This is a genomic window from Dongia sp. (assembly GCF_041905885.1).
Taxonomy (GTDB): Bacteria; Pseudomonadota; Alphaproteobacteria; order Dongiales; family Dongiaceae; genus Dongia.
The window spans coordinates 57,034-112,060 of sequence record NZ_JAYRKD010000017.1; the positions used below are offsets into that span (position 1 = coordinate 57,034).

The 55,027-nt window shown below is 65.1% G+C and carries 57 protein-coding genes (2 of these 57 running past the window's edge); 30 read left to right on the forward strand and 27 right to left on the reverse strand.

The window, feature by feature from the left end:
• From ACH2CY_RS17240 to ACH2CY_RS17285, 10 genes are all read left to right on the forward strand, one after another.
• Positions 1-718, forward strand: partial view of a BTAD domain-containing putative transcriptional regulator gene (locus tag ACH2CY_RS17240; RefSeq protein ID WP_395020548.1) — the final stretch only. The gene continues 1,307 nt to the left of window position 1, outside the view; the window shows 718 of its 2,025 coding nt (coding positions 1,308-2,025); its start codon lies off the left edge, out of view; the stop codon is at positions 716-718.
• 123 nt (positions 719-841) lie between these two features.
• Positions 842-1,207, forward strand: a complete 366-nt coding sequence (locus tag ACH2CY_RS17245) for a hypothetical protein (protein WP_395020549.1) — start codon at positions 842-844, stop codon at positions 1,205-1,207.
• On the forward strand, positions 1,204-2,505 hold the full coding sequence (locus ACH2CY_RS17250) for a YcaO-like family protein (RefSeq protein ID WP_395020550.1): 1,302 nt from the start codon (positions 1,204-1,206) through the stop codon (positions 2,503-2,505). Before ACH2CY_RS17245 ends, ACH2CY_RS17250 begins: the two co-directional genes overlap by 4 nt.
• Positions 2,502-3,233, forward strand: coding sequence for a TfuA-like protein (locus ACH2CY_RS17255; RefSeq protein WP_395020551.1), 732 nt, complete (start codon positions 2,502-2,504; stop codon positions 3,231-3,233). The genes ACH2CY_RS17250 and ACH2CY_RS17255 overlap by 4 nt, the downstream gene beginning before the upstream one ends.
• A gap of 2 nt (positions 3,234-3,235) precedes the next feature.
• Positions 3,236-4,414 carry a hypothetical protein gene (locus tag ACH2CY_RS17260; protein ID WP_395020552.1) on the forward strand — a complete coding sequence of 393 codons (1,179 nt, stop codon included), beginning with the start codon at positions 3,236-3,238 and terminating at the stop codon, positions 4,412-4,414.
• Between the two features lie 529 nt (positions 4,415-4,943).
• Positions 4,944-5,357 carry a hypothetical protein gene (locus ACH2CY_RS17265; RefSeq protein ID WP_395020553.1) on the forward strand — a complete coding sequence of 138 codons (414 nt, stop codon included), beginning with the start codon at positions 4,944-4,946 and terminating at the stop codon, positions 5,355-5,357.
• 197 nt (positions 5,358-5,554) lie between these two features.
• Positions 5,555-5,908 (forward strand): hypothetical protein, encoded by a 354-nt coding sequence (locus ACH2CY_RS17270; protein WP_395020554.1) that lies wholly within the window; start codon positions 5,555-5,557, stop codon positions 5,906-5,908.
• A gap of 189 nt (positions 5,909-6,097) precedes the next feature.
• Positions 6,098-7,693, forward strand: a complete 1,596-nt coding sequence (locus tag ACH2CY_RS17275) for an ABC transporter substrate-binding protein (RefSeq protein ID WP_395020555.1) — start codon at positions 6,098-6,100, stop codon at positions 7,691-7,693.
• Positions 7,694-7,783: 90 nt separating this feature from the next.
• Positions 7,784-9,160, forward strand: coding sequence for a flavin monoamine oxidase family protein (locus ACH2CY_RS17280; RefSeq protein ID WP_395020556.1), 1,377 nt, complete (start codon positions 7,784-7,786; stop codon positions 9,158-9,160).
• A 171-nt stretch (positions 9,161-9,331) separates the two neighbouring features.
• Positions 9,332-10,354, forward strand: coding sequence for a GlxA family transcriptional regulator (locus ACH2CY_RS17285; protein WP_395020557.1), 1,023 nt, complete (start codon positions 9,332-9,334; stop codon positions 10,352-10,354).
• Positions 10,355-10,376: 22 nt separating this feature from the next.
• Here ACH2CY_RS17285 and ACH2CY_RS17290 read toward each other — a convergent pair whose 3' ends face one another.
• From ACH2CY_RS17290 to ACH2CY_RS17310, 5 genes are all read right to left on the reverse strand, one after another.
• On the reverse strand, positions 10,377-11,879 hold the full coding sequence (locus ACH2CY_RS17290) for a sugar ABC transporter ATP-binding protein (RefSeq protein WP_395020558.1): 1,503 nt from the start codon (positions 11,877-11,879) through the stop codon (positions 10,377-10,379).
• Positions 11,876-12,928, reverse strand: coding sequence for a hypothetical protein (locus tag ACH2CY_RS17295; RefSeq protein ID WP_395020559.1), 1,053 nt, complete (start codon positions 12,926-12,928; stop codon positions 11,876-11,878). The genes ACH2CY_RS17290 and ACH2CY_RS17295 overlap by 4 nt, the downstream gene beginning before the upstream one ends.
• On the reverse strand, positions 12,925-15,063 hold the full coding sequence (locus ACH2CY_RS17300) for an ABC transporter permease (protein ID WP_395020560.1): 2,139 nt from the start codon (positions 15,061-15,063) through the stop codon (positions 12,925-12,927). Before ACH2CY_RS17300 ends, ACH2CY_RS17295 begins: the two co-directional genes overlap by 4 nt.
• 65 nt (positions 15,064-15,128) lie before the next feature.
• Positions 15,129-16,157 (reverse strand): sugar ABC transporter substrate-binding protein, encoded by a 1,029-nt coding sequence (locus tag ACH2CY_RS17305; RefSeq protein WP_395020561.1) that lies wholly within the window; start codon positions 16,155-16,157, stop codon positions 15,129-15,131.
• A gap of 48 nt (positions 16,158-16,205) precedes the next feature.
• Positions 16,206-17,186 carry an ABC transporter permease gene (locus ACH2CY_RS17310; protein WP_395020562.1) on the reverse strand — a complete coding sequence of 327 codons (981 nt, stop codon included), beginning with the start codon at positions 17,184-17,186 and terminating at the stop codon, positions 16,206-16,208.
• 237 nt (positions 17,187-17,423) lie between these two features.
• Between ACH2CY_RS17310 and hydA the strand changes: the two genes are divergently transcribed.
• Together hydA and ACH2CY_RS17320 are read left to right on the forward strand one after the other, a co-directional pair.
• Positions 17,424-18,875 (forward strand): dihydropyrimidinase, encoded by a 1,452-nt coding sequence (gene hydA / locus ACH2CY_RS17315; RefSeq protein ID WP_395020563.1) that lies wholly within the window; start codon positions 17,424-17,426, stop codon positions 18,873-18,875.
• Positions 18,876-18,905: 30 nt separating this feature from the next.
• Positions 18,906-19,493 carry a DUF4166 domain-containing protein gene (locus tag ACH2CY_RS17320; RefSeq protein WP_395020564.1) on the forward strand — a complete coding sequence of 196 codons (588 nt, stop codon included), beginning with the start codon at positions 18,906-18,908 and terminating at the stop codon, positions 19,491-19,493.
• 253 nt (positions 19,494-19,746) lie between these two features.
• Here ACH2CY_RS17320 and ACH2CY_RS17325 read toward each other — a convergent pair whose 3' ends face one another.
• Positions 19,747-20,412: a TetR family transcriptional regulator C-terminal domain-containing protein gene (locus tag ACH2CY_RS17325; RefSeq protein ID WP_395020565.1), complete on the reverse strand. Its 666-nt coding sequence runs from the start codon at positions 20,410-20,412 to the stop codon at positions 19,747-19,749.
• Between the two features lie 212 nt (positions 20,413-20,624).
• On the opposite strand from ACH2CY_RS17325, the gene ACH2CY_RS17330 reads away from it, so the two are divergent.
• The 11 genes from ACH2CY_RS17330 (at position 20,625) to ACH2CY_RS17380 (ending at position 32,092) form a co-directional block, all read left to right on the forward strand.
• The gene (locus tag ACH2CY_RS17330; protein WP_395020566.1) at positions 20,625-21,980 is read left to right on the forward strand and encodes an NAD(P)-dependent oxidoreductase; all 1,356 of its coding nucleotides are present in this window, start codon (positions 20,625-20,627) and stop codon (positions 21,978-21,980) included.
• Complete coding sequence (gene preA, locus ACH2CY_RS17335; RefSeq protein ID WP_395020567.1) at positions 21,973-23,250, forward strand: NAD-dependent dihydropyrimidine dehydrogenase subunit PreA; 1,278 nt, start codon at positions 21,973-21,975, stop codon at positions 23,248-23,250. The genes ACH2CY_RS17330 and preA overlap by 8 nt, the downstream gene beginning before the upstream one ends.
• Positions 23,251-23,322: 72 nt before the next feature.
• Positions 23,323-24,513 carry a M20 family metallo-hydrolase gene (locus ACH2CY_RS17340; RefSeq protein ID WP_395020614.1) on the forward strand — a complete coding sequence of 397 codons (1,191 nt, stop codon included), beginning with the start codon at positions 23,323-23,325 and terminating at the stop codon, positions 24,511-24,513.
• Positions 24,503-25,342, forward strand: coding sequence for an ABC transporter ATP-binding protein (locus ACH2CY_RS17345; RefSeq protein ID WP_395020568.1), 840 nt, complete (start codon positions 24,503-24,505; stop codon positions 25,340-25,342). Before ACH2CY_RS17340 ends, ACH2CY_RS17345 begins: the two co-directional genes overlap by 11 nt.
• Before the next feature lie 8 nt (positions 25,343-25,350).
• A complete protein-coding gene (locus ACH2CY_RS17350) occupies positions 25,351-26,259 on the forward strand; it encodes an ABC transporter permease (RefSeq protein WP_395020569.1) in 909 nt (302 codons plus the stop codon).
• Complete coding sequence (locus ACH2CY_RS17355; protein WP_395020570.1) at positions 26,259-27,386, forward strand: ABC transporter permease; 1,128 nt, start codon at positions 26,259-26,261, stop codon at positions 27,384-27,386. The genes ACH2CY_RS17350 and ACH2CY_RS17355 overlap by 1 nt, the downstream gene beginning before the upstream one ends.
• A 17-nt stretch (positions 27,387-27,403) precedes the next feature.
• Positions 27,404-28,408, forward strand: a complete 1,005-nt coding sequence (locus ACH2CY_RS17360) for an ABC transporter substrate-binding protein (protein ID WP_395020571.1) — start codon at positions 27,404-27,406, stop codon at positions 28,406-28,408.
• A gap of 204 nt (positions 28,409-28,612) precedes the next feature.
• Positions 28,613-28,738 (forward strand): hypothetical protein, encoded by a 126-nt coding sequence (locus tag ACH2CY_RS17365; RefSeq protein WP_395020572.1) that lies wholly within the window; start codon positions 28,613-28,615, stop codon positions 28,736-28,738.
• A 374-nt stretch (positions 28,739-29,112) separates the two neighbouring features.
• The gene (locus tag ACH2CY_RS17370) at positions 29,113-30,069 is read left to right on the forward strand and encodes a sugar ABC transporter substrate-binding protein (protein ID WP_395020573.1); all 957 of its coding nucleotides are present in this window, start codon (positions 29,113-29,115) and stop codon (positions 30,067-30,069) included.
• 87 nt (positions 30,070-30,156) lie between these two features.
• Complete coding sequence (locus tag ACH2CY_RS17375; protein ID WP_395020574.1) at positions 30,157-31,290, forward strand: ABC transporter permease; 1,134 nt, start codon at positions 30,157-30,159, stop codon at positions 31,288-31,290.
• A 1-nt stretch (position 31,291) separates the two neighbouring features.
• Entirely contained in the window at positions 31,292-32,092 is an 801-nt protein-coding gene (locus tag ACH2CY_RS17380) for an ATP-binding cassette domain-containing protein (protein ID WP_395020575.1), read from the forward strand.
• Here ACH2CY_RS17380 and ACH2CY_RS17385 read toward each other — a convergent pair.
• From ACH2CY_RS17385 to iolG, 3 genes are all read right to left on the reverse strand, one after another.
• A complete protein-coding gene (locus ACH2CY_RS17385) occupies positions 32,089-32,562 on the reverse strand; it encodes a PAS domain-containing protein (protein WP_395020576.1) in 474 nt (157 codons plus the stop codon). The two genes, ACH2CY_RS17380 and ACH2CY_RS17385, sit on opposite strands and share 4 nt — an antisense overlap.
• 100 nt (positions 32,563-32,662) lie before the next feature.
• Entirely contained in the window at positions 32,663-33,607 is a 945-nt protein-coding gene (locus tag ACH2CY_RS17390; protein ID WP_395020577.1) for a sugar phosphate isomerase/epimerase family protein, read from the reverse strand.
• A 10-nt stretch (positions 33,608-33,617) separates the two neighbouring features.
• Positions 33,618-34,610 (reverse strand): inositol 2-dehydrogenase, encoded by a 993-nt coding sequence (gene iolG, locus ACH2CY_RS17395; protein WP_395020578.1) that lies wholly within the window; start codon positions 34,608-34,610, stop codon positions 33,618-33,620.
• Positions 34,611-34,748: 138 nt separating this feature from the next.
• Between iolG and ACH2CY_RS17400 the strand changes: the two genes are divergently transcribed.
• The gene (locus ACH2CY_RS17400) at positions 34,749-35,606 is read left to right on the forward strand and encodes a MurR/RpiR family transcriptional regulator (RefSeq protein WP_395020579.1); all 858 of its coding nucleotides are present in this window, start codon (positions 34,749-34,751) and stop codon (positions 35,604-35,606) included.
• Positions 35,607-35,617: 11 nt separating this feature from the next.
• Here ACH2CY_RS17400 and ACH2CY_RS17405 read toward each other — a convergent pair whose 3' ends face one another.
• Complete coding sequence (locus ACH2CY_RS17405; RefSeq protein WP_395020580.1) at positions 35,618-36,502, reverse strand: LysR family transcriptional regulator; 885 nt, start codon at positions 36,500-36,502, stop codon at positions 35,618-35,620.
• Positions 36,503-36,599: 97 nt separating this feature from the next.
• Between ACH2CY_RS17405 and ACH2CY_RS17410 the strand changes: the two genes are divergently transcribed.
• Both ACH2CY_RS17410 and ACH2CY_RS17415 read left to right on the forward strand, forming a co-directional pair.
• Complete coding sequence (locus tag ACH2CY_RS17410) at positions 36,600-36,827, forward strand: DUF1127 domain-containing protein (RefSeq protein ID WP_395020581.1); 228 nt, start codon at positions 36,600-36,602, stop codon at positions 36,825-36,827.
• Between the two features lie 73 nt (positions 36,828-36,900).
• Complete coding sequence (locus ACH2CY_RS17415; protein ID WP_395020582.1) at positions 36,901-37,323, forward strand: DoxX family protein; 423 nt, start codon at positions 36,901-36,903, stop codon at positions 37,321-37,323.
• A 16-nt stretch (positions 37,324-37,339) separates the two neighbouring features.
• On the opposite strand, the gene ACH2CY_RS17420 is transcribed toward ACH2CY_RS17415, so the two are convergent.
• Positions 37,340-38,473, reverse strand: coding sequence for a Gfo/Idh/MocA family protein (locus ACH2CY_RS17420; RefSeq protein ID WP_395020583.1), 1,134 nt, complete (start codon positions 38,471-38,473; stop codon positions 37,340-37,342).
• Between the two features lie 162 nt (positions 38,474-38,635).
• On the opposite strand from ACH2CY_RS17420, the gene ACH2CY_RS17425 reads away from it, so the two are divergent.
• Positions 38,636-39,676: an IS110 family transposase gene (locus ACH2CY_RS17425; RefSeq protein ID WP_395020584.1), complete on the forward strand. Its 1,041-nt coding sequence runs from the start codon at positions 38,636-38,638 to the stop codon at positions 39,674-39,676.
• A gap of 316 nt (positions 39,677-39,992) precedes the next feature.
• On the opposite strand, the gene ACH2CY_RS17430 is transcribed toward ACH2CY_RS17425, so the two are convergent.
• The 13 genes from ACH2CY_RS17430 to cysE form a co-directional block, all read right to left on the reverse strand.
• The gene (locus ACH2CY_RS17430; RefSeq protein ID WP_395020585.1) at positions 39,993-40,295 is read right to left on the reverse strand and encodes an SCP2 sterol-binding domain-containing protein; all 303 of its coding nucleotides are present in this window, start codon (positions 40,293-40,295) and stop codon (positions 39,993-39,995) included.
• Between the two features lie 21 nt (positions 40,296-40,316).
• Entirely contained in the window at positions 40,317-41,450 is a 1,134-nt protein-coding gene (gene mnmA / locus ACH2CY_RS17435) for a tRNA 2-thiouridine(34) synthase MnmA (protein WP_395020615.1), read from the reverse strand.
• A 39-nt stretch (positions 41,451-41,489) separates the two neighbouring features.
• Positions 41,490-42,803, reverse strand: coding sequence for an alpha/beta hydrolase (locus tag ACH2CY_RS17440; protein ID WP_395020586.1), 1,314 nt, complete (start codon positions 42,801-42,803; stop codon positions 41,490-41,492).
• Positions 42,800-43,006 (reverse strand): Fe-S cluster assembly protein IscX, encoded by a 207-nt coding sequence (iscX, locus tag ACH2CY_RS17445; protein WP_395020587.1) that lies wholly within the window; start codon positions 43,004-43,006, stop codon positions 42,800-42,802. The genes ACH2CY_RS17440 and iscX overlap by 4 nt, the downstream gene beginning before the upstream one ends.
• Positions 43,007-43,017: 11 nt before the next feature.
• Positions 43,018-43,353 carry a ferredoxin family 2Fe-2S iron-sulfur cluster binding protein gene (locus ACH2CY_RS17450; RefSeq protein ID WP_395020588.1) on the reverse strand — a complete coding sequence of 112 codons (336 nt, stop codon included), beginning with the start codon at positions 43,351-43,353 and terminating at the stop codon, positions 43,018-43,020.
• A gap of 59 nt (positions 43,354-43,412) precedes the next feature.
• The gene (hscA, locus tag ACH2CY_RS17455; RefSeq protein WP_395020589.1) at positions 43,413-45,305 is read right to left on the reverse strand and encodes a Fe-S protein assembly chaperone HscA; all 1,893 of its coding nucleotides are present in this window, start codon (positions 45,303-45,305) and stop codon (positions 43,413-43,415) included.
• The gene (hscB, locus tag ACH2CY_RS17460; RefSeq protein WP_395020590.1) at positions 45,302-45,952 is read right to left on the reverse strand and encodes a Fe-S protein assembly co-chaperone HscB; all 651 of its coding nucleotides are present in this window, start codon (positions 45,950-45,952) and stop codon (positions 45,302-45,304) included. Before hscB ends, hscA begins: the two co-directional genes overlap by 4 nt.
• A gap of 24 nt (positions 45,953-45,976) precedes the next feature.
• Complete coding sequence (locus tag ACH2CY_RS17465; RefSeq protein WP_395020616.1) at positions 45,977-46,321, reverse strand: HesB/IscA family protein; 345 nt, start codon at positions 46,319-46,321, stop codon at positions 45,977-45,979.
• A gap of 86 nt (positions 46,322-46,407) precedes the next feature.
• On the reverse strand, positions 46,408-46,818 hold the full coding sequence (gene iscU / locus ACH2CY_RS17470; protein ID WP_395020591.1) for a Fe-S cluster assembly scaffold IscU: 411 nt from the start codon (positions 46,816-46,818) through the stop codon (positions 46,408-46,410).
• Positions 46,819-46,856: 38 nt separating this feature from the next.
• The gene (locus ACH2CY_RS17475; protein ID WP_395020617.1) at positions 46,857-48,101 is read right to left on the reverse strand and encodes an IscS subfamily cysteine desulfurase; all 1,245 of its coding nucleotides are present in this window, start codon (positions 48,099-48,101) and stop codon (positions 46,857-46,859) included.
• A gap of 31 nt (positions 48,102-48,132) precedes the next feature.
• On the reverse strand, positions 48,133-49,251 hold the full coding sequence (locus tag ACH2CY_RS17480) for a cysteine desulfurase family protein (protein WP_395020592.1): 1,119 nt from the start codon (positions 49,249-49,251) through the stop codon (positions 48,133-48,135).
• Positions 49,252-49,262: 11 nt separating this feature from the next.
• A complete protein-coding gene (locus tag ACH2CY_RS17485) occupies positions 49,263-49,790 on the reverse strand; it encodes an Rrf2 family transcriptional regulator (protein ID WP_395020593.1) in 528 nt (175 codons plus the stop codon).
• 12 nt (positions 49,791-49,802) lie between these two features.
• Complete coding sequence (gene cysE / locus ACH2CY_RS17490; protein WP_395020594.1) at positions 49,803-50,591, reverse strand: serine O-acetyltransferase; 789 nt, start codon at positions 50,589-50,591, stop codon at positions 49,803-49,805.
• 245 nt (positions 50,592-50,836) lie between these two features.
• Between cysE and ACH2CY_RS17495 the strand changes: the two genes are divergently transcribed.
• Positions 50,837-51,505, forward strand: coding sequence for an alpha/beta hydrolase (locus ACH2CY_RS17495; RefSeq protein WP_395020595.1), 669 nt, complete (start codon positions 50,837-50,839; stop codon positions 51,503-51,505).
• Here ACH2CY_RS17495 and ACH2CY_RS17500 read toward each other — a convergent pair.
• From ACH2CY_RS17500 to ACH2CY_RS17510, 3 genes are read right to left on the reverse strand one after another with little or no spacing between them, the layout of a single operon-like run.
• Positions 51,502-51,795, reverse strand: coding sequence for a type II toxin-antitoxin system RelE/ParE family toxin (locus ACH2CY_RS17500; RefSeq protein WP_395020596.1), 294 nt, complete (start codon positions 51,793-51,795; stop codon positions 51,502-51,504). The two genes, ACH2CY_RS17495 and ACH2CY_RS17500, sit on opposite strands and share 4 nt — an antisense overlap.
• Positions 51,796-51,797: 2 nt before the next feature.
• Positions 51,798-52,082, reverse strand: a complete 285-nt coding sequence (locus ACH2CY_RS17505; RefSeq protein WP_395020597.1) for a CopG family ribbon-helix-helix protein — start codon at positions 52,080-52,082, stop codon at positions 51,798-51,800.
• Between the two features lie 46 nt (positions 52,083-52,128).
• Entirely contained in the window at positions 52,129-53,226 is a 1,098-nt protein-coding gene (locus ACH2CY_RS17510) for an anhydro-N-acetylmuramic acid kinase (RefSeq protein WP_395020598.1), read from the reverse strand.
• 68 nt (positions 53,227-53,294) lie between these two features.
• On the opposite strand from ACH2CY_RS17510, the gene tyrS reads away from it, so the two are divergent.
• Both tyrS and ACH2CY_RS17520 read left to right on the forward strand, forming a co-directional pair.
• Positions 53,295-54,557, forward strand: a complete 1,263-nt coding sequence (gene tyrS / locus ACH2CY_RS17515) for a tyrosine--tRNA ligase (RefSeq protein WP_395020599.1) — start codon at positions 53,295-53,297, stop codon at positions 54,555-54,557.
• Positions 54,558-54,765: 208 nt separating this feature from the next.
• Positions 54,766-55,027, forward strand: the beginning of a protein-coding gene (locus tag ACH2CY_RS17520) for a MurR/RpiR family transcriptional regulator (protein WP_395020600.1). The gene runs 653 nt beyond the window's last position; only the first 262 of its 915 coding nucleotides appear in the window; its start codon is at positions 54,766-54,768; its stop codon lies off the right edge, out of view.

The window sequence follows — 55,027 nt, forward strand, 5'->3', positions numbered from 1 at the left end:
GCTGGAAGGGCGCCGCCTGTTGCATGGCAGCGACCTGCAGTCGATCCGCCGCGCCCGGCGCATGTTCAAGGAAGCGCTGACCCAGGTGCCGAACTATCCGGCGGCAGTGGTCGGCCTCGCCCGCACCATGACCTATGAATGGGTGGTGCGCGGGATGGTCGAGAACGACCTCCTGAAGGAATCGGTCGATCTCGCCTCCAAGGCGGCGTCGATCGATCCGCATGACGGCCGGGCGCTCAGGGAGCGCGGCTATGCCAATCTCTATCTGCGGCGCCATGATGAATCGCTCCAGGACTTCTCCCAGGCCGTGGCCCTCAACCCGCATGACGCCGACATCCTGGAAGGCTATGCCGACTCGCTCGCCCATTCCGGCGACCCCAAGCAGGGCCTGAACCTGTTCAATAGGGCGATCGAGCTCAACCCGATTCCGCCCGACGAATACGCCTGGACCCTGGGCAGCATCTACTACCAGCTCGGCGACTACCGCGCGGCGCTCCAGGCCTTGCGGCCCGTGGAAGACAGCCCGGCCACCGCGCGCCTGCTGGCGGCCTGCACCGCGCAACTGGGCGAGCTCGAGCTCGCCCGGCACTACAGCAAGGTGGTCAAGAGCGTCTATCCCGACTTCCAGGCCGACCGGGTCCGGGCGATCGTCCCGAACCGCAATTCCGAAGACACCGAGCACCTGATCGACGGGTTGAAGCGCGCCGGATTGGGCTGAAAAAGCTCGACAATTCGGCTTCTACAACCGGTCACGCCCCAGTCACGCCCCTTTCGCTACCGTGCGCCTCGATGATTCGGGGAACACGCGTGCCACTCTGTTCTGTCAAAAGGGGATCTACGGATGTCTGACTACTTCCTGGTGGGGAATCTCGACGACGACAACGACCTCTGGTTCATCAGCAAGGCACAGGGGACCGCGGTTCCGGTGCCGAAGAGCGCCTGGCTGAGCATCATCAGCATGTTCCAGGGCGACGCGATCGGCACCGCGTCGACCGACGAGAAGGGCAGAGACGCGCTGGCGCAAAGCGTGATCGACAACGCCAAGAAGGACACCGCGGTCTCGCGCAACGTCTTCCTGTCCTTCTCGACCAGCCAGCTCGGCAAGCTGGTCATGATCAAGCGCTCGCACCCGGTTGAGCAGCTGTTCCTGAACAAGGATCCCTTGGCGCCGCTCATCCAGGATTTCGTGGATAGAGGGAAGTATTGACGACTGACCGAACGCCTTCGGAAGCGGAGACCAGAGCGCCCCTCGGTCGGTTGATCGAGAGCGCCTGTGACGCCCGCCGGTGGGACGCCCATCGTCCCTCCGGTGGCGACCGCGTTGCCGATCTCAAGGAACTCAATCAGCGCCTGCGTCCGCATTTCGCCGCGGCTGGAATCACCCGCGTCGCCGAGGTGACCGGGCTCGACCGCATCGGCATCCCGGTGGCGCTGGCGGTGCGGCCGAACTCGCGTTCGCTCTCGGTCGCGCAGGGCAAGGGCGTGCTGAAGGACGAAGCCTTCATCTCCGCCGTCATGGAGGCGCTGGAGCTGGCGGCCGCGGAGCGGCTGCCGGACTCACTCAAGTGGGCCAGCCTCGCCGAGATGACGCAGGCGAACGCGCCGGTCATGGCGCTCGACATCTCGACCCGCTGCCGGCTCGACCGCCTGAACCGCAACCAGCCGCTCGCCTGGGTGCAGGGCTATGATCTCACCGCCGATTGCGTGGTGAACGTGCCCTGGTCGCTGGTCGGCGCCGATTATCGGCCCGACCCGCCGGGCTTCCACGGCGCCTTCCAGGTCTCGACCGACGGCCTCGCCTCCGGCTTCGACTACCGGTCGGCGATCTTCCACGGGCTTTGCGAGCTGATCGAGCGCGATGCCTCGGCGCTGCTGGAGCTGATGTCGACCGCGGAGCTCAGCAAGCGGCTGACCCGGGTCCAGGCGACGGACGGGTTGGACGCGCTGCAGTTCGAGCAGCGGATCCGCGCGGCCGGCTTCGATCTCACCCTGCTCGACATGACCAGCGACATCGGCCTGCCGGCGATCACCGCGATCGTGACCGACAGCGCCATGGCACACGCGCCCCAGGTGCCGCGCTATGCGCATTCCGCGGGCGCCGCCTGTCATGCCAGCCGCGGCCAGGCGATCGTGAAAGCCATTGCCGAGGCGGCGCAGTCGCGGATCACGCGCATCACCGGCTCGCGCGACGATCTCTTCCCGGAGATGTATGAGGAGGCCGAGGGCGACGAGCGCAAGGCGATCGTCGAGCTGCTCGCTTTCATCGACCCTTCAGGCCCCGCCGCGCCGGCGCGCCCCGTGCCCGATCTCTCCGGCGGCATCCGCGCGCTGGTGGCGCTGCTGCAGAAGCGCGGCATCGAGCAGGTGATCGCGGTGCCGCTGAAGAACGACTTCGGCATCACGGTGGTGCGGATGATCGTGCCCGGCCTGCAGACCGAGCTCACCGGCCCGCGTTCCAAGCTCGGCGTGCGGGCGCTGGCGACACTTATCGGCAGGCTGCATTGAAGATCATCTTTGTGGGCCCCAGCCTGCATCGGGATCTCGCATTCCTCCGCAGGCGCCAGGATGACATCGTCTGGGCCGGACCGGCGCGCTGCGGCGACATCGCGCGCGCGGCCCGGAGCGGCGTCACCGCCATCGCCCTGGTGGACGGGCTGTTCGACCAGAGTGCGGCACCCTGGCACAAGGAAGTGCTCTACGCGCTGTCGCTCGGGTTGCCCGTGGCGGGCGGCGCCAGCATGGGCGCGCTGCGCGCGGCCGAATGCGCGGCCTTCGGCATGACCGGCATTGGAACGATCTACCAGCGCTACGCCAGCGGCGAGATCGTGGACGACGCCGAGGTGGCGCAGCTGCATGCCCCGGAAGAGCTCAACTACCTGCCGCTCACCGAGCCGCTGGTCAATGTCGAGCCGACCTTGTCGCTGCTCGACCGCCAGGGCGCGGTGCATGCGGCGACGGTGCAGAGCCTGGCCGCGGCGGCGCGCCAGATCCATTACTCCGAGCGGACCTATGCCGAGATGATCCGCCGCAGCGCCGACCTCGATCCCGAGGAAGCGCAGACCGCCGGCGAATGGCTGCAGAGCAATGCGGTCGACCAGAAGCGGATGGACGCGCTGGAGGTGCTGGACTGGCTGCGCGCCCAGCCCGATCGCGAGCCGAGCCCGGCGCATGCCTGGGATTTCCAGGAGACGACGCAGTGGATGCAGCTGCTCCACGCGGTGAAGAGCGAGTGACGATGAGCTTGAAGCTGCGCCATTTCACGCGACGCACGGAAGCGACCGGCACGGCCCGGCGCGTTCCACCGCCGCGATCCGCGCCCGCGCCCGACTGCGGCGAGGCTGAGCGCGAGCTGCTCTCGACTTCGCAGGGACGCATCCGGCACGTCTTCCTGGTGGCGACGCGCCGCATGCCGGGCTTCGACGAAGGCATGCTGCAGCGGCTGCTGAGCCTCTCCGGCGGCTTCGACCGGATCTCGCTCGCGGTGCATGACGGCGAGGCGGCGGATTTTCGCGCGGTGGTGGACGGTCTTGGCCTCGGCGCCAAGACCGAGATCATCGAGGCCCCGGCGGGCGCCGCGCTTTGGCCCTGGGCGCAGGATCGCGTGGCGGTGTTCCACAATGACAACGGGGTGCATGTGCTGGAATGCGCCGATGTCGACGACTATACCGGTGCCGCCGCGGCGCAGGCCTTGGGCGGCGCTGGCCGCGCCGGCCTCGACCTGCCGCCGCCCGGCGGCAATATCCTGGTCGGCAGCAAGATCTGTTTCGTCGGCGCCGACCTCGGCGAGGGCCGGATCGATACCCGGCGCGCCGTCGAAGTCATCGCCTGCCAGCCGCTGCAGCGCCGCGGCCCGACCCGTTTCGAAATCAGCCCCGGCGACTTGAGCTGGCGCGAGGACATCGACCGCAGCATCGCCGCCGACGGATCGCGCCAGCCGGTCTTCCATCTCGACATGTTCATGACCTTGGCCGGCACCACGCCGGAGGGCATGCCGCGCATCCTGCTCGGCGATCCGGTCTGGGCCAGCGAGCTGATCGGCCTGCCGCTGCCGGACGGATTCCCGGTCAAGGCCTTCGACCAGATCGACTACGGGCTGCGGCTGCGCGGCTACGAAGTCATGCGCAACCCGCTGCCGTTCATCTATTTCGACGACCCGGACGCGAAGCTGCGCGAATGGTTCTACGCCTCGGCCAACAATTGCTGGGTCGAGTGTATCGACGGTCATGTCGGCTGCCGCGTCTTCCTGCCGGAATACGGCTTCGGCGCCTGGCCGGAACTCAGAGCGGTCGACGACACCAACGCCATGCTCTGGGAAGGGCTCGGCTTCGAGGTGATCCGCGGCGGCGATTTCCTGCCGCTCGCCGACCAGCTGGGCTCGCTCAACTGCGTGACCCGGATCCTCGAACGCGCCTAGCGGACACGGACGGCCCTGAGCACGGCCTGCGGGCCAAGTCCTTGATGGCAAAGGCGATCGTCTCATTCCGGGTCCGACTCCCGCTCAATTCCGTCCGGGTCCTGTCCGGGTTGGCAATCCGTCTGCGTCCGGTCTGCGTCGAGGCCGGGAGTAACAATTCCGTCCGGGTCCTGTCCGGGTTGGCGCAGGCGGTTCTCACTCTGTCTGAGTCCGGTCTGCGTTGGCGTCGGGCAGCCAAATCCAGCGCTTGGCGCATGGCGGCGAGAGACGCAAGCGCGCGTTCGGTCAGCTGAAGGAAAAGGCAGACACCGCCGGGCCTGGATCGTCGACAACAGCGCCCACAGGCAGCAGCAGTTCACAGCCAAGACGAGAAGGAAGTATATTTCATTCTTCGTTTCGGGGCAAGGAGCAAGCGCTGCGGCGCGGTGTGAATTCATGGAGAGCCCGTTCGTCTCCCAGCATCGCGTCGATAGAATTCACGCGGTCCACTCGTGGTGCTCTGCGGAATTCTCTGTTGGAGGAGAGGATGATGAGTGCTCGCGCGCCAGTGCGGGATCCTTCGGCAGCCGAACGCGAAATTCATGAGCGCGCCGCTGCGGCGAAGATTCGCCTGAGGTTCGACAAATCCGTTCAGCGGCTGCTCGACGACGTGAAGACGGCTCTCGCTGACGCCATACCCGACGGCCAGGCGATCATCTTCGCCGTCACGGCGCCGATCAGGCGCCGAGCGAAGACGGCGATCGCCATCGAGGCCTTGGTGCGTGCCGGCCTGACTGCCACCGGAGGCGTTTGCAGCACGATTGAGGACAACCGCGTGCGGATCCGCCGCGTGAGGAAGGTTCCCGCGGGCAAGCCGAAAGTCCTCGGTTTCGTCCACAATCCGGAATCCGACGCGGATGCGCTGTTGACGCTGGCCGAGGCCCATCTTCTCGGGCGGGGTTAGCTTAAGGCGGCAAAATTTTGACGACGGCACGTCTGGCGCTCCGTCGAGCGGCGCCGCCCGCCTTGCGGTCAGCCCGGCCATGGCCGCTAGTTTTTCTGCGCAAACTGAGACTTTGGCTGTTTCCGGGTCTGCCAACCTGAGACTCGGTTCGTGGTGGGAGCATCACGAGACTGTTGGGGCGCGGGCAGGAGTTGGCAATGATAGGACCACGGCATTTCAGCATCTCCGAAATCGTAAGAAAATGGAGCCCGCGCGGATCCTCGACTCATTCCCTGATTAACGACAAGGACGGGACGAGCATGTCGGCGGGCTTTGTCTTCTTCAAGGACACCGACATTCCCTTCACCCTTTGGTACGACGAGGTCATCTGCTGCATCGCGACCGAAGAGCGCTTCTCGATCGTCGTTGGCGATCAGGAAAGCGTCTTCGAGCCAGGCGACATGATGTGGCTCCCGGCGAAGACGAGTTTGACATACCGTTCGAGGGGCATGACGACAGCTCTATGGGTCGTCACTCCGCCCGACTGGGAGGCGCACAGACCCGTTTCCTGAGCATGTCCATATCTCCGGCCGCCATGTCGAACACCAGCATGTTGCCGAGCCGGTTCGCAGCCAGTTGCGCGAGCTTGGAGTTTTCTGACGTTTAACGCAAGGATGCCGACCCTCTCCGTGGTCAGAGTGACCAGGTCACGAAGCCGCGCCTTGCAACGTGCGCGGCAACAACCGAACGGGGAGCAGACAATGACACGGACGATTTTGGCGCGGCTGACCTTTTCGGCCGGCGCCCTCGCAGTGGCAGTCAGTGCATTCGGCATGCGCGTCGCGGCGCAGGACGCGGATAGACCGATGGTCATCGCGCGAGACATGGATCTGAACTCGCTCGATCCGGCACGGGCAATTTGCGACACCTGCCAGATCTATCTGAGTTCCGTCTATGACCGGCTGGTCGATCTCGGCAAAGACAACAAGACGATCGTCCCGCTGATCGCCGACAAGTGGACGATCAATGACCGGCAGACAGAATTGACTTTCCACCTCGACCCGCGCGCTAAATTCTCGGATGGCTCCCCGGTCGAGGCAAAGGATGTCAAGTGGTCGCTGGAGCGGCTGAAGAACATCAAGGGGAGCATGGCGTATCTGGTCGATGCCATCAGCGCGATCGAGGCGACAGATGCTCATACCGTGAAGATCGTGCTTGCGGCTCCCAATTCCGAGTTCCTCGGCTCCTTGACCGCGCCTTACACCGGCATCTTGAACTCCGATCTGGCCGGTGAAAACGGTGCGACTTCCGGAACCGATGCAGACACCAAGGACCAAGCGGAGAACTGGTTCGTCGCCAATTCCGCAGGTGCCGGACCCTATCAATTGAAGAGCTACAGTCCGGGCAGCGAACTGAGGCTTGTTCGCAACGAGAACTATTGGCGCAACAAGCCTGCCGTCAAGGAACTGGTATTCCAGCAGATCAAGGAACCGATTGCGCAGGTGCAGGCCTTGCAGGCCGGAAATGCCGATATTGCGATGCAGGTCGATCCGGATACCGCGCAGGGTATCTCCGATCCGAACATTTCCGTGGAGACCGCTCCATCGTTCAACTTCGTTTATGTGGCCCTGAGCCCCGGCGCCAAGGGCGGCGAGGCCCTGACAGCGGAAGTGCGTGAAGCCATCGCATATGCGATCGACTACAAGGGCACGATCGACCTCATCCTTGGAGGAAGAGGTCAGCGACAGGCCTCGCCGATTGCCAATGGTTTCCCGGGCTCTGCCGGGCTGGAGCCGGTACAAACCGATCTGGAGAAAGCCAAGAGCCTGATGGCCAAGGCTGGTGCGAAGGATCTTACCTTCACGTCGATCTATCCCAACGTGAACCAGTACGGCGTGAACTTCACGACGATGATGCAGAAGGTCCAGATCGACCTGGCGAAGATCGGCATCAAGCTCGAGCTGCAGCCCACCGAGTTCCCGGTTTGGCGCGAGCACGTCAACGGCGAAGGCGTTCCAGTTACCGCCGTGTTCTTTGCGCCGGACTACTTCGGATCCGCGCAATACATTCAGTATTTCGGCCTGTTCGATGGCACGGTCTGGTTCAAGCGTTCGGGTGCAGCGAAGAATCCCGCGCTAGCGCGCCCAAAGGAGGGGGAAATCCTCGCAAAGGCGCTTGCGTCAGGTGGGGATGAGAGTGCCAGGGCTTTCGGAGAACTGGCGAAGATGATGCAAGAAGACCGCATCATCCTGCCGATCGCGAATCCGGACAACATCCTCGTCTATCGGAAGGAAGTCGCGGGCGTGCGATACAGCGCTTGCTGCAACCTTCCGACCTCCGAACTCTCCTGGAAGTAGGCGCGACGCGTTGTCGGTGTGTTGGGGCAAAGCCCGACACACCGACGCAACGTCGCGACCTCGATCAACATCAGAACAGGTTCTGCTCTCATGGATTCCGTCAAAGAAACCGATGTCGTCGTTGTAGGCGGTGGTCTTTCAGGCCTGTTCGCGGCGCTCACGCTCAGAAACGCCGGACATGAGGTGGTGGTGCTCGAGGCCAGAAACCGCGTCGGCGGGCTGACCTATTCTCCGATGAGCAAGGTCCTGGCGGCGAGGGTGGACCTTGGAGGACAATGGGCCGCGGTGCGGCACAAGAGGATTTCCGCGCTGATTGCGAAATACAATGTTCCCCTCACCCAGCAGTTCGTTCGCGGTGAACGGGCTTGCCTGCAGGACGATCGGACATTCTATGGCGCCATGGGCACCGTACCCGGTCTGAGCGAGAAGGAGGCCGCCGAGTATAAGCAGGGCCTGAAAAGGCTCTACGACGCCATGGACAAGATCGCGGAAGATCCATGGGAGTCCGCCGACGCAAGAGATCTGGATTCGATGACATTCGCAACCTGGGTGGACCAGGAGCCGACCGGCCCCAGGGCGCGTGCATCATTCTTCAGGATGCCCGGGGCCTATTATGGGGCGCTGGCGGAAGAGATCTCGGCGCTGGAACTCATCCACAAGCTCAAGTCGTGCGGTGGCCCGCTCTGGATGTCGGACGCCGTCGAAGGCGGCCAATCCCGGCATATGATGGGCTCGCAGATGGTCTCGGAGGGCATGGCGCGCGAATTGGGCGATGCGGTGAAGCCGTCCTCCCCGGTCCGACGCATCACGACAGCGGGTGAGCGAGTCACGGTTGAGGCAGAAGCCGGGACCTGGAAGTGCAAATACGTCGTGTGCGCGACTTCGCCGGCGATGATTTCGCAGATCAGTTTCGATCCGCCGCTGCCGGCGAAGCGGCGCCTGCTGCATCAGAGATTTGCGAACGGCCGTAATACCAAGGCGGTGATCATCTACGAAAAGCCCTTCTGGCGGGCCCGCGGCCTGAACGGGAACGTCATAGCGACTGATGGTTCGCTGACCGCGGCCTACGATCTTGGCGGTGAAAATCCGGATCGCGGAATCCTGATCACGCTCTTCACCGGAACACCGGCTTACCGGATGGACGAGCTGGCCCCGGAGCAGCGAAAGCAGCGCGTCCTTGGGCTGCTGGCACAGGCGCTCGGCGAGGAAGCCCTGAAACCCGCCGAATACATGGACCAGGTTTGGGCGGATGAGCCGTGGTCGGGCGGGGCGTCCAGTCCCTTCATGCTGCCGGGCGCCATGACCACAATCGGTCCGGAGCTCCGCGAGCCCTGCGGCCCGATCTATTGGGCCGGCACGCATATGTCCAAGGAGTTCAGGGGATATATGGAGGGGGCACTATCCGCAGCTGAGAATGCCGCAGAGCGGATCAGCGAGCGCCTACGCCGTGGCGCGGGACAGGCCTGACGCGCGCGTCCTATCAGTTTGCGTATTTTACCAGTTTATTTGCGCTAAATGAGATAACCCGCTACAGATACCCGGCACAGTTGGGGGCCGGTTGCGCGCGGCGTGAGTCATTGGGTCAATGCAAAAGGCCGACGGCGTTGAGGGGAAGGACACGGAGTCTGTGAGGACTCGATGAGTGCTGCGACCCATCAAGCCAAGCCCGTCGAGGCGCCGCGCCGCAAGAATGTCGCGCTGGTGATGACAGCGGACTCATCGCTTCATTGCGGGCTTCTTGCCGTCGAGCCGTTCCGTGCCGCCAATCGCCTCAGCAGCCAGGCAAACTACCAGATCGATATCGTCACGGTGGACGGAAGCCCGCTCCAAACGACCTTGCAAATTCAGGTGAATGCGACCGCAAGCTTCCAATCGGAAGCCCGCTACGACTTGATCATGGTCGTAATTTCATACGAACAAAACCAGCAATACAAACGCCGACTCTTCTCGTGGCTGCGCCGCCAGGCGCGATTTGGAGCGCATATCTGCGGCGTCGATTATGGACCCCTGCTGGTCGCCGAGTGCGGCCTGCTGGAAGGATATACGGCAACCGCACATTGGGGCACGATCGCCGCCTTCCGCGACCAGTATCCGGGAACGAAGGTCGCCGAACAGCTCTACGTCATCGACCGAGACAGGTCGACATGTGCAGGGCAGGTTTCGGTGCTCGATTATTCACTTGCGATGCTCGAGAAGATGAGCGGCCCCATCCTTGCGAAGGCCGTCAACAACGAGCTCATCTACATCGAGGCGAAGAATGGCGCCGCGGCGCAACGGCGCCTGATAAACGAAGACCAGTGGAAGGGAAATCCGATCCTGGCCAAGGCGAGTGAATTGATGATCGAGTCGATGGAGGAGCCTCTCACTCTGGCCCTGGTCGCCCGCCTCTGCGGTGTTTCAATCCGGGAACTTCAGTATTTGTTCAAGCGGTATCTCGGTCGCAGCCCGAGAGACTTCTATATGGAGTTGCGGCTGAACCGGGCGAAGGAGCTTCTGCTCTATAGCGGCCTCAGTATCCGAGAGACGGGTCTGGCATGTGGATTCGCGGCGGAGTCCACCTTCTTTCGCGCCTTCAGATCCCGTTTCAACACGACTCCCATGAAGCTGAGGCAATCGTTCCATCGAGCCCCGGCCTCGCGAGATGGGCGCCGGGTCTATTGACGGGGCGCTCGCGCCGGCAGCTTCAGTGCACCGCGGCGTACATGATCTTCTCTTCCGTCGCGTCGTCGGGGGCGAATTCCTCGACGATGCGGCCCTGGCGGCAGACCAGGATGCGGTCGGAGAGGTTCATGATCTCCGGGAGATAGGATGAGACCACGATCACCGCGAGGCCCTCGTCGGCGAGGCGGTTGATCAGCTGGTGGATCTCGGCGATGGCGCCGACATCGACGCCGCGGGTGGGTTCGTCGAAGATCACGATGCGGGGCTTCTGGATCAGGCCCTTGCCGATCACCACCTTCTGCTGGTTGCCGCCGGAAAGCTCGACCACCCGGGCGTTGTCGTTGATCGCCTTGACGTTGAGCCGGCCGCTCCATTCCTTGGAGAGCGCGTGCATCTCGCGCAGGCTGATGTATTTGCGCTGCTCGAGGTTGGCGGCGAGCAGGCCGGAATAGAGGTTCTCGGCGATCGACATGGTCTCGAAGAAGCCCTCGGCCTTGCGGTCCTCGGTCACGTAGACGATGCCGTCCTTGACCGCCTCGCGCGGCACGTAATAGCGCACCGGGCGGCCGTCGAGCTCGATCGTGCCGCCGGCGAAGAAGTCGCGCTTGTAGATGCCGGAGACCACCTTGAAGGTCTCGGTGCGGCCCGAGCCGATCAGGCCGAACACGCCGGTGATCTGGCCTTCGTAGATCGAAAAGGAATTGTTGCGGACCTGCGCGCCCATCGAGATGTCCTGCACCGAGAGCACGCGGTTGCCGGGCTTGCGGATCTCCTCAGGCTCGCGCTTCTTGTTGTAGATCTCGCCGGAGAGGGTGCGACCGACCATGGCGCGCACGATCTTCTCGCGGTCGAAGGCCTTGGCCTGGTCGGTGACGACCAACTCGCCGTCGCGCAGGATGGTGATGCGGTCGGCATGGGCCAGCGCCTCTTCCAGGGCATGGCTGATGAAGACGATCGAGACGCCGCGCCGCTTCAGGCGGTGCATGAGGGAGAAGAAATGCCGCTTCTCCTCGGGGGTGAGCGATGCCGTCGGCTCGTCGAAGATGATGACCTCGGCATTGTGGTGGACGGCGCGGGCGATCTCCACCATCTGCTTCTTGGCGGCGCCGAGCGTGGAGACGATCGCCGTCGGGTCCACCGGGAAGTTCAAGGATTGCAGGAACTGCTGGGCCGAGATGTAAATGCCGCGCAGGCGGTTCAGCACCTTCTCGCTGCCGAGATAGAGATTCTGCGCCACCGTCATCGAGGGCACCAGGCTGGTTTCCTGGAACACCATGGCGATTCCGGCTTCCAGCGCCTCGAACGGCGTCTGGAAGGAGACTTCCCGGCCGCGCCAGGTCATGGTTCCGCTTGAAGCGGTGACGACGCCGGCCATCACTTTGGTGAGGGTCGACTTGCCGGCACCGTTCTCGCCCAGCAGCGCGTGGATCTCGCCCTTTACCAGGTCGAAGTCGACCTCTTTCACGGCGGGCACGCCGCGATAGAGCTTGCTGATCTTCTTCATCTCGACGATGGGCTCGCTCATCGCGAAATCTCCAGGATGGCGTGGCCGCCTTTGGACGCGGCGAAGACCCGGCCGTTGACCTCGGCGACCGAGGTGATGCCGTGGCGCCTTCCGTTGGCGCGGCTGTGGAAGCTCGCGACCGGGCGGAGCTGCGCGTCCAGCTTCACCACCAGTCCGTAGGAGCGGGAGGGCGACCAGGGCTTGTGGATGCCCATGGTCTTGACGCCGCCGCATTGCAGCGGCTCGAGGAAGTTGCCGCCGGAAGCGAGCGCGGGCGCAATCCAGTATTCGCGCGGCACGTCGCGCATCATCTGCTCGCGATAGGCATCTTCCATCAGGGTGAACTCGATCAGCCGGTTCCGGGGCGCGAACAGGGCGAGCCAGACACCGCCGTCGCCGGCGGGCGCGAGCTTGGCCGGATAGCCCGGCAGCTTTTCCAGGATCGGCTTCTGCGCGCCGGTCGTCGCGAGGCGGACGACGCGGTGCTGCCAGGCCTCGGCGACGATCACGCTGTCGCGGTCGGCCAGCAGGCCGTTGGGAAAGGCGAGGCCCTGCACCACCAGCTTGGCGTTGCCCTTGCCGGAAAGATCGAGCCGCCAGACCGAGCCGAAGGCGTTCTTGCTCATGAGATCGACCGCCCAGTCCGAAGGCCGGTGCCGGGCCGAGCCCTGCGCGACATAGAGCGCGCCGGACTGGTCGAAGGCCAGCGCCGTGGGACAGGCGAGGTTGGCGGTGGCGGGGAGGTCGCGCGGGTTTCCCTCGCGCGGCATCAGGCCGAGCTCGCCGTTGTCGAGGCCGATCGCGATGTCGCCGCCGGGTGAGACCGCGAGGGCGGTCACCGCTGCGTCGAAGCCGTGCAACTCCTCGACCTTGCCGTCTGCAAGCGCGAAGACCCGGTCATGGGAGGAAAAGATCAACCTCTCGCCGTCGCTGCAGAGATTATCCGGGGCGTCGATCTCGAGCGCGACCGGCGCCTCGTCCAGCGCGGTGTTCGGCTTCAGCGCGCCGTCCATCGGCGGGATGGTGACGGCCTTGCCGCGGAAGATGTCGAGGATGGGGTCGAAGATCATTTCTTCTCTCCCCAATAGGCCACCGGCGCGGTCCAGCTCGGGTCGGCGCCGGGAATCTTGTAGCGGCCGACGCGGTTGTTGAGGATGCCGCCGATATAAAGATAACCCTTGTGCTCCCGCATCGAGGTGACCATCGGGTGCGAGATACCGGTGAGGTCGCCGAGCGTCGCGACGATCTTGCCGGTCTCGTCGAACTTGACCACTCCGCCGGTGTTGATGTTGGGGAAGAGCCAGTCGTCCATCGGGAGATTCCGGGTCATCCGCTTGCGCATGCCGGGGTGGCGCAGGGCGAGGTCGAAGGTCGGCGTGCGCATGCCGAGCCAGGCCATCCAGTAGGTGCCGTCGGAGGCGCGGTTGATGTTGTCGGGATAGCCCGGCATGTCCTTGATCACGCATTCGAGCGTGCCGGCCTTGGGACCGTCGAACCAGTAGCGGTGCACCGAGCAGGCCCAGCTCTCGGCCAGGAATAGCGACTTGCCGTCATGCGCCATGCAGACGCCGTTGGCGTAGCGCAGCTTCTCCAAGACCGTCGTGGTCTTCTGCGTGCGCGGGTCGTAGCAGAGCAGGCGACCGGTCGGGCGCGCCTCGATCGAATCCAGCGCCCATTCATGGGCGTCGTAGCGGGTGGTGGAATCGGTGAAGAAGATCCGTCCGTCCGGCGCCACGTCGCAGTCGTTGGGATCGCGGAGCCGCGCGTCGTCCACCACCGAGGTCCAGGTGCGCCTTGTCTCGGCCGAAAGCCGGGTCACCTCGCGCTCGGGCGAGATCGAGTAGAGGCCCATCGCGCCGACGCAGGAGAGCAGGTTGCCGGCGGGATCGAAGGCGAGGCCCAGCGGGAAGCCGCCGGTATGGGCGAAGACTTCGGACTTCTTATAGTCGGGCGCGAAGAAGCGGATGATCTCGCCGTGCCGGGTGCCGCAATAGAGGTGGTCGTCGCGGTCGAGCATCACGTCCTCGGGCCCTTCGAGCTCACCGAGGCCGATATACTGGGTCTCGGAGATTTCGTTGTTGAGGGCATAGGGGCTGTCCGAGCCGGGCAGGGCGGAATGCGCGTCGTCCATGCGGAAATGGATCGGGGTCACGTAGACCTCGTCCAGCACCTTGTGCCGGTTCTTCAGCCAGCGGATGTCGAGCACGACCGCGGCGGCGAGCATCAGGCCCAGCACCATCTGGTTGGTGCCGGTGCCGAAACCAAGGCGGACCAGCCCGTTCGACATCACCAGCACGACGATGGCGCCCATCAAGCCTTTCACGATCGAGCCGCGCCCGCCGCCGAGGCTGTTGCCGCCGACCACCGCGGCGGTCAGCGCCATGATCTCATATCCGAAGCCGGTTCCGGGCCCGGCCCCCTGCAGCCGCGTCGCGCAAAGGAAGCCGGCGAGGCCGCAGCAGAGTCCCGAGACCACATAGGTGATGAAGACGGTGCGCTTCACGCGGATGCCGGCATTGTAGGCCGAGCGGCGCGAGCCGCCGACCGCGAGCATGTGCCAGCCGATCCGCGAGCGGGTCATCACGACATGCGCGACGATCGCGATGACGACGGCGGTCGCGACCGCGATCGACGGGCCGTTCGACTTCATGCCGAAGATGGTGCCGTCGCCGATGAAGTCCCAGGTGTCGGACATCGCCGTCGACATCTGGATCTGCGTGCCGTAGTCGATCACCAGGATGTCGAACACGGCGCGGCCGATGATCAGGGTCACCAACGTGGTCAGAAATGCGCGCAGCCGCAGATAGCCGATGAGATAGCCGTTGATGCAGCCGCAAAATAAGCCGGTCGCGATCGCCGCCGCGAAGGCGACCCAGACCGGTTGTTCCAGGATGTAGAAGCTGCCGACGGCGGAGAACATCGCGAGGGCGAAGATCGAGCCGATGGAGAGGTCGATCCCGCCGCCTAGTATGACGATGACCATGCCGGTCACCAGGATCGAAAATTCGCCGAGCTGCCGCGTGGAATCGGTGAGCGAGCCGGGGTTGAAGAAGCCCTGGATGGCCGTGCCGAAGATCGCGATGGTGATGACCAGCGCCGTGAACGGAATCGCATTATCCGTCCAGCGCTTGGTGAGGATCTCGCCGATCAGGTGATCGGGGATGTAGTTGTAGCGCAGGCGCAGCGCCCGCTCACGCAAGGTCATGGGGCGATCCGGTCAAAAGAAACGGGAGCGGCCGGCGACCAGCCGCTCCCGCCGTCAATGGGCGATCAGAACTTGCCGGCCTGCAGGGCCTTCACGTCCCAGCAGGTGCCGGGCTTCAGGTCCTCTTTGAACCAGGCCTTTTCCAGCGTGTAGATGTAGGTGCTGGAGGTGCCCGCCGGCTGCTTGCTCTGCAGCAGGAACTTGATGATCGCGTTCATGTCGCGCGACTGGCCGGCGAGGTCGGTCATGACGATGGCGCTGAAGGTGCCGTCCTCGATCGACTTGCAGGCGAGCGATTCGCCGCCGCCGGTGGTTATCAGGTGCACCTTGCCGTCGAGCTTGGCGTCCTTGATGGCGGCCGCGGCGCCGGTCGCGTCGCCATCCCAGAAGTCGATGATGGCGCAGATGTCCGGGTTCTGCTGCAGCATGGTGGCGGTCACCGTGCGCGAGGTGGTCGGATCCCAGTTCGAGAACGGCTCGGCGACGATCTTGAACTCTGGATTCTTGGCCAGCACCTTCTTGATGCCGTTGTACTGGAAGATCGACGAGGCGTTGGCCGCATCGCCCTGCACCAGGCCGATCTTCTTCGACGAGCCGTCGCCGCAGGCCTTGACGGCCGCTTCGGCCTCGAGCTGGCCGAGGCGATCCCAATCGCTGCCGATGAAGGCGTCGGCCGGGAAGTTCATCGGGTTGTCGATCAGCACCACATAGATGCCTTCGCTCTGCGCCTTCTTCAAGAGACGCGAGAAAGTGTTGAGATCCGGCGAGTGGATCACCAGCACGTCGGGCTTCGGATCGGCGGAGATCACCTCGGTGATCGCCTGGGTCGCCGCCTCGGTGCTCCAGTTCGGGTCGCGGGTCTCGAAGGTGCCGCCCCAGCCCTCGACCTCTTTCTTGAGGTAGGCTGCCCAGCCTTGCGCGAGGTCGAAGCCCATCGCCATCGGAATGAGGACGACGCGCTTGCCCTTCATGGCCGATTCATAGGCGGCCGGGCCCGGGTCGGTGGCTTCCTGAGCTTGGGCGATACCGACGGCGCCCAGCACCGTCCCGAACACCGTAAGGGCCGCGGCGGCCAGCATGGCTCTCATCTTCATGGTCAGATCCTTCCTCTCTGTCGTGATGGTTTCGCGTTCTTGATGCACTCAGATATCGCCCTGCTGTGCGGTCTGCTCGTCGCGCGGGTTCAGCAGCCCGTCGACCACGATGGCGACCAGCAGCACCAGGGACTTGATCAGGTTCTGGTAGATGTTGGAGATGTCGAGGATGGTCATCGCGTTCTGCATGATGCCGATTAGTAGCGCGCCGACCACGACGTTGCGCATGGCGCCGCGCCCGCCGGAAAGCCCGATGCCGCCGATCACCACCACCAGGATCACGTCATAGAGCAGGTTGGAGTTGACCACCCGCACATTGATGCTCTGCAGGCTGGAGGCGGTCAGCACGCCGGCGGCGAAGGCGGTGAAGGCGGAGATCACGTAGCGCAGCACGGTCATCGGCCGCACCGGCACGCCCATGTTGCGGGCCGCCATCGGGTTGTCGCCCTCGAGGTAGACGTAGCGGCCCCATTTCGAGAAGCGCAGGAACAGGAAGGCGACGAAAGCGGCGGCGGCGAAAGAGAAGACCTCGACCGGGATCTCGGCGAGATGGATCTGCTGCAGGCCGAGGATCCAGTTCTCCGCCGGAACCCCGGTCGCGTCCTGCGTGATCAGTTGCGAGCGGGCGAAGCCGTAGACGAAATAGCCGCTGGCCAGGGTCACGAAGATCGCCGGCACGTCGGCATAGGCGACCAGGAAGCCGTTAATCAGCCCGATCGCCAGCACGCCGCCCAGGGCCCAGGCTAGGGCCAGGCCGGGAGCGACGCCGCTTTGCAGCATCTGCAGGTACCAGGCGACCGACATCGCCATCACCGCGACGGCGGAGAGATCGATGCCGCGGCCGATGATCACGATGCCCATGCCGACGGCGAGAATGCCGAGCACCGAAACGCTGCGCACCATGGCGATCAGGTTGCCGGGCTGCAGGAAGCCGTTCAGCGTCAGCCCGGCGACGACGAACAGCGCCGTTGCCAGCAGGAAGACGATGACTTCCTGGCTGAGATTCCCGAAAACCCTGGTCTTGTTCATTCTTCGCCGCCCCGTGTCGGCCGGTAGTGAACAACGAAACCAGCATATGAACAAGGCCTTGCGACCCCTGCATAAAAGGGGAGGGGGAACCGCCTCGGGCTATGGCCTGGGGTGAACCAATGAGACCACTTACAACCGCCTGCAAAGGGGGTAAGATTTCCTCAAACCGCCGCGCTGCCTCCTCAGTCCATGGGCCGGAGTCTGCCGCGCGGCTGCCAATAATAGGGAGTGCCTGCCATGTCCGTGCTGATCAAGGGTGGTACCGTCGTCACCGCCGAACAAATGACCCGGGCCGACGTCCTCTGCGAGAACGGCAAGATCAAGGCCGTGGGCGAGAACCTCGCGGCGCCCGCCGGCGCCCAGGTGGTCGATGCCGGCGGCCAATACGTGATGCCGGGCGGAATCGATCCCCATACCCATATGCAGCTGCCCTTCATGGGCACGGTCGCCAGCGAGGATTTCTTCACCGGCACCGCGGCGGGCTTGGCGGGCGGCACGACAATGATCATCGATTTCGTGATCCCGTCGCCGAACACGTCCCTCATGTCGGCCTACAAGGAGTGGATGAGCTGGGCCGAGAAGTCCTGCGCCGACTATTCCTTCCATGTCGCTGTCACCTGGTGGAGCGACCAGGTCTATGAGGACATGGGCACGCTCGCCAAGGAGCATGGCGTCAACTCGTTCAAGCATTTCATGGCCTACAAGAACGCCATCATGGTGCCGGACGAGAACCTGGTGAAGAGCTTCTCGCGCTGCCTCGAGCTGGGCGCGATCCCGACCGTGCATGCCGAGAACGGCGAGCTGGTCTTCCACCTGCAGAACGAGCTGGTGAAGAAGGGCCTGACCGGTCCCGAGGCGCACCCGATGTCGCGCCCGCCCGAGGTCGAGGGCGAGGCCGCCAACCGCGCGATTCGCGTCGCCCAGGTGATCGGCAACCCGCTCTACATCGTGCACAACTCTTGCAAGGAAGCGGTCGAGGCGATCACCCGCGCCCGCAACGAGGGCCAGCGGGTCTATGGCGAGGTGCTGGCCGGGCATCTGCTCATCGATGATTCGGTCTATCGCAACCCGGATTGGAACTTCGCCGCGGCGCATGTGATGAGCCCGCCGTTCCGCCCGAAGGAGAACCAGGAGATCCTCTGGCGCGCGCTGCAATCCGGCACGCTGCAGACGACGGCGACCGATCACTGCTGTTTCTGCGCCGATCAAAAGGCGATGGGCCGCGACAACTTCACCAAGATCCCGAACGGCACCGGCGGCGTCGAGGACCGGATGTCGGTGATCTGGCACCACGGCGTCGGCACCGGGCGCCTCACGCCGATGGAATTCGTGCGGGTGACCTCGGCCAACGCGGCGCAGATCTTCAACATCTATCCGCGCAAGGGCTCGGTCAGCGTCGGCGCCGATGCCGATCTCGTGGTCTGGGACCCGAAGGCCAGCCGCACCATCTCGGCCAAGACCCATCACCAGAAGGTCGATTTCAACATCTTCGAAGGCATGACGGTGACCGGCATCAACACCGTCACCATCGCCGCCGGCAAGGTGGTCTACGAGAAGGGCGAGCTCAAGGTGGAGAAGGGCGCCGGCAAGTACGTGAACCGTCCGTGCTACCCGGCGGTGTTCGATGCGGTGAAGAAGCGCAACGACGCCCGCCAGCCGCGCGCCGTGCCGCGCAAGGCCGCGCAGTAACCTCACGGCAGGTCGGGGGGCCACGCCGTCTTGTTCGGGGGAGACCGCAAGCGCGTCGCTTTTGCTTCGGGCGCGGCGCCTGAGCGCGGGCCGCAGAACGCGCTGATCGAATGCATGGACGGTGCCTTCGCGCGGCTGCCGGACCTGGTCCAGAAAGCCCATCACGGCACCATCAAGCTGTCGGGTACGGCCAAGGTGGAGCGCGGCGGCGGTCTCGGCGGCTTGGTCGCCGCGATCATGGGCCTGCCGAAATCCAACCCGAAGGCCGAGCTGGTGGTGATGGCCTGGCACTTCCCCGACCAGATCGTCTGGTCGCGGAGCTTTGACGGCAAGATCTTCGAAAGCACCTTCAGACTAGACGATGATCTGCTGGTCGAACAAATGGGGCCGCTGTCACTCTATCTGCAGCCAATGTGCGAAGGCGGCCGGCTGGTCTACCGCCTGCTCGGGACGCAGATCGGCCCGATCACCCTGCCGCGCTTTCTCGCGCCCTCGATGAACGCCTGGGAGAGCGAGAAGGACGGGAAGTATGCGTTCGAGGTTTCGGTGGGGCTGCCGTTCTGCGGGCAGGTGATCCGTTATTCCGGCGCGCTCGATCTAGAAGTAATGGCGACGTAAGAGTCGAATTGAGTGAGGCCGCATGAAAAGCGATCGACCGCCGTTCCCCATAGTCTTCAGAGCGGGACTCCAGAAGTCCTGGAAGCTGGCCGCCTTCTCGACTGCGATGTTTATGGTGGTGGGCTGGGTGCTGGAGGGAGACCGTAAGCAGCTTATGACGGCCGGTATCTTCTTCGCGATCATGTTTGCATCGCGATTCATTGCGGAATGTTGGCGCCCGAGCCCGATCGTAGGCGATCAAGCAGGCGACCGGTCACGGTCGCAGCCCTAGCCCTCTGAGCACGATCTCCGTCGTCTGCCCGGCCGCGGCGTCGTAGTCGGCGGGCTTCAGCGACTTCCTGCCCAGCACCGCGGCGATCTGCACGGCGAAGTCGGCGTAGGTCTGGGTCGCCGCCCAGAGCATGAAGAACAAGTGCCGCGGATCGACCGGCTGCATCTTGCCGGCCTTGACCCAGCCGTCGATCACCTTGGCCTTGCGGGCGACCCAGTCCTTCAATTCGGTTTCGAGAAACCCGCCGAGCTGCGGGGCGCCGTGAATCAACTCGTTGGCGAAGACCCGCGATGCCAGCGGCCGCCGCCGGGCGAGGTCGATCTTCGCCGCGATGTAATGAGCGAAGGCTTCGGCCGGATCGGATTCCGGCTGGATCTCGTCGGCGGTGCCGAGCCAGAGGTCGAGGATCCGCTCCATCACCCGGCGATAGAGCTCCTCCTTGGTCTTGCAGTAATAGTGCAGGTTCGGCTTCGGGATACCGGCGCGCCGCGCGATCTCCGACATCGCGGCGCCGCTGAAGCCGTGCTCGGCGAAGACCGCTTCGGCGGCGGCCAGGATCTTCGCCTCGATCTTGGCACGCGCCTGTTCGCGCGGGCCTGCTCCCGCGGTGTCGCCGCCGTCGCCGGCAGGCTTAGGGGCCGAGTCCATCCATCCTCCCATGCCGGCCGGCGCTTGGCAGGCCGCGCGGCCTTGGCTGTTGCCGCCATTCTAGCGCATTTCCGGGGACCCCGCGAATAAAACTTGATCGATCGGTCAAACTTTGGCAGGCTTCTGCAATAGGGAGTTGCGCGCCCGTAACGGTTCTTCTGCCTAACACCGAGCCGACCGGGAGCGCACGAGAGCTTGAAGGGAGACTGCCAATGGCACCTGCACCCCACGGTGGCATGGTGGGCGGCTCGGCCGGACATTTGTCGCGCGCCGAGATCGACGATAATTTCGCCGACATCAAGCCGATGCTCGACAAGAAGCGCGCGATCGTGGACAGCGCGCGCTGCTTCTTCTGCCATGATGCGCCCTGCGTCGAGGCCTGCCCGACCGGCATCGACATCCCGAACTTCATCCGCATGATCTCGACCGGCAACACCAAGGGTGCGGCCGAGAAAATCCTGGCCGAGAACATCTTCGGCGGTATGTGCGCGCGGGTCTGCCCGACCGAGATCCTCTGCGAGCGTTCTTGCGTGCGCAATACCTCGGAGGACAAGCCGGTCGATATCGGCGCCTTGCAGCGCTATGCGGTCGATCAGCTGATCGAAGCGGGGCACCAGCCTTTCACCCGTGCGGAGTCGAGCGGCAAGAAGATCGCCGTGGTCGGCGGCGGTCCGGCCGGCATGTCCTGCGCGCATCGGCTTGCGGTGCTGGGGCATGCGGTCACGGTCTACGAAGCACGGCCGCATCTCGGCGGCCTCAACGAATACGGCATCGCCGCCTACAAGACGGTCGACAACTTCGCCCAGCGCGAGATCGATTTCATCCTCTCGGTCGGCGGCATCGCGGTGAAAGCGGGGCAGCGTCTCGGCAAGGACGTGCAGCTCGCCGATCTCGCCCGTGACTATGATGCGGTCTTCCTCGGCATCGGCCTCGGCGGCGTCAATGCGCTGGATCTGGCCGGCGAAGGCGAGTTGAAAGGTGTGCTCGATGCGGTCGGCTATATCGCCGAGCTGCGTCAGGCCAAGGACAAGGCAGTGCTGCCGGTCGGCCGGAAAGTGGTGGTGATCGGCGGCGGCAACACGGCGATCGACATCGCGATCCAGACCAAGAAGCTCGGCGCCGAGGACGTGACGATCGCCTATCGCCGCGGTGCCGAGAATATGAGCGCCACCGGGCATGAGCAGGAATTCGCCCAGGTCTCCGGCGTCAAGATCAAGCATTGGGTGAAGCCGGTGAAGCTCGTGGGCTCGAACGGCGCCATCGCCGGCATCGAGCTCGAATACACGCGGATGAACAACGGCAAGCTCGAAGGCACCGGCGAGACCTTCACCATCGAATGCGACCAGCTGTTCAAGGCGATCGGCCAGACCCTCACGCCGCCTTCCGGCCTCAACACCGCGAAGGGCAAGATCGTGGTCGATCAAGATTTCAAGACCAGCATGCCAAAAGTCTGGGCCGGCGGCGATTGCGTTGCCAGCGGCACGGACCTGACGGTGCAAAGCGTGCAAGACGGCAAGCTCGCGGCGCATGCGATCGACCGCGCGCTCAGGAGGAACGGCCATGGCTGATCTCAGCACCAACTTCGTCGGCATCAAGTCGCCGAACCCGTTCTGGCTGGCCTCGGCGCCGCCGACGGACAAGGAATACAACGTGGTCCGCGCCTTCAAGGCGGGCTGGGGCGGTGTGGTCTGGAAGACCCTGGGCGAAGACCCGCCGGTGGTGAACGTGTCGTCGCGCTACGGCGCGCTGCACATCAACGACGACCGGATCGTCGGCTTCAACAACATCGAGCTGATCACCGACCGGCCGCTCGACGTGAACCTGCGCGAGATCAAGCAGGTGAAGCGCGACTGGAAGGACCGGGCGCTCATCGTTTCGCTGATGGTGCCCTGCGAGGAGATGAGCTGGAAGAACATCCTGGCGCGGGTCGAGGAGACCGAGGCGGACGGGATCGAGCTCAATTTCGGCTGCCCGCATGGCATGTCGGAGCGCGGCATGGGCTCGGCGGTCGGCCAGGTGCCGGAATACGTCGAGATGGTCGCCCGCTGGTGCAAGCAGCACACGCGGATGCCGGTCATCGTCAAGCTGACCCCGAACGTCACCGATGTGCGCAAGCCCGCACGGGCGGCGAAGAAGGGCGGGGCCGACGCGGTCTCGCTCATCAACACCATCAACTCGATCTGCGGTATCGACCTCGACCATTTCGCGCCGATGCCGATGGTGGACGGCAAGGGTACCCATGGCGGCTATTGCGGCCCGGCGGTGAAGCCCATCGCCATGCACATGACGGCCGACATCGCCCGCGACCCGGAGACCCACGGGATTCCGATCTCGGCGATCGGCGGCATCGGCAACTGGCGCGATGCGGCGGAGTTCATCTCGCTCTCGGCCGGCACGGTGCAGGTCTGCACCGCGGCGATGCATCACGGCTTCCGCATCGTCGATGACATGATCACCGGCTTGAGCAACTGGATGGATTCCAAGGGCTACAGACACATCGACGACTTCCGCGGCAAGGCCGTGCCGAACGTCACCGACTGGCAGTTCCTCAACATCAACTACAAGTCGGTCGCGGTCATCGACCAGGACAAGTGCATCCAGTGCGGGCTCTGCCACATCGCCTGCGAGGATACCTCGCACCAGTCGATCGCGGCTTTGCGGGTGGATGGCAAGCGGCGCTACGAGGTGATCGAGGCGGAATGCGTCGGCTGCAATCTGTGCCAGCATGTCTGCCCGGTGCCGGACACGATCAGCATGGTTTCGGTCGATACCGGGAAACCTTACCTCAATTGGACTCAGGACCCGCGCAATCCGCATGCTAAAAAGGCGGCGGAATAAAGAAGAATCAGACAGGAGTGACAGGTGGCGACCAATCTCAAGGTGGACGGCGACCGGCTGTGGGACAGCCTGATGGAGATGGCCAAGATCGGCGCCACGGCCAAGGGCGGCGTCTGTCGCCTGGCTTTGACCGATCTCGACCGCGAGGCCCGCGACCTCTTCATCACCTGGTGCCGCCAGGCCGGCTGCACGATCAAGATCGACAAGATGGGCAATATCTTTGCCCGCCGCGCCGGCAAGGATGACTCCTTGGCGCCGGTGATCACCGGCAGCCATATCGACAGCCAGCCCACGGGCGGCAAGTTCGACGGCATCTACGGCGTGCTCTCCGGCCTCGAAGTGATCCGCTCCCTGAACGATCTCAAATATGAGACCAACCGGCCGATCGAAGTCGCGGTCTGGACCAACGAGGAAGGCTCGCGTTTCGCGCCGGCCATGGTGGCGTCGGGCGTCTTCGCCGGCGTGTTTGACCTGGAATACGGCCTCAGCCGCGCCGATCCCAGCGGCAAGACCATGGGCCAGGAGCTGGAGCGGATCGGCTATGCCGGTCCGGAGGAGGTCGGCAAGCGGCCGGTCCATGCCTTCTTCGAGGCGCATATAGAGCAGGGCCCGATCCTGGAGAACGAGAAGAAGACCATCGGCATCGTCCAGGGCGCGCAAGGCCAGCGCTGGTTCGAAGTGGTGATGACCGGCCAGGAGGCCCATGCCGGCCCCACGCCGATGAAGGTGCGCAAGGATGCGCTGGTCGGCGCGGCGCATGTGGTGACCGCGGTCAACAAGATCGGCCACGGCAACCAGCCCTTCGCCTGCGCCACCGTCGGCATGATCACCAACAGCCCCAATTCCCGGAACACCATCCCGGGCAGCGTCTTCTTCACGGTTGATCTGCGTCATCCGGAGGACTCGGTGCTCTCGAAGATGGCGGCCGAGGTGAAGGCCGCGGCCGAGGAGGCCTGCAAGCAGCATGGCCTCTCCATAGACTTCAAGGAGATCTGGTATTCGCCGCCGGTGAAGTTCGATGCGAACTGCGTCGCCGCGGTGAAGAAGGGGGCCGAGGAGCTCGGCTTCGATGCCATGCCGATCATCAGCGGGGCAGGCCACGATGCCTGTTATTTGAGCAGGGTGGCGCCGACCGCCATGGTCTTCATCCCCTGCGAGGACGGGATCAGCCATAACGAGATCGAGAACGCCACCAAAGGCGATTGCGCCGCTGGTTGCGACGTGCTGCTTCGTGCCATAGTGGAACGCGCGAATGCCGTCTGACGGCGACGCGCGGCTGACGCAGGCGGCGGCCGCAGATACAGTGGGGAATGCCGTGGCCGGCGACGTCGTCATCGATATCCGCAAGCTCAGCCTGACGTTCCAGACGGCGGACGCGCCGGTCCATGCGCTGACCGACATCGACCTCCAGGTCCGGGCGGGCGAGTTCGTGTCGCTGATCGGCCCGTCGGGCTGCGGCAAGACCACCTTGATGCGGATCGTCGCCGATCTCGAGCAGCCGACCGGCGGCACCGCGCTGGTCAACGGCATGACGCCGCAGGAAGCGCGGCTGAAGCGCGCCTACGGCTACGTGTTCCAGGCGCCGGCGCTCTATCCCTGGCGCAACGTGCTCGGCAACGTCACCCTGCCGCATGAAATCTTCGGCACACCCGACCGCGAAACGACGGCGAAGCGCTATCTGGACCTGGTCGGCCTCACGGGCTTCGAGAAGAAGTTCCCCTGGCAGCTTTCCGGCGGCATGCAGCAGCGGGTCTCGATCGCGCGCGCGCTCAGTTTCGATCCGCAGATCCTGCTGATGGACGAGCCGTTCGGTGCGCTGGACGAGATCACCCGCGACCGCATGAACGAGGAGCTGCTCTCGATCTGGCGCAAGACGCAGAAAACCGTGATCTTCGTGACCCATTCGATCGACGAAGCGGTCCTGCTCTCGACCCGGATCGTGGTGATGAGCGCGCGGCCGGGGCGAATCGTCGAGGTGATCGACAGCACGCTTCCGCCGGACCGCAGCCTGGAGACCCGCGAGAGCCCGGAAGCCATCGCGCTGGCGCATCGGGTGCGCGAGGGCCTGAAGGCCGGGCATTCTTATGACTGACCCCGCCCATGACTGACGTTGCGATGCCGGGCGGCCTGGGTGCGCTGGTCTCGCCGCGCGGGCGTGTGATGCCGGTCGTGACCATCGTCGCAGCGATCGTCGTGCTCTGGTACCTGCTGGCCATCCTGCTCAACTGGCCGCAGGTCACGGCCATGATGGCGAACAACAACCAGACCGGCACGACGACGGAAATCATCGGCGCCACCTGGTCGATGGAACGGCCGGTGCTGCCGGCGCCGCACCAGGTCCTGGCCGAGTTCTGGAAGACCACCTTCGAGACCGCGCCTTCCTCCAAGCGCTCGCTGGTCTACCACGCCTGGATCACCGCTTCGGCGACCATGCTCGGCTTCGCTTTCGGCGCAATCCTCGGCATGCTGCTGGCGGCGGGCATCGTGCATGTGAAGACGCTCGACCGCAGCCTGATGCCCTGGATCATCGCCTCGCAGACCGTGCCGATCCTGGCGATCGCACCGATGGTGATCGTGATTTTGGGCTCGATCGGCATGGTCGGGCTGGTGCCGAAGGCGATCATCGCGATGTATCTCTGCTTCTTCCCGGTCACCATCGGCATGGTGAAGGGGCTGCGCTCGCCGGACCTGCTGCAGCTCGACCTGATGCGCACCTACAGTGCCGGCCCGTGGCAGATCTTCTGGAAGCTGCGGCTGCCGGCCTCGATGCCCTTCCTCTTCGCCAGCATGAAGGTGGCGATCGCGATTTCCCTGGTCGGCACCATCGTCGGCGAGCTGCCGACCGGTGCCAGCGGCGGCATCGGCGCGCGGTTGCTGGCCGGTTCCTATTACGGGCAGACCGTGCAGATCTGGTCGGCCCTGTTGATGGCCGCGATCCTCGGCTCCGTTCTGGTCTATGCCATGGGCGGGATCGAGCGCCTCACCCTGAAGCGGATGGGGGTGCGGTGATGAACCCCGGCATGAGCTGGAAGGACCGCCTCGGCGCGCATCTGCCGCTCCGCTTCATCGCGGCGCTGTGCATCATCTTCAGCTTCTGGATGCCGGTCGGCACCTATGACGACGATGTGATCTTCTGGGGCGCGTTTCCGCAGGCCCTCATCACCATGCTGATCGGCCTGGGCGGTCTCTCGGTGGCGCCCTGGGTGATGCTGCGCATGGCTGCGCTCGGTTTGGCCGCGGCGGCGCTGATCATGCTGCCGACCGCCGAGTTCCAGATGGGCCTCACCGCAAGCGGCTTCTGGCTGGCCCTGGTCGGCGTCCTGCTGTTTGCCTGGATCGTCATGGCGGATCTTGCGGCGATGAAGCGCAACCGCTGGCGCGACATCGCCATCCCGCTGATCTTCGGCCTGCTGCTGGTCTATCTCTGGCAGGCGGTGGTGATCGGCTTTGCCGTGCCGAAGGTGCTGCTGCCGGCCCCCACGGCAATAGCCACGGCCATCGCTGCGGGCACTGCGATGCTGTGGGACGACTTTGCGCAGACTTTCCTGAAATCCGTGCTGGCCGGCTTCGTGATCGGCAATGCGGTCGGATTCCTCACGGCACTGCTCGCCGACCGCTATCCCTTCCTGCAGCGCGGGTTGCTGCCCTTGGGCAACTTCGCCAGCGCCGTGCCGATCATCGGCATCGCGCCGATCATGGTGATGTGGTTCGGTTTCGGCTGGGAGTCGAAGTCGGCTGTGGTCGTGCTGATGATCTTCTTCCCGATGCTGGTGAACGCGCTGGCCGGGTTGCAGGCCGCCGACCGGATGTCGCTCGACCTCATGCGCTCCTATGGCGCGAGCTATGCGGAGACCTTGCTGAAGCTCAGGCTGCCGAGCGCGCTCCCCTTCATCTTCAACGCCCTGAAGATCAACTCGCCCCTGGCGCTGATCGGCGCCATCGTGGCCGAGTTCTTCGGCTCGCCGACCGCGGGCATGGGCTTTCGCATCAACATCGAGAACGCCCGGATGGGCCTCGATGTCGTCTGGGCCACCATTGCCGTCGCCGCGGTTGCCGGATCGGCGTTCTACGGCATCATCGCGCTCCTGGAGCGCGCTTTCACCTTCTGGCATCCTTCCTATCGGGCACAAAACTGAGAAACAGGAGAGGCATAATGAAACTCAGCATGACCATTGGCGGCATGGCGACCGCGATCGCGCTCTGCATGGCCGCCACCGCGGCAAACGCCGAGGACCTGACCCTGCAGCTGAAATGGGTGACCCAGGCGCAGTTCGCCGGCTATTACGTCGCCCAGGAGAAGGGCTTCTACAAGGACGAGGGGCTCAACGTCACGATCAAGGCCGGCGGCCCGGACGTGAACCCGAGCCAGGTGATCGCCGGCGGCGGCGCCGACGTGGTCGTGGACTGGATGCCGTCCGCGCTCGCCACCCGCGAGAAGGGCGTGCCGCTGGTCAACATTGCGCAGATCTTCCAGAAGTCCGGCCTGATGCTGACCTGCCGCAAGGACAGCGGCATCAAGTCGCCGGCGGACTTCAAGGACAAGACCTTGGGCGTCTGGTTCGGCGGCAACGAGTATCCGTTCCTGAACTGGATGAACAAGCTCGGCCTCAAGACCGACGGCAGCGCCGGCGGCGTCAAGGTGCTGAAGCAGGGCTTCAACGTCGATCCGATCCTGCAGAAGCAGGCCGACTGCATCTCGACCATGACCTACAACGAGTATTGGCAGATCATCGAGAGCGGCCAGCTCAAGGCCGACGACCTCGTCACCTTCAAGTATGAGGACGAAGGTGTCGCGACGCTCGAGGACGGGCTCTATACCCTCGACGCGACGTTGAAGGATCCGGCCAAGGTCGCGGCACTGGCGAAGTTCCTGAAGGCCTCGAAGAAGGGTTGGGAATACGCGGTCGCCAACCAGGACGAAGCGGTGAAGATCGTGCTCGAGAACGACGAGACCGGCGCCCAGACCGAAGGCCACCAGAAGACCATGATGCAGGAGATCGCCAAGCTGGTCGGCGAGAATCCGAAGGGCACCGGCTATCTCGACGAAGCCGCTTACGAGCGCACGGTGCAGACCTTGATGTCCGGCGGCTCCGATCCGGTCATCACCAAGGCGCCGGAAGGGGCCTGGACCCACGACATCAGCGACGCCGCGAAATAAGCATCGCGCATATCGTCGTCGTCATCAGCCCCGGCCAAGGCTTCGGCCGGGGCTTCTTTCATGGAAAATTAGCTGTAAATGCGCGGCTTTCGGGTGGCGATCCGTCGCAGCGGCTCACGCTGATTTTAAGTGTTCCGCAACCCATATGAAGGAAAGTGAGGTCATCAGCCGACCTTGGTCGGCCGCTTCGATTGGAGAAAGATCATGGAGCCGATTTTCCTCGGCGCGGTGTTCGCGATCATGTGGCTCTCGTCCAGCCTGCTGGCCGACGATCTCGAGAGCCTGCGAGCCACCGAGCAGCGCCTCGCGCGTTGCCCGCGTCACGCCTGATCGACATCAGATAGGCGTCAGGAGAACGCCGCTGACCCACGATGGTGCGTGGGTCAGCGGCGTTTTCTTTTTGGCCCCGGCCCCCTTCCCGAAAGCTTTCTGAGCCCTGCCTTCGCGCCTGGAACCTGCCGCGCCGACCCTTGTGGCGGGCATGGAATAAATATTCCGATTGCAGCTCTACTATGAAACCCGTATTCTGTTGAGGTAAAATGAGGTTCTGCCGGGAAGGGCGGGGCCTCGCCGCCAAGGCCTTGATCGGGGAGCCATCTCCGGCCGAGAGACTGGGCGGGCAGAGATCGGCCAGGACGGCCAAACGCCGGCCCTGAGAACCCGTGTGAAGGGGCTAAAGGCCGGCGGCAACTTGGGAGGACAGAATGAATACTGGAATTGTACGCAGACTGCTTTTGGGCGCCGCCCTGGCGATCCCGATGCTCGGCGGCGCTGCCGTCGCGCAGGCCGACGGCGAGCGCTTCGTCTTCGTCAGCCACGCGCCGGATTCCGATTCCTGGTGGAACGTGATCAAGAACGCGCTGAAGGATTCCGAGAAGGATTTCGGCGTCACCGTCGAGTATCGCAACCCGCCGACCGGTGACCTCGCCGACATGGCGCGGATCATCGAGCAGGCGACCGCGACCAAGCCGGCCGGCATCATCGCCACCATCGCCGACATCGGCGTGCTGAAAGGCCCGCTGCAGGCGGCGATGGCCAAGGGTATTCCGGTCATCACCGTCAACTCCGGCACCGCCGCGGAGTCGAAGGAGATCGGCGCGCTGATGCATATCGGCCAGCCGGAATACGACGCCGGCAAGGGTGCGGGCGAGCGCGCCAAGGCCGCGGGCGTCACCAAGTTCCTCTGCGTCAACCATTACATCACCAACAACGCCTCGGTGGAGCGCTGCCAGGGTTACGCGGATGGTCTCGGCGTGAAGCTCGGCGACCAGATGATCGATTCCGGCATGGATCCGACCGACGTCTATAACCGGGTGAAGGCGTATCTCACCGCGCATCCGGACACCGACGGCATCCTGACCCTCGGGCCCAACTCGGCCGATCCGGTGATCAAGCTCCTCAACGACACCAAGTCGGCGTCGAAGTACAAGAGCTTCATCACCTTCGACCTCGACAGCGACATCTCGAAGGCGATCAAGGACGGCGTGGTGGAATCCGCGATCGACCAGCAGCCCTACCTGCAGGGCTATCTCGGCGTCGCCTTCTTGGTGAAGTATGTGCGGCTCGGCATCATCCCGGCCAACAACGTCAACACCGGTCCGGGCTTCGTGACCAAGGCGAACATCGCCCTGGTCGAGAAATACGCCGGCGAATACCGCTAAGCTTATCCGACAACCAGACTGAGCCCATTTGACTGAGTGGGGAGCGGGCGCCAGCAACAGGCGCCCGCTCCAGTTCAGGAGACCAGCATGACGAGCTCCGACCACGCGGCGCAATCCGAGCGCATTCTGCAGAAGGCGCGCGACGAGCGGCTGAAGAGCCAGGCGCGTTGGCGCAAGTTCCTGCAGCATCCGGAGTTCGGCGCACTGGCCGGCGTGGTCCTGGTCTTCATCTTCTTCGGCTTCACCGCCGGCGGCACCGGCATGTTCGGCGCCGACGGCATCCTCAACTGGACCACGGTCAGCGCCCAGCTGATCCTGATCGCCTGCGCCGCCGCGATCCTGATGATCGGCGGCGAGTTCGATCTCTCGGTCGGCTCGATGATCGGCTTTGCCGGGATGATGATCGCGATCCCGATGGTCTATTTCGGCTGGTCGGCACTGGCCAGCACCGCCTTCGCTTTCGCCGGCGCGCTCGGCGTCGGGTTCCTGAACGGCTGGATCACGGTCAGGACCCGGCTGCCGTCCTTCATCGTGACCCTGGCCTCGCTCTACATCCTGCGCGGCCTCACCATCGCGCTCTCGATCGTCTTCTCCAACCGCACCATCGTCTCCGGCGTCAAAGAGGCGGCCGGGGACAGCTTCATCCCGGCCTTGTTCTCCGGCATCGCCTTCCGGCCGCTGTTCGTGTGGTTTTCCCAGGTCGGCGTGATCGACCAGTTGGCCGACGGCTCGCCCGCGGTGCAGGGCGTGCCGGCGGTGATCCTCTGGGCGCTCGGCCTGGCGCTGATCGCCCATGTCGTGCTGACCCGGACGCGGGTCGGCAATTGGATCTTCGCCGCCGGCGGCGACGCCAATGCGGCGCGCAACGTCGGCGTCCCCGTGAACCGCGTGAAGATCTCGCTCTTCATGTTCACCACCTTCTGCGCCACCGTCTACGCCGCCGGCCAGGTCTTCGAGTTCGGCTCCGCCGCCTCCGACCGCGGCCTGCTCAAGGAGTTCGAGGCGATCATCGCCGCGGTGATCGGCGGTTGCCTGCTGACCGGCGGCTACGGCTCGATCGTCGGCGCCTGTTTCGGCGCCCTCATTTTCGGCGTGGTGCAGATGGGCATCCTGTTCACCGGCGTGCCCAATGACTGGTTCCGCGTCTTCCTGGGCGCGATGCTGCTGACCGCGGTGCTGTTCAACAACATGATCCGTCGCCGCGTGACGGGGGAGCGCTGACATGGCTGCTGCTGAACAGAGCTCTCCAGTGCAGCCGCTGATCGAGATCAAGGATGTCACCAAGTTCTTCGGCCCGGTGGTGGCGCTGACCGGCGTCTCGATGACGGTGAACGCCCGCGAGGTGCATTGCCTGCTGGGCGACAACGGCGCCGGCAAGTCGACGCTGATCAAGACGCTGTCGGGCGTCTACCAGCCTTCCGAGGGCGAGATCCGGATCGAGGGCCGGCCGGTGCATTTCACCACGCCGCGCGACGCGCTGGACCGCGGGGTGGCGACGGTATTCCAGGACCTTGCCATGATCCCGCTGCTGTCGATCACCCGGAACTTCTTCATGGGCCGGGAGCCGGCCAAGCGCAAAGGTCCCTTCGCCTTCATCGACATGAAACATGCCGACGCGATCACCCGCGAGGAGATGAAGAAGATCGGCATCGACATCCGCGATCCCCAACAAGCGGTGGGCACGCTCTCGGGCGGCGAGCGGCAATGCGTGGCCATTGCCAGGGCGGTCTATTTCGGCGCCAAGGTGCTGATCCTTGACGAGCCGACCTCGGCCTTGGGCGTCGCGCAGACCTCGATGGTGCTGAAATATGTCCGCCAGGTCCGCGCGCGGGGCTTGGGCGTCATCTTCATCACCCACAATGTCCGCCATGCCTATGCGGTCGGGGACCGCTTCACCATCCTCAATCGCGGCAAGACCATGGGCACCTTCGCCAAGGCCGAGATCAGCCTCGACCAACTGCAGACCATGATGGCCGGCGACAAGGAGTTGCAGGATCTGGCCGAGCTCGAGGGGACGATCTAGCGGCGGCCAGTATTCTGCCGCATGAAGTCGATGAAGATCATGATCATGTCGACCCGCTTGTGGTCGCTGGCGAGCGGGCAGAGCACGGATTCGACGAACAGGTAGTCCTTGTGCGGGCCGACATAGTTCGGCTTGATGAACAAGGGTTCGCCGCTCTCCGCGACATGCTTGTGATAGTCCCAGATCGTGCTCGGCGGCCGCTGGTATTCCACCTCGGACATGAACTTGCCGGTCCAGTCCGCGGTCATGTGGTTGCGCAGCCCGGTGCCGACCAGCCGGTAGCGGAAGTCCAGCGGCTCCCACTGCACGTCTTTCAGCATCATGAATCGGACTAGGCCCGGAATCTCGAGCAGTGGATCGAAGGCGCAGCGCGCCGGAATTGCCCCGCCCTCCCGCTTGGATTTCCAGTAGCGGAAGCCCTCGATGATGATCTCCGACGTGAGCTCCTGCTCGGTGATGATGGCGGACATCCGGCGACCCGCATCCGACAGCCAACGGACCGATCGTGTCACCCCGGCAGGCGCCTGGGAAGATACTCATGAACGGGAGGGGTGGTCGTTAACCACGCGCTTAGTGGACGACCTCGCGGATGATCACCCGCTCCAAAAGCTCGACGGAGCGGCGCATGCCTTCCATCGGCGACATCGCGTTGTCCTCATGCTCGATCGAGAGCACGTCGTTGTAGCCGACCTGGGCGAGGAGGGCGATGAAGTCGCGCCACCAGCTCTCGTTATGGCCATAGCCCAGGGTCACGTAGTTCCAGGAGCGATCGGCGACGCGGTCGTTGGTCTTGGTTTCGAGCAAGGTGTTCGGGTCGGCATTCTGCCGGTCAATCCGCGTGTCCTTGGCATGGACGTAAAAGATCGCCTCGCCGAGCTTGCGGATGCCGGTCAAGGGCTCGCCACCCATCCACATCATGTGGCTGGGATCGTAGTTGGCGCCGACATTGTCGCCGGCGGCGTCGCGCAGCTTCGCCATGGTCTCGGTGTTGTAGACCAGCTGGCCACCATGGATCTCGATGCAGATCTTGTCGATGCCGCAATCCTTGCCGAGCTTGGAGAGCTTCTTCCAATAGGGGATCGCGACCTTGTCCCATTGCCAGTTCAGCGCCTTGGTCGCTTCCGGCGGCCAGGCGGTGATGATCCAGTTCGGGTTGGCGTCGCCGGGGCCGCCCGGCAGGCCCGACATCATCACCACGCGGGGGATGCCCATCAGCTTGGCGAGCTTGAAGGTCTTGCGCACGACCGCGTCGTGCCGCTTGCCGTAATCGCCCGGTGCCAGCTGGTTGCCGGAGCAGTTGAGCGCGGCGATCTCCAGGCCGTGGTCCTTGACCTTGGCCTTGAACTCCTTGCGCGCCTTCTCGCTCTCCAGCATCTGCTCGAGCTTGAGATGCGGCGCGCTGGACCAGTTGCCGCAGGCGAATTCCAGGGTCTCGAGCTTCAGCTCGGCACTCGCCTTCAGCATCTTGTCGAAGGAGAGATTGCCGAGGCTGTCGGTGATCATGCCGATCTTCATGGCAGTCTCCCTACGCGACCTTCACCGGCGCGCCGCTCTTCAGCGATTGCACCGCCGCCTCCGCCAAGGCGAGGGCGTTGCGGCCGTCCTCGATGCTGGTGGCGGGCTCGGCCTTGCCGAGGACGCAGTCGATGAAATGCTGCAGCTCCACCCGATAGGCGGCGTCGTAGCGTTCCAGGAAGAAGTGCAGCGGCTTCTCGCCGACGACGCCGGGCTCGCCCGAGAAGGTGACCGTGTTGGCGACCTGGTTGCCGGCCTGCAGCATGCCCTTGGAGCCGAAGGCCTCGATCCGCTGGTCGTAGCCGTAGACCGCCCGACGGCTGTTGCTGATCTGGGCGATGCAGCCGCTCTTGGTCTTCAGCACCACCATCGCGGTGTCGATGTCGCCGGCCTTGCCGATCTCCGGATCGACCAGGTTGGAGGCGGTGGCATAGACCTCAGTCGGCATTTCGCCGAGCAACCAGGTCGCCATGTCGAAGTCGTGGATCATCATGTCGCGGAACAGGCCGCCCGAGACCTTGATATAGCCGATCGGCGGCGGGCCGGGATCGCGGCTGGTGATGATGAGCGTCTCCAGCTTGCCGACCTTGCCGCTGCGGATGCCTTCATGCACCGCGGCGAAGCTCGCGTCGAAGCGGCGGTTGAAGCCGATCATCATGGTGACGCCGGCCTTGCGCACGGTAGCGAGGCATTGATCGACCCGCTCCAGCGAGAGATCGATCGGCTTCTCGCAAAAGATCGCCTTGCCGGCCTTGGCCGCGAGCTCGATCATCTCGGCATGGGTGTCGGTCGAGCTGCAGATGGCGACCGCCTTCACCGCGGGATCCTCGATCGCCTTCTTCGCGTCGGTGCCGCTCTGTGCGCCGAGCTGGGAGGCGAGCTTGTTGGCGGCTTCCGCGTTGACGTCGGTGACCCAGCGCAGCTTGGCGCCGGGGTGTGCTGCGATGTTGCGGCCGTGGATCTGGCCGATCCGGCCGGCGCCGATCAGGGCGATTTCGAGCATGGTTTTCTGGGTCCCGATTGCGTGGAAAATTCAACTTGGAATTTGCAATATTTTTTCCAATGATGCAACCAAGCCGAATGCATGTTTCGTCGCCGGATACATCTCCGACGGATGCATTTTTGAGGGGGAGCGAGCAGGTTGGCGAAACCGAAGAGCAAGAGCAGCGCGCCGGACGCGGCCGAGAATCTGGCGGCCCTGCGTGCACGCATCGCCGAGCGCTATGACAGCCTGAGCAACCGGCTGCAGCAGATCGCCAAGTTCGTGCTCGACCATCCGAACGACATCGCGCTGGAGACCGTGGTGGTGATCGCCGAGCGGGCCGGGGTGCCGCCCTCGGCGCTGATCCGCTTTGCACAAGCCTTGGACTATTCCGGCTTTCGCGAGATGCAGCGCGTGTTCCAGGCGCCGCTCGCCAGCCGCAGCCCGAGCTATGCCGAGCGCGTGCGCGGCCTCGCGCTCGACCGCGCCGAGCAGGAGGAGGACGGGCCGCATCATTTTCTCGCCCGCTTCTGCGCCGCCAGCGCGGTCGCGCTCGAGCATATCCAGGAAGTCCTCACCCCCGAGCAGCTCGGCCATGCGGTCGACCTGCTGGCCAAGGCGCCCCAGGTCTATGTCGTCGCGCAACGCCGCTCCTTTCCGGTCGCCGCCTATCTCGCCTATGCGCTGCCGCATTCCGAGAAGCCGACGCATCTGCTGGATGGCTTGGGTGGCATGCTGGACGAGCAGGTGCGTTCGATCCAGTCCGACGACGCGCTGATCGCGATCAGCTTCTCGCCTTATGCGCGCGAGACCGCGTCGATCGTCGAGCGCGCGGCCGGGCGGGGCGCCTCGGTGATCGTGATCTCCGACAGCATGGTCAGCCCGATCTCACGCTTCGCCAGCGTGTTCTTCGAGATCAAGGACGCCGAGGTGCAAGGCTTCCGCTCGCTTACCGCGTCACTCTGCCTGGCCCAGACCCTGGCCGTCGGGCTGGCGATGCGCTCCGGCGGGAAGTGAGAGAGCGGCGATCACCGCCGCCCCAACCCCAGAAGCGCGTCGTAGGTCTCCTTCAGTCCCTTCGAGAGGCGTTTGTCCTTGCGGATGACCACGCCCATGGTGCGCTTGAGCGGTGGGGAAAGTGGGCGGACGACGAATTTTTCGCGGCCTTCCTTGCCGATCGCCATCTCCGGCAGGATCCCGCAGCCCAAGCCGGCGATGGCCATCGCCTTGATCGCCTCGGCGCTGCCCAGCGACATCGCTGGATTGACGGTCGCCTCGCCGCGGGCAAACCAGCGATCGGTGATGCGCCGGCCGGCCGAGCCGGGCTGCGACAGCAGCAGCGGCAGTCTGGCGAGGTTCGCCGCCGTCAGCCGATGCGGCAGGGGCATGTCGGGCGGCGCGATGGCGACGATCGGGTCATCGATCACCGGGGTCACTTCCAGGGCGCGACCCGAGGCCGGCAAGGTCGCGAAAGCGAGATCGATCTGGTTCTCCTCGACCGCCTTCACGATATCCGCGGCATTGCCGGTCGAGACCGTGATCTGCAGATTGGGGTAGCGGCGGCGCAAGGCGCCCAGCACCGGCGGCAGCAGGAAGATGGTGACGGTGTTGTCGGTGCCGAGCCGCACATGGCCGATCGCGTCCGAGGCATGGCGCGCCACCGACTCCACCGCCGAGGAGACGGCATCGTCGATCCGCGATGCATGCTCCAGCAGCTCGCTGCCCGCCGCCGTCGGGCGCGCCCGGCGGCCGACGCGCTCGATCAACGCCGTGCCCAGCTTCTTCTCGATCTGCCGGATCTGCAGGCTGACCGCCGGCTGGGTCAGGCCGAGCTTTTCCGCCGCCGCCGAGAAGCTGCCGGCCTGTATGACCCGGACAAAGGTTTCCAGATGGTCAAGATTGAATGTCTTCATACAAAGATTTTCTCATGCTTTGCATAGCTTTCCAAAGCTTCATTTATGCAGAGCCGGGGCGCATCCTATGCCTGCCGCCCAAAGGAGCGCGGCCGCCATGCTCAGCTACCCATCGATCCTGGAAGCCCTCCGGGAATTCGGCCTTTCCTGCATCGGCTCATCAAAATCGCGCAGCCGGCAGCTCCACGCCTTGCGTCGCCTCGACGCCCATCTGCTCAAGGATATCGGCTTGACCCCGGAGCAGGTGCGGGCCGCGAAAGTGCTGGAGGACCTGCCGCGTCCGGCGCCGCGCATGGGATTGGGGCAACCCTCCCTCAACCGCTAGGGCGGCACCGAATCGCCACCCCCTCCCAATCGCCCAATTGACGGCGGGGGTGGGCGGGTTAAGCTGCCGGCCCATGTCGATCCCGGTTCTCTCAGCGATCGTGCGACATTCCTTCTGGCAGCGCGGCGGCCTGCTGCTGGCGCGGCTGATCGTGGCCGCGATCTTCCTGATGGCCTGCGGCACCAAATTTGCCGACATCGGCGCTACGGCCACATTCATCGCGAATGCCGGATTCCCGATGGCCATGCCGCTCGCCTGGATAGCCGCGATCTTCGAGGCGCTGCTGGTGATCGCCTTCCTCACCGGCATCCTGATGCGCGAGGCGGCGCTGCTCGCGGCGCTTTACCTGCTGTTCCTCGCTTTCGCCTTCCATGGGCCGCAGAACTGGGGCGGCAACCACATGGAGTTCGGCGTCTTCGTGGACCACTTCGCCTTCGCGGCGGGGCTGCTCTACATGACGGCGTTCGGGCCGGGACCGCTGGGCATCCGGCGCTAGCCTTCAGCCGCAACCGTCAACCGACCGAGACCCAGGCGCGCCTGTCGGCGGAATCCAGCACCGCGTCCATGATGCGCCCGACCTTGGCGCCGGCCTCCATGTCGGTGAGGACCGGTTTGCCCGCGGCGATCGCTTCCATGAACTCGTAGATCTCGATCACCTTGAAGTCGTTGAAGCCCAGCCCATGGCCCGGTGCCGGGCAGAAGTTGCCATAGGGCGGGTGGCTGGCATTGGCGAAGATGGTGCGGAAGCCCTGGCGGTCCTTCGGCTCGCGGCTGTCATAGACGTCGAGCTCGTTGTAGCGCTCGGCGTTCCAGCGGATCGTCCCCTGGGAGCCCACCAGCTCGAAGGAGAGATGCATCTTCGAGCCGCAGGCGATGCGGCTGGTGCTGAAGATGCCCGTCACGCCGTTGCTGCATTCGAACAGGCAGTCGGTCACGTCCTCATTGTCGACCTGGCGCATCTCGCCGGTCGCCGGGTCCTTGCGCTTCGGCGTGGCCAGGATGGTGCGGGCGCAGACCGCCGAGATATCGCCGGCGAGGACGCCGGTGATCGCCAGGCCATGCGCGCCGAGATCGCCCAAGGCACCCGCGCGAGAGCCGAGCTTCGCGTCGTTGCGCCAGGTGAAGGGCGCGGCCGGATCCGACATGTAGTCTTCGTTATAGGTCCAGCGCATGTGGATCAGCTTGCCGAGCACGCCCTCGTCGATCAGCTTCCTGGCGAGGCCGATCACCGGATGGCGCGCATAGGAGAAGCCGACCTGGGTCTTGATGCCCTTCTTCGCGGCGGCGGCGGCGACCTCGGTCGCTTCCTTTCCGCCGAGGCCCACCGGCTTCTCGCAATAGACATGCTTGCCGGCGGCGATGGCGGCGAGCGCGATCTCGCGGTGCAGATTCGAGGGCGCACAGATGTCGACGATGTCCACTTCGGGATCGTTGACCAGGCTGCGCCAGTCGTCGGTGCTCTTCGGGAAGCCGAGCTCTTCGGCGACCTGTGCGGCGCGCGCGGCCGGGGTGTCGCACATCACCTTCAAGACGGGCAAGGCACCGGCGTTTGAGAAAACCGCCGGCATGGTGTGATAGCCGAAGGCATGGGCGCGGCCGATGAACCCGGCCCCGATCAGGCCGATGCCGAGACGTCGTTTGGTCATTGAAGTCCCCAATCTATAACTCTCGTCATCCTCCGCGCAGGCGGAGGATCCACGAGTTTGCATCCGTTACGCGATAGAAACTCGTGATGGGGTGGACGGCCCCCGAACGGCATCTAAGTGCCAGAATGAGGTCGTTGCAGATCTCATTGAAAGGAGCCGTCCGTGGAAAAGCTTATTCGAATTGGCATGGATACGTCCAAGGGTGTTTTTCAGCTGCATGGGGTTAACGCGGCGGAGCAGCCGGTGCTGAAGCGGCAGCTCCGGCGGCGGGAAGTGGAGGCGTTCTTCGCGAAGCTGGAGCCGACAGTTGTTGCGATCGAGGCCTGCGGCGGCTCGCATTACTGGGCGCGCACGCTCGAAGAGCTGGGTCACCAGGTGAAGCTGCTGGCGCCGCAGCACGTGAAGCCCTACGTGAAGCGGGGGAAGAACGACAAAGCGGATGCGGCGGCGTTGTGCGAGGCGGTGAGCCGGCCAGACATGAAGTTCGTTGCGGCCAAGAACGTGGAGGAGCAAGCGGCGCTGATGTGGGCGGGCATGCGCGCTCGGTTGATCAAGACCCGCACCCAGCTCTCGAATGCGATCCGCAGCTATGCCGGGGAGTTCGGGCTGGTTGCCGCCAAGGGCCTCGACAAGATCGAGCCGCTGCTGACGAGAATTGCACAAGATGAAGCGGTGCCGCTGGCGGCGCGGGAAGCCTTTGCCTTGCATGGCCGGGAATACGCGCAGCTGCAGGCGGAGATTCGTGAAGTCGAGGCCAAGCTGATGGCCTGGCACCGCGGCAACCAGGACAGCCGGAACTTGGCCGAAGTGCCGGGGATCGGGCCGATCGGCGGAACCAAGCTGGCGATGAAGAAGCCCGATGCCATGGGCTGCCGGTCGGGGCGATACTTCTCGGCCTGGCTCGGACTGACGGCAAAGGATCATTCCACCGCAGGCCGGCAGCGGCTGGGCGGCATCACCCGGGCGGGCGATCCGGCCTTGCGCAGCGTGCTGGTGGTGGGGGCCATGGCGGTGATCCGACAGGCGGAACGCAACCCGGAGAAGGCCTCGCCCTGGCTGCTGGCGATGCTGAAGCGAAAGCCCAAGAAACTGGTCGCTGTGGCGCTCGCCAACAAGAACGCCAGGATCGCCTGGAAGATGATGATGACCGGGGAACGCTACGACCCCAAGCGCGCGGCAACCGTGCTCGCGGCTGCCGCCTAGAGATCGGCCGGGCAGGAGCGCATCCCGCCCGGACGGTGCCGGAGATTGCTTGAGAAGGAGCAGATGGTGGGATCGATCGATCCAAGACAGGGGCAAACCCGTACCATCCACCGGTGCATCGAAACCGCACTCGTGATCGGACCCTCGTCGCGGAAGCCATCTCGGCCAGCAGTCAACAGCGACTGCACCGTAAAGGCCGGACATATGGACGCTATCGAACCGGCTCACCACAACGCTCGCATTCGCTTGCAAGATCGGGGGCCGTCCACATATGGATGGTCCGCCCCAGCGGACCATGACGCTCACGTTGTGACCGTCAATCGGCGAACATCGAGGTGAGTTTGAGCGCCACGCCCATCTTGCCTTCGACCTTCAGCTTGCCGGTCATGTAGGCCATGGTCGGGTCGAGGTTGCCCTGCATCAGCTTCACCAGGTTCTCGGCGCTGATCCGGATCGTGGTGTCGGCCTCGCCCTTGTCCTCGTTGCCGATCTCGGGGCTGCCCTCGGTGCCGTCCCAGAAGATGACCCCGTCGTCGAGCTCGAACTTCACCTTGTAGCCGAGCTTCACGTTGCGCGAAGCCTGCTTGCGCAGCTCTTCCGTCAGTTCCGCGAGATCCATGCTACTCCCCCGAAAATCACCTCAAGCGGCGGTGGCCGTTCTTGCGCCCGCGACGTCGCGGCGGATCCAGCCGCCGCCGAGCACGCGGCTCCCCTGATAGACGACGCAGGCCTGGCCCGGCGCGACGCCGAACTGGGCTTCGTCGAACACGACCTCGGCGCCGTCGCCGGAGACCGTGACCTTCGCCGCCGCCGGCTTGCTCATGGAACGGATCTTGACCGTCACCGGCAGATCCTCGGCCGCGCCCGCCAGCCAGTTCAGCTCGCGCAAGGCGATGCGGTCGCAGGCGAGCGCCGCCTTCGGCCCCACGATCACCTCGCGCGCGGCCGGATCGACGCGCACCACATAGAGCGGCTCGTTGCTGTGGGCCTGGTCGTTGACCGCGATACCTCGGCGCTGACCGACGGTGAAATGGATGACGCCCCCATGGCTGCCCAGCACCCGGCCATCGACATGGCGGATGGCACCCGGCTCCGCCGCACCGGGACGCAGCCGCTCGACCACGCTGGCATAGTTGCCGTTCGGCACGAAGCAGATGTCCTGGCTGTCCGGCTTCGTCGCGACGGGGAGGCCGAAGCGCTCGGCCAAGGCGCGGGTCTCGCTCTTCGGCATTCCGCCCAAGGGGAAACGCAGGAAGTCGAGCTGCGCCTGGGTGGTGGCGAAGAGGAAATAGCTCTGGTCGCGCGTCGGATCGGTCGCGGCATGGAGCTCCGCACCGCTCGCGCCCGTCATGCGCTGCACGTAGTGCCCGGTCGCGAGGCAGTCGGCCTCGAGCGCGCGGGCCTGGTCCAGCAGGTCGCGGAACTTGACCCGCTGGTTGCAGCGCACGCAGGGGATCGGCGTCTCGCCGGCGAGATAGGAATCCGCGAAGTCCTGCATCACCGCATCGGAGAAGCGGTTCTCGTAATCGAGCACGTAATGCGGAATGCCGATGCGATCGGCGACCTGCCGCGCGTCGTAGATGTCCTGGCCGGCGCAGCAAGCGCCCTTCTTCTGCAGCGCCAGGCCCTGGTCGTAGAGCTGCAGCGTGACGCCGACCACGTCATAGCCCTGCTCCTTCAGGAGTGCCGCCACCACCGAGGAGTCGACACCGCCCGACATCGCCACCACCACACGAGTGGCGGCGGGTGCCTTGGCAAATCCCAGGGAATTCAGCACCGGATCCATGGCCTCAGTCTACCAGAACAGCCCAGATCAAGCGGCGAGGATTTCAGCGATCCGGCGGAACGGCATCGGGTCCACGCCGAGGCCGAAAGCCGCCGAAAAATGCCCCTGGTCGCGCCGGAACAGGTTCTTCTCGGGCACCCGCCAGCCGGCGGCGAGGCGGCGGCCGCCGTCGATGGGGGTGACGGTGTCGCGTTCGCCGAGCAGCAGCACGATATGCTCCGGATCGATCGGCGGATTGGGGCCGGCATCGACCATCGCCACCAGGGGCAGAAAGCTGTTCGCCTCCCAGCCCTTGGCTTTCGCCGCGACATTGAGGCCGGCGACGACGGCAATGGCGGAATCAAGCGCCAGGCTGCTCACCCGGTCGGTCGTGGTCAGCAGCATCAGCGCATCGGGCCGCGCTTCCGCCGGCCAGCCGCCCATGCGAACCGCGGCGGTCTGCGCCGTCAGGGCGCCCAGGCTGATCCCGCCGAAGGCGACGCGGTTCGAGCCGTTGCCGCGGGCCCATGCGGCCAGGATGCCCAATTCCTTGGCCGCAGCCGAAAGATGGCGCAGGCCCGAGCGCGGCGGCGACATGATGAAGCTCTCGCCGCCATAGAGGCCGGGCACGACGCGGCGGTTATGCCCGGGTCCATCGGGCAGAATGACCCGCAGACCATAGGCGGTGAGCGACGCGTATCCTTTGAGGTCGCCCTTCATCATCTCGGTCTCGATCGCGAGACCATGTCCGAAGATCAGGGTCGGGAATCCGCCCGCAGGCTTATGCTTCGGCTCATAGACATGCGCATAGGCCGTGTCGCCGCTTGGGCTCGGAAAGCGCAGCCAGTATTCGACGGCGAAATCGAGATCCGCTTCCCGGCTCCGTTCGACCTCGGGCAAAGGATCGGGCAAGTGGAAGAACCGGTCGGGATCGGAAGCGGCGGCGGCGAACTCCCGCTGCACCTCGTCGGGCGTGGGCACATCGAGCCGGACCGCCGGCATGCCATGGCGCCGCGCGGCCAGCAGGTAGGTCAAGCGGTGGCCGCCCCAGGCATGCGCCGCTGCCCGCCGCCGCTCCTCGACCGCGGTCACGTCACCGGCTCGGCCGAACACGGTTTCATTCCACCGCTCGAAGGCGGTGTCGGAAGTTTGGCGCAGCGCCGCCGTGCGCTTGATGCGGGGCGAAAGGCCGGCGGGCACCCGCTCGACGGCAAGCTCCGCCTTGAAGCGGTCGAGATCGCCTTCGGAGATGTTGGCGGCGGCCCAGGCGCGCGAGGCGGGGAAGATGTGGCTCAGCCCCCAGAGACAGACCGGATCAACCCAAGGCCGCGCAATCAGCTTGAGGAACGGGCTGCTCTTCAATCCCGCTCCTCGAGCCAAGCCGCCTGGATGGCCTCGAGGATCTTCTCGTTCGACTTCTGCGGATCGTCCTCGAAGCTCGGCAAGGCCTGGACCCATTTCCAGAGATCGGTGAAGCGGAGGTTCACCACATCCACATCGGGATGCGCTTCCTCCAGTTCAATGGCGAGGTCCTGGACGTCGGTCCACCGGAGCTTCCTGGGCATCGGACGGCCGGTTACTTCTCGACCATCATGTTGCGGGTCGCGGTCGGCAGCGACACGGTGAGCCCGTCGAGCTCGTCGGTCATCTTGATCTGGCAGCCGAGGCGCGAGGTGTGGGTCAGGCCGAACGCCAGGTCGAGCATGTCTTCCTCGTCCTCGCTCGCGCCCTCCAGCACATCGTACCATTCCGGATCGACGATCACATGGCAGGTCGAGCAGGCGAGCGAGCCCTCGCAGGCGCCCTCGAGGTCGATGTTGTTGCGATGGGCGATTTCCAGCACGGAGAGCCCCAGCGGCGCTTCGACTTCGACGCGCACCCCACCCGGCTTAATGAAGGTCATCTTCGGCATTTCTGAGGCTCTCCAATGCCTGATTTTTCAGGCTCTTAACGACTATTACAGGCAGTTCTCTATTCGGCGCGGTCAGTTGCCATACTGGCCTCGACCTCGTCAAGGCTGTGGCCTTTGAGCGCCTGCTCCATCGCCCGGTCCATGCGGGCCTGGGCGAAGGGATGGCTGGCCTTTTCAAGGGCTTCCACCGCGGCGCCGATCCGGTCCCGATCTTCGCCCGCCATTTCCTTGCGGACTTTCCCGGCAGCGGCATCGATCCCGGCGCGTTCCGACGGCGAGACCAGGTCGCCGTCCGATTTCAGCGCCGCGTCCAGGGCCAGCATCATCCGCTCCGCCTCGACCCGGGCTTCGATCAGCAGGCGCCGCTCCATGTCCTCGCGGGCATGGGTCAGGCTGTCCCGGAGCATGTCGGCCATCTCGTCCTCGCCGAGCCCGTAGCTGGGCTTCACGGCGATCTCGGCCTTGACCCCGGTGGTCTTCTCCTGGGCGTTGACGGTCAGCAGGCCGTCGGCATCGACCGCGAAGGTGATGCGGATCCGCGCCGCCCCCGCCGCCATCGGCGGGATGCCGGTCAGCTCGAACCGGCCGAGCGAGCGGCAGGCGTCCACCGTCTCGCGCTCGCCCTGCAGGATGTGGATCTGCATCCCGGTCTGGCCGTCCTGGTAGGTGGTGAACTCCTGGGCCTTGGCGACCGGGATCGCGGTGTTGCGGTCGATCACCTTCTCGACGATGCCGCCCACGGTCTCGATCCCGAGCGAGAGCGGGATGACGTCGAGCAGCAAGGTATCGGCGCCGCGGGTGAGTGCTTCGGCCTGCAGAGCGGCGCCGGCGGCGACCACCTCGTCAGGATTAATGTCCGAGAGCGGCGCGCGGCCGAAGAACTTCTCCACCATGCGGCGGACCAGCGGAACCCGGGTCGAACCGCCCACCAGGACCACGCCCTTCACCTCGGCGGCGGTCACCTGGGCGTCCTCGAGCACCTGGCGGCAGGCCCGCAGGGTGCGGTTCACCATCGGCTCGATCAGCGATTCAAATCTTGCAAGATCAACGGATTGCTGGAGCTCTTTGCCGTTAATGTGAAACTTGAGGTCGGTGTTGGTTGCGGTCGTGAGCGCTTCCTTGGCGCGACGCGCGGCGGCCAGCAGCGTTTTCGCATCGACCAGCGATGGTGACTCCGCGCCGGCTTCGCGCAGAACATATTCCGCGATCGCGTGATCGAAGTCATCGCCACCGAGCGCGGCATCGCCGCCGGTCGACAGCACCTGGAACACGCCCTGCTGTAGCCGCAGCAGCGAGATGTCGAAGGTCCCGCCACCGAGATCGTAGACCGCGTAGAGCCCCTCGGCGCCGTGGTCGAGGCCATAGGCGAGCGCCGCCGCGGTCGGCTCGTTGACCAGGCGCAGGACCTCGAGGCCGGCGAGCTTTGCGGCGTCCTTGGTCGCCGCCCGGGCGGCATCGTCGAAATAGGCAGGGACGGTCACCACCGCGCGCTCGACCGGCTGGCCGAGGGCGGCTTCCGCCCGGGCCTTGATGGCGCGCAGGATGTCGGCGGAGACCTCGACCGGGCTCATGACCCGGCTGCCGATCTTCAGCCGCACCATGCCGACCTGCTGGTCGCCGTGGATCTCGTAAGGGAGGGTGCCGGAGAGCGCCTTAAGGTCGGCGGCGCCCCGGCCCATCAGCCGCTTCACTGAGCTTACCACCAGCTCCGGGTGCCGGGTCAGCTCCGCGGCGGCGGCGCGGCCGACGATCGGCTCGGCGCCGGTATAGGCGACCACCGAGGGCAACAGCCCGTCGCCATGGTCGTCGCGCAGGATCTCGGGCTTGCCCTGTTCTGCGATCGCGGCCACCGAATTGGTGGTGCCGAGGTCGATGCCGATGGCGATGCCCCGCTCCTGCTCATGCGGCGCGGGAGTCTCGCCCGGCTCGTGGATCTGCAGCAGCGTGCTCACTCGGCATCCTCCAGCGCGACGCGGCGGGCGCGGGATTCCTCCAGGAACTTCCGCCAATACTTCATCCGGGTCGCCGCCTTGTTCGCGGCCTCGTAATCGTCCACCGCGAAAGCCTTCGAGAGCTGGGAGAGAAGGTCGATCGCCTTGGCCCCCGCCTCGACCTGGAGCTTCTCCAGATCGTCGATGGTCGCGACTTCGGAAAGCGCCTCGCGGGCTTCCATCGCCTCCATCAGCAGCTCGGGATCGTGGACGGTCTGGTCCTTGTCCACGGCCGCGGTCTTGCCGGCCAGCTCCAGCAGGTAGGCGGCGCGGCGCAGGGGATCCTTCAGCGTTTCATAGGCCGCGTTCATCGAGACCGCCTGGGATTCGGCGATGGCGCGCTCCTTCGGCGTCTTGGTGACGAAGCGGTCGGGATGCATGCTGCGCTGGAAACCGAGATACTGCTTCTCCAGCCGGTCGAGATCGAGATCGAAGCCGGGCTGGACGCCCAGTCGCGCGAAATGATCGACCTGGCCCGGCGCCTGGACCGCGCCGCAGCTGTGGCAGAACAGCGCCCGCGCCGCGACCGGCTGCCGGCACGACCAGCATGGCGCGACCGCACCCGCTTCGGGCGATTGGGTGAATCGCTCGTGCCCGTTCTGCGACATGATGGGAAAACCTATCGATGCGGCTTAGACGTGGAAGGACTCGCCGCAGCCGCAACGACCCTTTTCGTTCGGATTGCGGAAGACGAAACCGGTCTGCAGCTTCTCCTCCACATAATCCATCTCGGTGCCGAGGATGAACATGGTCGCCTTCGGATCGATCAGCACGGTGACGCCGTCCTGCTCGACGATGTCGTCGGCCGGACCCTTCGCATCGGCATATTCGATCGTGTAGGAGAGGCCCGAGCAGCCCTTGGTGCGCACCCCGATCCGGATGCCGACCGATGGCTTGTTGCGCTTCTCCAGCAGCGCCCGCACCCGCTCGACCGCGGCCGCGGTCAGGGTGAGGGCGGCCGGGCGCGCACGCGGCACGCGCTTGGGCCCAGGGGACTTAACGGGGCCGCCGGCAGCCGCAGCCTCCGGGTTCGGGGCGGTCGTGCTGATCGCCTGGTCGTTCATTATTCCGCCGCCTTGTCCCCGGACGACTTGGGCTCGTTCTTGGTGCGGAAGTCCTTGATCGCGGCCTTGATCGCATCTTCGGCCAGGACCGAGCAGTGGATCTTCACCGGCGGCAGCGAGAGATGCTGCGCGATCTCGGTGTTCTTGATCTTCTCGGCTTCTTCCAGGGTCTTGCCCTTCACCCATTCGGTCGCGAGCGAGCTGGAAGCGATCGCCGAGCCGCAGCCGAAGGTCTTGAACTTCGCATCGGCGATCTTGCCGTCCGGGCCGACCTTGATCTGCAGCTTCATCACGTCGCCGCAGGCCGGCGCGCCGACCAGGCCGGTGCCGACACCGCCCTCGTCCTTGGCGAACGAGCCGACGTTGCGCGGGTTGTCGTAATGATCGAGCAGCTTTTCGCTATAGGCCATGACCGTACTCCCTCAGAAAATTCGCGATCGAAACGGAATCAGTGTTCCGCCCATTCGATCGATTTGATGTCGATGCCTTCCTGGGCCATTTCCCAGAGCGGGCTCATCGCCCGCAGGCGGGTGACCGCCTCGACGATGTGTTCGATGGCATAGTCCACGTCCTGCTCGGTGCTGAAGCGGCCGAGGCCGAGCCGCAGCGAGGTATGCGCCAACTCCTCCTCGACGCCCAGCGCGCGGAGCACATAGGAGGGCTCCAGCGAGGCCGAGGTGCAGGCCGAGCCCGACGAGACCGCGAGATCCTTGATCCCCATCATCAGCCCCTCGCCCTCGACATAAGCGAAGGAGACGTTGAGGTTGCCCGGGATGCGCCGGTCGAGATCGCCGTTCAGGTAGATGTCCGGCAGCTTCGCCTTGAGGCCATTGAACAGCCGGTCGCGCAGCACCTTCAGCCGCTCCGCCTCGGCGCCCATTTCCTTCTGCGCGATGGCGCAGGCCTCGCCCAGGCCGACGATCAGCGGGGTCGGCAGGGTGCCGGAGCGGAAGCCGCGCTCCTGGCCGCCGCCATGGATCATCGCCTCCATGCGCACGCGCGGCTTGCGGCGGACGAACAGCGCGCCGATACCCTTGGGTCCGTAGATCTTGTGGCCCGAGATCGACAAGAGGTCGATCTTCATCGCGTTGACGTCGAGCGGGATCTTCCCCGCGGCCTGGGCCGCGTCGGTGTGGAAGAACACGCCGCGCTCGCGGCAAATCGCGCCGATCTCGGCGATCGGCTGTATGACGCCGATCTCGTTGTTGACCGACATGATGGAGACGATCGCGGTCTTGTCGGTGATCGCGGCCTTCAGCTGCTCGAGATCGATCAATCCGTTCTGCTGCACCGAGAGATAGGTGACCTTGAAGCCTTCCAGCTCCAGGTGGCGGCAGGAATCCAGCACGCATTTATGCTCGGTCGCGACCGTGATGATGTGGTCCTTGCGGTCCTTGTAGAAATGCGCAACGCCCTTCAGCGCGAGGTTGTTCGATTCCGTGGCGCCCGAGGTGAAGATGATCTCCTTCTCGTCGGCGCCGATCAGGTCGGCCACCTGCTTGCGCGCCTTCTCGACCGCCTCCTCCGCCTCCCAGCCATAGGAGTGGTTGCGGGAATGCGGGTTGCCGAACTTCTCGGTGAAATACGGCAGCATCGCCTGCACCACGCGCGGATCGCAGGGCGTGGTCGCCTGGTAGTCGAGATAGACCGGGAGCTTGGGCCGGTTCTCGAGAGTGGGACTGCTGTTCTTCATACTGCTCATTTGTGCCTGTGATCCCTTGCGATCAAGCTGCAGGTTGGATCTGGGTTGCGACCGGTGCCTGGATCCGTTTCCAGGCCGCCATGAAGGCGTCGATATCCGATTCCGTGTTGGTCTCGCCGAGGCTGACGCGCAGGGCCGTCGCGGCCTGCGTCGCATCGAAGCCCATGGCGGTCACGACGTGGCTCGGCCGCACCTTGCCCGACGAGCAGGCCGAGCCCGCGCTGACCGCGATGCCGGCGAGATCGAGCGCCATCACCAGCGTCTCCGCCGGCTTCCCGCCCGCGGCAAAGCAGAGCGTGTTCGGCAGCCGCGCGACATCGCGGCCGAAAACCGTGACCGCCGGATCCCAATCGAGCAACCGGCGCTCAAGAGCTTCGCGCAACCGAGCGATATTCGCGCTGGCGGCAAGATCGATCGCCGCAACCGCCGCGCCGAGGCCCGCGATCGCCGGCACGTTCTCGGTGCCCGCGCGCCGGCTGCGCTCCTGGCCGCCGCCGAGCAGCAGCGCCGAAACCGGCGTGCCGTTTGTGATCAAAGCGCCGACACCCTGCGGCGCGCCGAACTTGTGGCCGGAGACGGTGAGCAGATCCGCGCCGAGGTCGGAAATCTGCACGTTGATCCGGCCCAGGGCCTGGGCGGCGTCGCAATGGAGCAGCGCACCATGGGCATGCGCCATCTCTGCTGCATCGGCCACCGGCTGCAAGACACCGGTCTCGTTGTTGGCCAGCATCAGCGAAATCAGCGCCGGACGCGCATCCTGCTTCAGCAGCGACCGGAGGTGATCGCGATTGACCACACCGTGGCTGTCCACCTTCGCCACCGCAGCACCCGCCGCGATGGCCGGCTTCAGCACCGAGTCATGCTCGATCGCCGAGACAACCAGGCGCCGCGCGCCGCGGCTGGCCAGCGCCAGCATGTTCGCCTCGGTGCCGCCGGAGGTGAAGATCACGTTCTCCATCTTGGCGCCGACCCGGCTCGCCAGCTTCACGCGCGCCTCTTCCATCAGCTTGCGCGCGTTGCGGCCGAAGCCGTGCACCGACGAGGGATTGCCGCAAGCCTCCAGCGCAGACATCACGGCACGCGCGGCTTCCGGGCGAACCGGCGCCGTCGCGTTCCAATCCATGTAGACCGCGCGCTGCATGGTCTCTGCTTCTACTCCGCGGCCACGGGCGTGCTGCTGCCCGGGGCGGGCGGGGTGGCGCCATTGGTCGGCACCGGGGTGAGGACGGTATCGACGCCGTCGGCCTTCACCGCGCCGGAGCGGCCGAGCACCCGCTTCTCGCAGACATCGGCCAGCGAGACCGAATTGAGGAAGAGATGGATCTGGTGTGAGAGCTCTTCCCAGAGATCGTGGGTGAGACAACGGCTCTTGTCGCTGTGACAGCCGGTGCCGGAATTCGGCTTGCAGCGGGTGGCGCGGATCGGCTCATCGACCGCCATGATCGCGTCGGAGATCCGGGTATCGTCGGCGCTGCGGGCCAGCAGGTAGCCGCCGCCCGGACCGCGCACCGACTTCACCAGCCCGGCGCGGCGGAGCTTGGCGAACAGCTGCTCCAGATAGGAGAGCGAGATTTCCTGGCGCCCGGAAATGTCGGCCAGGGCGACCGGCCGGCCGTTGCTGTGGCCGGCGAGATCCACCAGCGCCATGACGGCGTAACGTCCCTTCGTGCTCAGTCTCACGGCAGGTTCTCCTTACAGGGGGCTTCTCGGCGGATAGTCGCCGATGGCCAAGGCCTTCGGGTCGTCGTCTCCGTCCGAGAATGCGGGCGTGCCGTTGCCATTGCTGTGCACGCCATTCAGATTTTCAGCTTCCAGCGCGGCGACTCGCGCCTGCAGCCTTGAAATATGGTCGAGCAGTCCGTCGATCGCGCGCGCGACCGGGTCGGGCAGCTCGCGGCCGGGGATGCCGTAGGCGTCGAAATCCTTGCAGGCATCCTTGGGCTTCACCACGCGGCCGGGGATGCCGACCACGGCGACGCCCGGCGGCACGTCGCGCACGACCACCGCATTGGCGCCGACCCGGGCATTCCGGCCGACCACGATGTCGCCCAGGATCTGCGCGCCGGCGCCGACGATGACCCCGTCTTCCAGGGTCGGGTGGCGCTTCACGTTGACCTGCGAGGCCGAATTGATCGAGGGCGAGATGCCGCCCAGGGTGACGTCGTGATAGAGAGTGACGTCGTCGCCGACGATGGCGGTCTCGCCGATCACCACCCCCATGCCGTGGTCGATGAACAGGCGCCGGCCGATCTGGGCGCCCGGGTTGATCTCGATTCCGGTCAAGAAGCGGGAGAACTGCGAGATCAGCCGCGCCAGGGTGTAGAAACGCGCCTTATAAATACGGTGCGCCACCCGATGGGTGAGGACCGCCCAGAAGCAGGGATAGGCCAGGATCACCATCAGGCGCGAGCGCGCCGCGGGGTCCCGCGCCATCGTGGCGTCCACGTCTTCCGCAATCCGCTTGAAAATTCCGAGTGCCATCGTGTTTACTGTCGCGCCGCCGGGCTTAAGTGGATGGTGCTGCTCAGGTATCTGCTCGCGAAAGATCATCGCGATTCCTGGCGGACATATAGTATCCCCGACTAACCTGGTCAAGAATTAGCGTGGCAGACCAGCCCTGCAAGGAATGGGAAGACCCTAAATCCGAGTAAGGTAATACCGAGCCAATCCCGGGGCGGCCAGACCGGCCGCCTAACTTATTGCAAGATAAAGAAAATCATCTCCCAATGCCGGAAATCATCCTGAACGGGCCGGAAGGCCGCCTCGAGGGCCGCTACCAGCAGAGTGCGACTCCGAATGCGCCGATCGCCCTGATGCTGCACCCTCACCCGCAGCACGGCGGGACCATGAACAACAAGGTGGTCTATTCGCTCTACCAGAGCTTCCAGCGCCAGGGCTTCTCCGTCTTGCGCTTCAACTTTCGGGGGGTGGGCCGCTCCCAGGGCAAGTTCGACCGGGGCGAGGGTGAGCTCTCCGATGCCGCGGCGGCGCTCGACTGGCTGCAGAGCTGGAACCAGAACGCGGCCCAGTGCTGGATCGCCGGCTTCTCCTTCGGCGCCTGGATCGGCATGCAGCTCTTGATGCGCCGGCCGGAGATCAGCGGCTTCATCTCGGTGGCGCCGCCGGCCAATGTCTATGACTTCAGCTTCCTCGCCCCCTGCCCCTCCTCGGGCCTGATCATCCAGGGCGACCAGGACACGGTCGTGCCCCAGGAAGCGGTCGGCAAGCTGATCCAGAAGCTCAGCCACCAGCGCGGCATCAAGATCGACTACAAGGTGGTTGCCGGCGCCTCGCACTTCTTCAACGAGCATCTCGACCAGCTCGCCGGCGCAGTGGACACCTATCTCGAAACCGCCATCCCGGAAGCCGCCGCCAAGGCCCGCTCGACGCGTTAAGGAGCTTGCAACTCCTTGCCGTGCCGAAGCATCAGGACAGTGATGTGCTCGCCTTCGTTGCGGTAACGCACGATGTAGCCGCCACTGCCGAAGATGATGAACCATTCGCGGTATTCGGGCGGATAGCCTTCAACTCTGCGCCCGATGCCCGGTTGTGCCGCCAGGACCTTTACGCTCTCCCGAATAGCACTCACCGCGCGTCGCGAAGCAGCCGGATTCTTCTGGGCTAGGAAAGCGCGAAGCCGGTCCAAGTCATGCAGAGCCCGCGCGGTCCAGATATAGCGCGCCACGGCTACTTGTGTGGAATCGGCGGTTCCGCGTCTTCACCGGCTTCAAGCTTCGCCAGCCACGCGTCAACTTCCTCACCTGTCACATGCAACCCGGTCGCTTGGTAGTCCTCCCAGGAGGCAACCATGTCGCGATTCAATTGCTCGCGGTCTTCCTCGAAATCGACGTATTGCTCGATCGCCTTGCGCATGAGGTCTTCCGGCGATTGCCGGCGCGCGTCGGCCAACCGTTGCAAGCGGTCGCTCAAGGCCTCATCGAGCTGCAGATTCGGCTGCTGAATGCCGGGCATAGTCTCCGCGCTCCTCCGCATCTTTCGCCGCCAAATATAAGCCCGATCAGGCCATTTTCAAAGCCGGCGGCCGTTTGCCGGGCCGATGCAGCCGGCCGCCGGTGGTCGGCGCTTTCACCCCGGTCGTGCCGGGGAAGCTGATCGGCAGCCCGTGCATCGAGCGTACCGCCATCAGCGCAAAGGCCTGGGCCTCGATGAGGTCGCCGTCCCAGCCGATCGCCTCGATCGGATCGACCGCGCCGAGGCGCGCGCGCAAGGCCGCCATCAGCACCGGGTTGTGACGCCCGCCGCCGCAAACCAGCCAGCGCTTCGGCGCCTGCGGCAGATGTTCGATCCCGGCTGCAATCGACGCCGCGGTGATCGCCGTCAAGGTCGCCGCACCATCGGCCGCCGACAGCGCGCCGAGTGAAAATGCTTTAAACGCATCGCGATCCAGCGACTTCGGCGCAGCGCGCTTGAAGAACGGATTCTCAAGAAAGCGCGCGACCGCCGCTTCATCGACACGCCCGCTCTTCGCCAGCGCGCCGTCGCGATCGACCGGCTCGCCGGTATGGCGCAGCGCCCAGTCGTCGATCAGCGCATTGCCCGGCCCGGTGTCGAAGGCGATCAGCGTGTCGCCGTCGCCGATGAAGGTGACATTGGAGACGCCGCCGATATTCAGCATCGCGACCGGCTTCTCCAGCCCGGCCGCCAACGCGCGGTGATAGACCGGCGCCAGGGGCGCGCCCTCGCCGCCCGCCGCCATGTCGGCGCTGCGGAAATCGTTCACCACCGCGATGCCGGTCAGCGCGGCCAGCAGGGCGCCGTCGCCGATCTGCCGGGTGCGATGCTTTTCCGGCTCGTGCAGGATGGTCTGGCCGTGAAACCCGACCACGCCGATCTCACCCGGGCGCATCCCCGCCTGCGCGACCAGGCGCAGCACCAAAGCGGCATGGCGCTCGGTCAATTCGCGCTCCAGCCCGGCCGGCGGCTCCCATTGCCCATAGGCGGATTTCAGCCTGGCCCGAAACGCCGGATCGTAAGCCTCGCCGATGCCCGGGCCGGTCTCGACGATCCGCTCGCCGTCGGTCCGGAGCAGCGCGGCGTCGATGCCGTCGCCGCTGGTGCCGCTCATCAGGCCGATGGCCCATACCGGGTCGGTCATCTTGACCTCTAGAATCAGGGTTCAGCCCCGTGTTAAACCACGGCCGCATTCAAATCCAGGCCAGACCGATGTCCAGCGCGTTCCAACCGAAATCCGAGTTCCTGCGGGAGTTTATCGCCCGCGGCTTCCTGCACCAATGCACCGCGATCGAGGAACTCGACGGCGCGGCGGCGAAGGGCGGCCTGATCGCCTATATCGGCTTCGACGCGACCGCGGATTCGCTGCATGTCGGCTCGCTGCTGCAGATCATGATGCTGCGCCTGCTGCAGCGGACCGGCGGCAAGCCGATCGTGCTGATGGGCGGCGGGACCACCAAGGTCGGCGATCCGACCGGCAAGGACGAGAGCCGCAAGATGCTCTCGGCCGCGGACATCGACCGCAACATCGAAGGCATCAAGAAGATCTTCGGCCAGTTCCTCAAATTCGGCGACGGCCCGACCGACGCGGTCATGGTCAACAATGCCGACTGGCTGGAGCAGCTGAACTACATCGACTTCCTGCGCGACTACGGCCGGCACTTCTCGGTCAACCGCATGCTGGCCTTTGACTCGGTGAAGATCCGCCTCGAGCGCGAGCAGCCGCTGACCTTCCTCGAGTTCAACTACATGATCCTCCAGGCCTACGACTTCCTGGAGCTGGCGCGGCGCTTCAAATGCAGGCTGCAGATCGGCGGCTCGGACCAGTGGGGGAACATCGTCAACGGCGTGGAACTCGGGCGCCGGGTCGATGACCTGGAGCTTTACGGCCTGACCACGCCGCTGATCACCCTGGCGTCGGGCGCCAAGATGGGCAAGACCGCCTCCGGCGCGGTCTGGCTCAACGAGGAGAAGCTGCCCGCCTACGACTACTGGCAGTTCTGGCGCAACGTCGAGGACGCTGATGTCGGCCGCTTCCTGCGCCTGTTCACCGACCTGCCGGAAGCCGAGGTCGCGCGCCTCGAGCAGTTGCAGGGCTCCGAGATCAACGCCGCGAAGATCGTGCTGGCCAATGAAGCGACGCGGATGTGCCGCGGCGCCGCGGCGGCGGAAGCCGCGCAGGCCACCGCGCAGAAGACCTTCGTCGAAGGCGGCCTCGGGGCCGACCTCCCGGTGATCGACCTGCCGCAGGCGGAACTCGAAGCCGGCATCGCCGCCTTCGCCTTGCTGGTGCGGGCGGGGCTCGCCGCCTCGAACGGCGAGGCGCGCCGGATCATCAAGGGCGCCGGCGCCAAACTGAACGACGAGACCATCGCCGACGAGAACCGCAAGATCTCCCTCGCCGACCGCAACGCCGAGGGCGTCATCAAGCTGTCCTTCGGCAAGAAGAAACACGTCGTCGTAAAGCCCAGCTAGGGCCGCCGCTCCTTACCTCAAGACGTCATCGCCGGACCTCAGGGCGTCATCGCCGGGCTTGACCCGGCGATCTCCCGCCAAACGGAGACAGATGCCCGTCAAGCCCGGGCATGACGACCCACGCTGCGCACCCATTGCGGCCAAAAATGTTAGTGTGCTAACATCTGCGTAAGAAAATAGATTTAACTAACATTTCGACAGGGAAGCGATGCGCGCAAAGACCGGACAAGCGGTCGGAAGTCAGCGCGAGCTGCTGCAGGCCAAGGTGCTGCAGCCGCTGAAGGACGGCTACGACTCCCTCACCAAGACCGAGAAGAAGATCGCGAGCTATTTCCTCTCGCGGCCGGAATGCCTGGTGCTGGAGACCGCCGCCACCATCGCCGGCAATGTTGGCGTCAGCCCGATGACGGTCGGCCGTTTCTTGCGGAAGCTCGGCTTCGACGGCGTCAGCGACGTGCGCCACAGCCTGA

What these genes read in the sequence shown, in the direction of transcription:
- ACH2CY_RS17245 (WP_395020549.1), top strand. Translation starts at nt 842, where the DNA reads ATGTCTGACTACTTCCTGGTGGGGAATCTCGACGACGACAACGACCTC.
- ACH2CY_RS17260 (WP_395020552.1), top strand. Translation starts at nt 3,236, where the DNA reads ATGAGCTTGAAGCTGCGCCATTTCACGCGACGCACGGAAGCGACCGGC.
- ACH2CY_RS17265 (WP_395020553.1), top strand. Translation starts at nt 4,944, where the DNA reads ATGAGTGCTCGCGCGCCAGTGCGGGATCCTTCGGCAGCCGAACGCGAA.
- ACH2CY_RS17270 (WP_395020554.1), top strand. Translation starts at nt 5,555, where the DNA reads ATGATAGGACCACGGCATTTCAGCATCTCCGAAATCGTAAGAAAATGG.
- ACH2CY_RS17275 (WP_395020555.1), top strand. Translation starts at nt 6,098, where the DNA reads ATGACACGGACGATTTTGGCGCGGCTGACCTTTTCGGCCGGCGCCCTC.
- ACH2CY_RS17280 (WP_395020556.1), top strand. Translation starts at nt 7,784, where the DNA reads ATGGATTCCGTCAAAGAAACCGATGTCGTCGTTGTAGGCGGTGGTCTT.
- ACH2CY_RS17285 (WP_395020557.1), top strand. Translation starts at nt 9,332, where the DNA reads ATGAGTGCTGCGACCCATCAAGCCAAGCCCGTCGAGGCGCCGCGCCGC.
- ACH2CY_RS17290 (WP_395020558.1), bottom strand. Translation starts at nt 11,879, where the DNA reads ATGAGCGAGCCCATCGTCGAGATGAAGAAGATCAGCAAGCTCTATCGC.
- ACH2CY_RS17295 (WP_395020559.1), bottom strand. Translation starts at nt 12,928, where the DNA reads ATGATCTTCGACCCCATCCTCGACATCTTCCGCGGCAAGGCCGTCACC.
- ACH2CY_RS17300 (WP_395020560.1), bottom strand. Translation starts at nt 15,063, where the DNA reads ATGACCTTGCGTGAGCGGGCGCTGCGCCTGCGCTACAACTACATCCCC.
- ACH2CY_RS17305 (WP_395020561.1), bottom strand. Translation starts at nt 16,157, where the DNA reads ATGAAGATGAGAGCCATGCTGGCCGCCGCGGCCCTTACGGTGTTCGGG.
- ACH2CY_RS17310 (WP_395020562.1), bottom strand. Translation starts at nt 17,186, where the DNA reads ATGAACAAGACCAGGGTTTTCGGGAATCTCAGCCAGGAAGTCATCGTC.
- hydA (WP_395020563.1), top strand. Translation starts at nt 17,424, where the DNA reads ATGTCCGTGCTGATCAAGGGTGGTACCGTCGTCACCGCCGAACAAATG.
- ACH2CY_RS17325 (WP_395020565.1), bottom strand. Translation starts at nt 20,412, where the DNA reads ATGGACTCGGCCCCTAAGCCTGCCGGCGACGGCGGCGACACCGCGGGA.
- ACH2CY_RS17330 (WP_395020566.1), top strand. Translation starts at nt 20,625, where the DNA reads ATGGCACCTGCACCCCACGGTGGCATGGTGGGCGGCTCGGCCGGACAT.
- preA (WP_395020567.1), top strand. Translation starts at nt 21,973, where the DNA reads ATGGCTGATCTCAGCACCAACTTCGTCGGCATCAAGTCGCCGAACCCG.
- ACH2CY_RS17340 (WP_395020614.1), top strand. Translation starts at nt 23,323, where the DNA reads ATGGAGATGGCCAAGATCGGCGCCACGGCCAAGGGCGGCGTCTGTCGC.
- ACH2CY_RS17345 (WP_395020568.1), top strand. Translation starts at nt 24,503, where the DNA reads ATGCCGTCTGACGGCGACGCGCGGCTGACGCAGGCGGCGGCCGCAGAT.
- ACH2CY_RS17350 (WP_395020569.1), top strand. Translation starts at nt 25,351, where the DNA reads ATGACTGACGTTGCGATGCCGGGCGGCCTGGGTGCGCTGGTCTCGCCG.
- ACH2CY_RS17355 (WP_395020570.1), top strand. Translation starts at nt 26,259, where the DNA reads ATGAACCCCGGCATGAGCTGGAAGGACCGCCTCGGCGCGCATCTGCCG.
- ACH2CY_RS17360 (WP_395020571.1), top strand. Translation starts at nt 27,404, where the DNA reads ATGAAACTCAGCATGACCATTGGCGGCATGGCGACCGCGATCGCGCTC.
- ACH2CY_RS17365 (WP_395020572.1), top strand. Translation starts at nt 28,613, where the DNA reads ATGGAGCCGATTTTCCTCGGCGCGGTGTTCGCGATCATGTGGCTCTCG.
- ACH2CY_RS17370 (WP_395020573.1), top strand. Translation starts at nt 29,113, where the DNA reads ATGAATACTGGAATTGTACGCAGACTGCTTTTGGGCGCCGCCCTGGCG.
- ACH2CY_RS17375 (WP_395020574.1), top strand. Translation starts at nt 30,157, where the DNA reads ATGACGAGCTCCGACCACGCGGCGCAATCCGAGCGCATTCTGCAGAAG.
- ACH2CY_RS17380 (WP_395020575.1), top strand. Translation starts at nt 31,292, where the DNA reads ATGGCTGCTGCTGAACAGAGCTCTCCAGTGCAGCCGCTGATCGAGATC.
- ACH2CY_RS17385 (WP_395020576.1), bottom strand. Translation starts at nt 32,562, where the DNA reads ATGTCCGCCATCATCACCGAGCAGGAGCTCACGTCGGAGATCATCATC.
- ACH2CY_RS17390 (WP_395020577.1), bottom strand. Translation starts at nt 33,607, where the DNA reads ATGAAGATCGGCATGATCACCGACAGCCTCGGCAATCTCTCCTTCGAC.
- iolG (WP_395020578.1), bottom strand. Translation starts at nt 34,610, where the DNA reads ATGCTCGAAATCGCCCTGATCGGCGCCGGCCGGATCGGCCAGATCCAC.
- ACH2CY_RS17405 (WP_395020580.1), bottom strand. Translation starts at nt 36,502, where the DNA reads ATGAAGACATTCAATCTTGACCATCTGGAAACCTTTGTCCGGGTCATA.
- ACH2CY_RS17410 (WP_395020581.1), top strand. Translation starts at nt 36,600, where the DNA reads ATGCTCAGCTACCCATCGATCCTGGAAGCCCTCCGGGAATTCGGCCTT.
- ACH2CY_RS17415 (WP_395020582.1), top strand. Translation starts at nt 36,901, where the DNA reads ATGTCGATCCCGGTTCTCTCAGCGATCGTGCGACATTCCTTCTGGCAG.
- ACH2CY_RS17420 (WP_395020583.1), bottom strand. Translation starts at nt 38,473, where the DNA reads ATGACCAAACGACGTCTCGGCATCGGCCTGATCGGGGCCGGGTTCATC.
- ACH2CY_RS17430 (WP_395020585.1), bottom strand. Translation starts at nt 40,295, where the DNA reads ATGGATCTCGCGGAACTGACGGAAGAGCTGCGCAAGCAGGCTTCGCGC.
- iscX (WP_395020587.1), bottom strand. Translation starts at nt 43,006, where the DNA reads ATGCCCAGGAAGCTCCGGTGGACCGACGTCCAGGACCTCGCCATTGAA.
- ACH2CY_RS17450 (WP_395020588.1), bottom strand. Translation starts at nt 43,353, where the DNA reads ATGCCGAAGATGACCTTCATTAAGCCGGGTGGGGTGCGCGTCGAAGTC.
- hscB (WP_395020590.1), bottom strand. Translation starts at nt 45,952, where the DNA reads ATGTCGCAGAACGGGCACGAGCGATTCACCCAATCGCCCGAAGCGGGT.
- iscU (WP_395020591.1), bottom strand. Translation starts at nt 46,818, where the DNA reads ATGGCCTATAGCGAAAAGCTGCTCGATCATTACGACAACCCGCGCAAC.
- ACH2CY_RS17475 (WP_395020617.1), bottom strand. Translation starts at nt 48,101, where the DNA reads ATGAAGAACAGCAGTCCCACTCTCGAGAACCGGCCCAAGCTCCCGGTC.
- ACH2CY_RS17480 (WP_395020592.1), bottom strand. Translation starts at nt 49,251, where the DNA reads ATGCAGCGCGCGGTCTACATGGATTGGAACGCGACGGCGCCGGTTCGC.
- cysE (WP_395020594.1), bottom strand. Translation starts at nt 50,591, where the DNA reads ATGGCACTCGGAATTTTCAAGCGGATTGCGGAAGACGTGGACGCCACG.
- ACH2CY_RS17495 (WP_395020595.1), top strand. Translation starts at nt 50,837, where the DNA reads ATGCCGGAAATCATCCTGAACGGGCCGGAAGGCCGCCTCGAGGGCCGC.
- ACH2CY_RS17505 (WP_395020597.1), bottom strand. Translation starts at nt 52,082, where the DNA reads ATGCCCGGCATTCAGCAGCCGAATCTGCAGCTCGATGAGGCCTTGAGC.
- ACH2CY_RS17510 (WP_395020598.1), bottom strand. Translation starts at nt 53,226, where the DNA reads ATGACCGACCCGGTATGGGCCATCGGCCTGATGAGCGGCACCAGCGGC.
- tyrS (WP_395020599.1), top strand. Translation starts at nt 53,295, where the DNA reads ATGTCCAGCGCGTTCCAACCGAAATCCGAGTTCCTGCGGGAGTTTATC.